General features: G+C 39.6%; 34 protein-coding genes. 5 read left to right on the top strand and 29 right to left on the bottom strand.

All coding sequences use genetic code 11. The features are described 5' to 3' along the window. Positions 1-422 precede the first annotated feature (422 nt). Positions 423-1,766 (top strand): PTS sugar transporter subunit IIC, encoded by a 1,344-nt coding sequence (locus tag E6139_RS20270; protein WP_316405358.1) that lies wholly within the window; start codon positions 423-425, stop codon positions 1,764-1,766. A gap of 50 nt (positions 1,767-1,816) precedes the next feature. On the opposite strand, the gene E6139_RS20265 is transcribed toward E6139_RS20270, so the two are convergent. The 10 genes from E6139_RS20265 to kduI all read right to left on the bottom strand — a co-directional run bounded on the left by E6139_RS20265 (position 1,817) and on the right by kduI (position 11,112). Further along, positions 1,817-2,971, bottom strand: a complete 1,155-nt coding sequence (locus tag E6139_RS20265; protein ID WP_316405357.1) for a hypothetical protein — start codon at positions 2,969-2,971, stop codon at positions 1,817-1,819. A 435-nt stretch (positions 2,972-3,406) separates the two neighbouring features. Next, on the bottom strand, positions 3,407-3,850 hold the full coding sequence (locus E6139_RS20260; protein WP_316405356.1) for a MerR family transcriptional regulator: 444 nt from the start codon (positions 3,848-3,850) through the stop codon (positions 3,407-3,409). Positions 3,851-4,158: 308 nt separating this feature from the next. Further along, positions 4,159-4,470: an L-rhamnose mutarotase gene (gene rhaM / locus E6139_RS20255; protein ID WP_316405355.1), complete on the bottom strand. Its 312-nt coding sequence runs from the start codon at positions 4,468-4,470 to the stop codon at positions 4,159-4,161. Continuing rightward, on the bottom strand, positions 4,467-5,330 hold the full coding sequence (locus E6139_RS20250) for a sugar phosphate isomerase/epimerase family protein (protein WP_316405354.1): 864 nt from the start codon (positions 5,328-5,330) through the stop codon (positions 4,467-4,469). Before E6139_RS20250 ends, rhaM begins: the two co-directional genes overlap by 4 nt. A gap of 3 nt (positions 5,331-5,333) precedes the next feature. Then, complete coding sequence (locus E6139_RS20245; RefSeq protein WP_316405353.1) at positions 5,334-6,629, bottom strand: TRAP transporter large permease; 1,296 nt, start codon at positions 6,627-6,629, stop codon at positions 5,334-5,336. A gap of 2 nt (positions 6,630-6,631) precedes the next feature. Beyond that, positions 6,632-7,117, bottom strand: coding sequence for a TRAP transporter small permease (locus E6139_RS20240; RefSeq protein WP_316405352.1), 486 nt, complete (start codon positions 7,115-7,117; stop codon positions 6,632-6,634). 10 nt (positions 7,118-7,127) lie between these two features. Continuing rightward, positions 7,128-8,144, bottom strand: a complete 1,017-nt coding sequence (locus tag E6139_RS20235) for a TRAP transporter substrate-binding protein (protein WP_316405351.1) — start codon at positions 8,142-8,144, stop codon at positions 7,128-7,130. 16 nt (positions 8,145-8,160) lie between these two features. Continuing rightward, on the bottom strand, positions 8,161-9,270 hold the full coding sequence (locus E6139_RS20230) for a glycoside hydrolase family 105 protein (RefSeq protein ID WP_316405350.1): 1,110 nt from the start codon (positions 9,268-9,270) through the stop codon (positions 8,161-8,163). Between the two features lie 171 nt (positions 9,271-9,441). Beyond that, positions 9,442-10,245 carry a gluconate 5-dehydrogenase gene (locus E6139_RS20225; protein ID WP_316405349.1) on the bottom strand — a complete coding sequence of 268 codons (804 nt, stop codon included), beginning with the start codon at positions 10,243-10,245 and terminating at the stop codon, positions 9,442-9,444. Positions 10,246-10,269: 24 nt separating this feature from the next. Further along, positions 10,270-11,112, bottom strand: coding sequence for a 5-dehydro-4-deoxy-D-glucuronate isomerase (gene kduI, locus E6139_RS20220; protein ID WP_316405348.1), 843 nt, complete (start codon positions 11,110-11,112; stop codon positions 10,270-10,272). A 295-nt stretch (positions 11,113-11,407) separates the two neighbouring features. Here kduI and E6139_RS20215 point away from each other — a divergent pair, with 295 nt between their 5' ends. Together E6139_RS20215 and E6139_RS20210 are read left to right on the top strand one after the other, a co-directional pair. Then, the gene (locus tag E6139_RS20215) at positions 11,408-12,298 is read left to right on the top strand and encodes an AraC family transcriptional regulator (RefSeq protein ID WP_316405347.1); all 891 of its coding nucleotides are present in this window, start codon (positions 11,408-11,410) and stop codon (positions 12,296-12,298) included. A gap of 169 nt (positions 12,299-12,467) precedes the next feature. Next, on the top strand, positions 12,468-13,040 hold the full coding sequence (locus E6139_RS20210) for a hypothetical protein (protein ID WP_316405346.1): 573 nt from the start codon (positions 12,468-12,470) through the stop codon (positions 13,038-13,040). 80 nt (positions 13,041-13,120) lie between these two features. Here the strand turns inward: E6139_RS20210 and E6139_RS20205 are convergent, their stop codons facing one another. From E6139_RS20205 to E6139_RS20135, 15 genes are all read right to left on the bottom strand, one after another. Continuing rightward, positions 13,121-14,338 carry a glycosyltransferase gene (locus tag E6139_RS20205; protein ID WP_316405345.1) on the bottom strand — a complete coding sequence of 406 codons (1,218 nt, stop codon included), beginning with the start codon at positions 14,336-14,338 and terminating at the stop codon, positions 13,121-13,123. Positions 14,339-14,350: 12 nt separating this feature from the next. Next, the gene (locus E6139_RS20200) at positions 14,351-15,043 is read right to left on the bottom strand and encodes an aspartate/glutamate racemase family protein (RefSeq protein ID WP_316405344.1); all 693 of its coding nucleotides are present in this window, start codon (positions 15,041-15,043) and stop codon (positions 14,351-14,353) included. A gap of 58 nt (positions 15,044-15,101) precedes the next feature. Then, positions 15,102-15,926, bottom strand: a complete 825-nt coding sequence (locus E6139_RS20195) for a class I SAM-dependent methyltransferase (RefSeq protein ID WP_316405343.1) — start codon at positions 15,924-15,926, stop codon at positions 15,102-15,104. A gap of 344 nt (positions 15,927-16,270) precedes the next feature. Continuing rightward, positions 16,271-17,383 carry a hypothetical protein gene (locus E6139_RS20190; RefSeq protein ID WP_316405342.1) on the bottom strand — a complete coding sequence of 371 codons (1,113 nt, stop codon included), beginning with the start codon at positions 17,381-17,383 and terminating at the stop codon, positions 16,271-16,273. 133 nt (positions 17,384-17,516) lie between these two features. Beyond that, positions 17,517-18,155, bottom strand: a complete 639-nt coding sequence (locus E6139_RS20185; protein ID WP_316405359.1) for a DUF998 domain-containing protein — start codon at positions 18,153-18,155, stop codon at positions 17,517-17,519. A 75-nt stretch (positions 18,156-18,230) separates the two neighbouring features. Next, complete coding sequence (locus E6139_RS20180) at positions 18,231-18,968, bottom strand: AAA family ATPase (RefSeq protein WP_316405341.1); 738 nt, start codon at positions 18,966-18,968, stop codon at positions 18,231-18,233. A 132-nt stretch (positions 18,969-19,100) separates the two neighbouring features. Beyond that, positions 19,101-19,409 (bottom strand): DUF2089 family protein, encoded by a 309-nt coding sequence (locus tag E6139_RS20175; RefSeq protein ID WP_316405340.1) that lies wholly within the window; start codon positions 19,407-19,409, stop codon positions 19,101-19,103. A gap of 25 nt (positions 19,410-19,434) precedes the next feature. After that, the gene (locus E6139_RS20170) at positions 19,435-26,715 is read right to left on the bottom strand and encodes a Spy0128 family protein (protein ID WP_316405339.1); all 7,281 of its coding nucleotides are present in this window, start codon (positions 26,713-26,715) and stop codon (positions 19,435-19,437) included. 16 nt (positions 26,716-26,731) lie between these two features. Then, the gene (locus E6139_RS20165; protein ID WP_316405338.1) at positions 26,732-27,244 is read right to left on the bottom strand and encodes a hypothetical protein; all 513 of its coding nucleotides are present in this window, start codon (positions 27,242-27,244) and stop codon (positions 26,732-26,734) included. Further along, complete coding sequence (locus E6139_RS20160) at positions 27,237-28,676, bottom strand: helix-turn-helix domain-containing protein (RefSeq protein ID WP_316405337.1); 1,440 nt, start codon at positions 28,674-28,676, stop codon at positions 27,237-27,239. Before E6139_RS20160 ends, E6139_RS20165 begins: the two co-directional genes overlap by 8 nt. Before the next feature lie 386 nt (positions 28,677-29,062). Beyond that, entirely contained in the window at positions 29,063-29,422 is a 360-nt protein-coding gene (locus tag E6139_RS20155) for a hypothetical protein (RefSeq protein WP_316405336.1), read from the bottom strand. 286 nt (positions 29,423-29,708) lie between these two features. Further along, on the bottom strand, positions 29,709-30,371 hold the full coding sequence (locus E6139_RS20150) for a TetR/AcrR family transcriptional regulator (protein WP_316405335.1): 663 nt from the start codon (positions 30,369-30,371) through the stop codon (positions 29,709-29,711). A 106-nt stretch (positions 30,372-30,477) separates the two neighbouring features. Next, positions 30,478-31,314 carry a peptide-methionine (S)-S-oxide reductase MsrA gene (msrA, locus tag E6139_RS20145; RefSeq protein ID WP_316405334.1) on the bottom strand — a complete coding sequence of 279 codons (837 nt, stop codon included), beginning with the start codon at positions 31,312-31,314 and terminating at the stop codon, positions 30,478-30,480. A 128-nt stretch (positions 31,315-31,442) separates the two neighbouring features. Further along, positions 31,443-33,539 (bottom strand): ABC transporter permease, encoded by a 2,097-nt coding sequence (locus tag E6139_RS20140; protein ID WP_316405333.1) that lies wholly within the window; start codon positions 33,537-33,539, stop codon positions 31,443-31,445. Then, positions 33,520-34,281 (bottom strand): ABC transporter ATP-binding protein, encoded by a 762-nt coding sequence (locus tag E6139_RS20135; RefSeq protein WP_316405332.1) that lies wholly within the window; start codon positions 34,279-34,281, stop codon positions 33,520-33,522. The genes E6139_RS20140 and E6139_RS20135 overlap by 20 nt, the downstream gene beginning before the upstream one ends. A gap of 163 nt (positions 34,282-34,444) precedes the next feature. Between E6139_RS20135 and E6139_RS20130 the strand changes: the two genes are divergently transcribed. Together E6139_RS20130 and E6139_RS20125 are read left to right on the top strand one after the other, a co-directional pair. Continuing rightward, positions 34,445-35,140: a LytTR family DNA-binding domain-containing protein gene (locus E6139_RS20130; RefSeq protein ID WP_316405331.1), complete on the top strand. Its 696-nt coding sequence runs from the start codon at positions 34,445-34,447 to the stop codon at positions 35,138-35,140. An 8-nt stretch (positions 35,141-35,148) separates the two neighbouring features. Next, positions 35,149-36,408, top strand: coding sequence for a sensor histidine kinase (locus E6139_RS20125; protein WP_316405330.1), 1,260 nt, complete (start codon positions 35,149-35,151; stop codon positions 36,406-36,408). Between the two features lie 46 nt (positions 36,409-36,454). Here E6139_RS20125 and E6139_RS20120 read toward each other — a convergent pair whose 3' ends face one another. The 4 genes from E6139_RS20120 to E6139_RS20105 form a co-directional block, all read right to left on the bottom strand. Beyond that, positions 36,455-37,426 carry a diaminopimelate dehydrogenase gene (locus tag E6139_RS20120; RefSeq protein WP_316405329.1) on the bottom strand — a complete coding sequence of 324 codons (972 nt, stop codon included), beginning with the start codon at positions 37,424-37,426 and terminating at the stop codon, positions 36,455-36,457. A 119-nt stretch (positions 37,427-37,545) separates the two neighbouring features. Next, complete coding sequence (locus tag E6139_RS20115; RefSeq protein ID WP_316405328.1) at positions 37,546-38,574, bottom strand: NAD-dependent epimerase/dehydratase family protein; 1,029 nt, start codon at positions 38,572-38,574, stop codon at positions 37,546-37,548. A gap of 102 nt (positions 38,575-38,676) precedes the next feature. Continuing rightward, the gene (locus E6139_RS20110; protein ID WP_316405327.1) at positions 38,677-40,449 is read right to left on the bottom strand and encodes an oleate hydratase; all 1,773 of its coding nucleotides are present in this window, start codon (positions 40,447-40,449) and stop codon (positions 38,677-38,679) included. A gap of 342 nt (positions 40,450-40,791) precedes the next feature. After that, positions 40,792-41,667 (bottom strand): hypothetical protein, encoded by an 876-nt coding sequence (locus E6139_RS20105; RefSeq protein ID WP_316405326.1) that lies wholly within the window; start codon positions 41,665-41,667, stop codon positions 40,792-40,794. Between the last annotated feature and the right edge of the window lie 99 nt (positions 41,668-41,766).

The following is a 41,766-nucleotide window of genomic DNA, read 5'->3' as shown; positions in this document are numbered from 1 at the left end:
CGTTCGTATTGTTTTTGGACATCATAACTACCACTCCTTGTATTCGATTTCATAAATCTATTATAAAAGAAAAGACTGTAGACAGCATCCATAAAATGGGCTTTGTCTACAGTCTGAGAGCTGAGTAAATCAGCTCTTTTTTTTGTCAGTTATGCTTTTCGCAGTTTAATAATTTTGAGCTGTAGTTTTACTGTTTAGAAAGATAAAAGACTAGCTGTTTAGCATAATGATATGCGTAATGAGCATAAAATTATTTTTCCGTTTTTTGGAAAAATAGACTCTTTAAAACGAAATAGCTGTCACTTTTTGATAAAAGTATATATTTTTTAAAAAAGGTATTTACTTTATTTAGAATCCGTTTTATTATGTAATCAAGGTAAGTGCTTACAAAAATAAATACTTGAGAAAAAGGAGAATTTAGCGTGGACAAAACAAGTAAAAAGGAACAGCTCTTTGAACGCTTCGGTATTATCGCGACGAAGCTAGGTAATCAAATCCACATGCGGACGTTACGTGACGCCTTCGCCACATTCATGCCATTCATGATGTTGGCTGGTTTCGTCACCTTGATCAATTACGTCATCCTAGAACCGACCGGCTTCATGGGGAAAATCGTCAATCCAGCAACCTTGATGAAAATCCAGGAAATCGGTATGTCAATTGCCAATGGTACTCTGAGTATCACTACTCTGCTAGTTGTTGCTGCAGTTTCTTATCATATGTGTGTCAGCAGAAATTATACGAATCATATTGCAGCAGTTTTAGTTTCGATCTCGACATTCATTGTCTTAACACCAATGAAAACCATGTTTCTGCCAGAAGGCGCGAAAAAAGCAATCGAAGTTACTGGTGTTATTCCTGGTGATCATACTGGTGCTTCTGGTATGTTCGTGGGTATCTTTGTCGGTTTGCTTGCGACAGAAATATTTATCAAATTATCGACCAATGAAAAATTACAAATCAAATTATCTGGGAATATTCCGCCAGCTGTATTGAAATCATTCAACGTGCTGATTCCGATTATGATCACTGTTACTGGTTTTGCGATTCTATCCTTTGGTGTTAACCAAATTTTCAACATGGATGTAAATGGACTGATCACGAAAGCTATCACGGGTCCACTGAGTCATATAACCACTGGGCTGCCTGGTTTTGTCCTGATCACATCGATCGCAAACTTGTTCTTCGGCTTCGGGATTCACCAAGCCGTAATCTCTGGTTCGCTGCTTGATCCATTCCTATTACAAAATATGCAAGAAAACATGGCTGCTTATGCCAATCATGAACAAATTCCGCATATCATTAATATGGCCTTCAAGGATACATTCGCTGTAATGGGTGGTTCTGGGAATACGATCGCATTATTGATTGCGATCTTCATCTTTAGTCGTCGGAAAGATTACAAAGACTTCGCTAAATTGTCTGTGACTCCAGCTCTATTCAATATCAGTGAGCCGATCATCTTCGGTCTGCCGATCGTATTTAATCTAAGCTTGATTATTCCATTCGTCTTGGCGCCGATCTTCTCATTGGTCACTGCCTATTTCGCAACAGCCGCAGGATTGATCAATCACGTCGTCGTCCAGATACCATGGACCACGCCGCCAGTTATCTCCGGCTTCTTAGCGACCGGCGGAGATTGGCGAGCGGCTGTACTGCAAGTCCTGATCATCGCCGTGAGTGTATTTATCTATCTGCCATTCTTACGGATCGATGAACATGTGACAGCGAAAATGGCGCAAGCTGAGGCGGAGACAGCTAAATAATACAAAAAAAGTGTCTAAAGATCAAAGCGGATCTTTAGACACTTTTTGTTTTAATAGGCTCCTGATTTTGAACCGCTTGAATGACTATAAGAAGTTGGTAATGGTACTGGACCGCTCTTCGTTACGTCTTTACCATCTTTATACACCTTTAGATTGCTGATTGTGATCGGTGTATTTGTAGTATCGTGAAGAATATAAGCCCCATCACTCTTTGTAGTTAAGCTTGTTCTGTATTGCCCAACTAGTGTATTGTTGACAAATGTTTGCATATAACCTGAAGCAAAGTATTTCACACGCAGATGAACTGTTCCGCCGTTATTTACTCGTGGTGCATTGGTGTTAACTGAATAGTATTGTTGCCCTGTTACACCCGCATTTGCTGGGAAATTGATATTTGTCGTGTTGATCCTACCTTGGGCGAAATTAGCATCTGACCCAGCTTGATAGTGTAACCCTACTCCGACCTGACCACTGCCATCTCCATTTCCGCCAATGACGAACTGCATTTCATAATCGTTTTTATTTCCCGAGATTTTTATATTCGCTGAGAAATCGATCCTTGCATTCCCGCTCAAACTAGCGTTATCATATGGCTTATTTGAATAGAGTAACCGATATGATCCAGGTCTATTTTGTTCCGCTCCCCCGACACCGGTAATATTCACATCAACTTTTTTCGGTGTTACTCCCGGATTAGAAGTACCACCGCCACTCGATGATGGTGCTTTGGTAGAATAGAAGCCTATTCCTTCATAGCGCCAGCCGACTTTTACTAAGTGATTTTTTTCGTTCGCATTCAGCGTATAGTGATGTGTCCCCGTTCTTGCATTGGGGTTGTATAACCGATAGACAGGAATGCTGCCGCCTGATTGCCAAGCAATCCCTTCATAACGCCAACCAACTTTTACTAAATGATTTTTTTCACTGAGGGTAGTCGTATAATGGTGATCGCCAACATTCGGATTATACAGGCGATAAACTGCTGCTCCCTTCGCCGGAGTGTCCCAAGCGATTCCCTCATTACGCCAACCAACTTTTACCAAATGATTCCGCTCATTCGTATTCGCTGTATAGTGATGTTCACCTGAATTAGGATTATAGACCCGCAATAAAGTCGCTGCATCCACATCTACAGCATTAACAAATAGCCCTCCACCAATCAATAAAGCTGCCGCAACAAAAACACTAGACAAAAACTTTTTCATTCTCTTTCCTCCTATGATTTTTTCAAATAGGTATACCAACATCAATGATTGTTTAAATCACTTCTTCCCCTTTCTTACTCGATTGCATCCAGTTAACGTATTCTATTGAATAAACAATTACAGGATTCCCCCCAATCTGTTTCAGTACCGGAGCTTTCATGAATCTGTGAAACTATACCTTCATTAAATCTTCATATTATTTTTTGAATAAATGATATTTAATGATAACGTTTTCGTTATTAATGATTATACACGTTATTTTGCAATTGTTCTATCAAAATAATAGCTATTTATTTATCTTTGATAGTAACCGTTGTCTTCCTAAGAGTATTCTCTTTTGAAAATTATAACCACTTTAGATAGAAAAGCACTTATTCCATTTTAATAAGCGCTCTTCTTAATTTTAGCTTTGTTCCTGCTTCGGATTGACCAGTTTCATACCCTAAACCCATTTGCTAAGTGCAAATCAGCTTTTTCTTTTTTTACGTAAGCCACTTGAGCATCGATCAATTCTTTGGCTAGCGGTGAATTGTAACGATCAATTTTGATATCGATCTCCTTTAAATTTTCCATCAGTTGTGCTTGCTGACGTAAAACTTCTTCCTTATGCTCTTGCAGCAAGGCTTTTCGTTGAGGTATCGTCTTAGAACCGTCCATACAATATTCGATGTATTGCTTAATTTCATGGATTGGCATGCCGGTATTTTTTAAACAGCAAACCGTGTGAATCATGTTCAAGTCGGATTCGGTAAACTCCCGATAACCGGATTCATTTTTCGCAACAAATGGCAGCAAGCCCTTTTTATCATAAAAACGAATCGTTGAGATCGTCAAATCAAACATTTCGGCTACTTCTTTAATCGTATATGTTTCAGCCATGATTTTTCCTCCTATAAAATAAAACAAACCGTTTACCCTAAACCATGGTTTAAGGTTTATGTTTACACTAGTTCATAGAGAAAAAAGAGTCAAATGGAAGAATTAGGATGAAAACAGCAGTCATTCGCAATTGTTTTCAAAAGGAAAAATTTGACCTTATCAATATTTTCTCACCAATAACATATGTATATTACTCAACTCCTACAAGTCAGTAAAGTGATGGGAAACAAAAATAAGTCGAAGCAAATAGAAAAAATCTTTCCATTCACTACGACTTTTGGTTTTTAAAACGGATCAACTTAACCTGCCTATAATTCAAAAACCTGTTCTAACTCAAAACTGATGGGAGAATCATCCGCATTTGTTTCCATTAGATCCTTCATGTACGTCCACCATTTTTGATTGATTGCTGTAGTCGAAACATGACGCCACTTTTCTTCATCCTCGATTTCAAGATAGCCAAATAGAGTGTTACTCTCCGAGTCTAAAAATATAGAATAGCTTATTACCCCATGTTCCTTTAGCATTCTGCGCATTTCAGGCCACAGTTCATCGTGTCTCTTCTGATACTCGGCTTTTGCGTCTGGGTACAATTTCATTCTAATCGCTTTTTTTATCATGGAAAACTCCCTTTTGCCGATTGATCGTTCCAGACTTGTTGAATCAATTGAACTGCTTCTTGAATCGCTTGATCCTTCGTTTCTTCTAAAACAACAAACATTCCTGGCTTTTTCTTAGCAATCAATCGACAAATTGCTGGATAATCAATCATTCCTGTTCCTAAATTTACTGGAATAATCTTGTTGTTTTGAATGTGATAATCCTTCAAATGAAAAGCCACGATTTTCTCACCAAATCGCTCAAAGGCTTGTTCGACCAAGTTAACTTGACGATGATAGGTATCACTTGTTATCAAGTTGGTTGGATCTAAAACAATTCCTAAGTACTCTGAATCGATTCGTTGAAGCAATTGTTCTACACGCTTCAATGAATAGAGGGGATGATTTAGGCCCGGCTCTATCCCGATCAACATCTGATGCTGTTCTCCAACCTTTACTAAACGCTGAATGACTTGAACCATCTCTTCAAAGGCTTCATCGGTATAATTTTTCTTTGTATAACAAATTTCCGGCAGCACATTTCCTGTTTCTGTTGCCACCATCGTCGCGCCAAAATAGCGTGCATGGCGGACGTAGCTTTCAAATTTCGTTAACGCTGCTTCCCGTACTATTTTGTCAGGGTGGATCATATTGATATAGCAGCTTAAAATTCCTACTTGAATATCTCTTTTCTGCAAAATACCCTTAACATATTGTCCTAACCCAGGAGTTAAGTTTTCAGCATCACTAGGCCAATCCGGAAAAGAAAGGCCAAGTGCCAATTGCAGTGTTTGAATATTTTCTGCTTGTGTTTTTTCAGCGAGTGCTTCAACAGTGGTTACGTTAGATAGATCATGTCCACGAATAGCTAAATTTAACATTTTCTACCCCACAATATTCGGCAGCCACATGACTAGTGCTGGAAAATAAGTAATCAATAATAGAATCACTAAGATCGCTCCGTAAAATGGTATCAACGGCTTCAACATTTGCTCCGCCTTGACTCCACCGACGCTGGCACCCACATATAATCCAGTTCCTACAGGTGGCGTGATTGAACCCACACATAAATTCATGATTGAAAACAGCCCGAAATGAACAGGATCTACTCCAACACTTGTCACCACCGGTAAAAAGATCGGTGTAAAGATCAAGATGGCTGGTCCAACATCCATAAACATTCCAACAAGCAATAAGACAATGTTGACCAGCAATAGTACGATGATCTTGTTGGTTGTTAAGCCTAAGATCGCTCCGCTGATGGCTTGGGGAATTCCAGTAAAGGCCATCGCAAACGACATCATTGATGAAGTGGCTAGCAAGAACGAGATCGTCCCGGTTGTTTTAACCGCTTCTACCAGCATTTGAGGAATATCTTTGACAGTAATCGTTTTATAGTAAAACATCGCGATCAACAAGGAATATGCTACTGCGATTGCTGACGCTTCAACTGCTGTAAACAGACCAAAAAGAATCCCACCAATAATAATTACGATCAATATTACGCTAGGAATCGCTTCTTTTAAAACTTTCCCCACGGTTCCCTTTTCAGATCCTTTGATTGTTTTGTAGTTGTTACGTTTCGCATGGATAAAGGCGACGACCATAATCCCAATACACCATAATGCCCCAACAAGATAACCGCCCATGAAGAGAGCTGATATAGACGCTCCACCAGCGACTAAAGAATACATGATAAAGGCCGTACTAGGAGGTATCACCATTCCAGTAGGGGCCGAGGCAATATTTACTGCCGTAGCAAATTTCCGATCATAACCAGCTTTTACCTGTTGAGGCACCAGCACTCCGCCAATCGCTGTAGAAGCGGCAATCGCAGAACTAGACATTGAGCCGAAAAGCGCATTTCCTAAAACATTGGTATGCGCTAAGCCACCAGGAATTCGTCCGACAAACAGCATCGCAAAGTTCACTAATTTTTCCGCTATTCCACCATTATTCATTATGATCCCAGACAAAACAAAGAAAGGAATGGCAATCAGTGAAAAGCTATTTAGACTAGAGACCATTTTTTGCGCAGAGGTAAAAACCGCATTTTCAAAAGGAATCACTAACAACAAGGTACAAATCGAAGAAACAGCGATACTAATCGCAATCGGCATTCCAACGATTAACAAAATTGCAAAAATGACAAAAAGAATCAGACCAGCTTCTAAAGCCATAACTACTCCGCCTCACTTTCAACTGTTCGAGGTGTTCTATCGAATAAGTTCATCAAGCTATACACCAGCATAATCGCTCCCGATACTGGAACTGCTAAGTAAACATACCCCATAGGAATCGATAACGAAGGAGAAATTTGTCCCATCGTTACTAAGGATGCCTGCCAACCGCCATAAATCATGATGACTGCAGCAAACAAGAGAAAGAGAACCTGAACGATGATCTCTAAAAACCGTCTGCCCTTTTCGTTCAAATTATCGCTTAGCAAGGTGACACATAAATGTCCCTTCTTACCTGCAACATAAGCAGAAGCCAACATTGATACCCAAACCAGACAAAAACGAACCAGTTCTTCCGTAACCGTGTTGGGGTTATTCAAGACCTTCCGAGCGAACACCTGATACAGGACAACCAAAACCATCACTGCTAAAATCGTGGAGCATAAAATCTCCATTACTTTATCCAGCACATTTCTAAACGCTTTCATTTGTATTCTCCTACCCTTCCGCTAATGCTCGAATTTCTTGATACAGTTCGCGATAGTCTTCATTATTCTTAAATTCATCGTGCAATGGTTGAACGAGCTTTTGGAATGGTGCACTATCTACCTCATTATATTGAACACCATAATCCTTAGTCGCAATTTTCTTTTCTTCCTCGATTGCCTTTTTAAACACTTTCTTTTCAAATTCAGTCGATTCCTTTGCGGCTTCTTGTACAGCCTTAAACTGATCCTCAGTTAAACGCTCCTTGACCGAATCATTCATGATCACCACATCCGGCACGCGAGTGTGCTCATCGTAAGAATAGTATTTCGCAACACCGCCATGTCCAGCCGTGTATAAAACAAACTCATTGTTCTCAGCGCCATTGATCAGATTTGATTGCAATGAAGTGTATACTTCATTACTTCCCATTGGAACCGCGGATCCACCAAGCAGTTCCACCATTTTGATCGCAGTCTCACTTTGCATCACCCGAATCTTTTTCCCTTTTAAATCCGCTGGACTGTTGATTGGACCTTCTGTCATATAAAAGCTTCGTTGCCCAGAATCATAATAGGTTAAGCCTACAAAGCCTAGGTCATCGGTTGACTGATAAATGTCATTCATAATTTTTTCATCTTCCATGACTCTAAAAAAGTGTTCTTCATCATCAAATAGGTAAGGAATGCCAAAGATCGAGTAATCCTTCGAAAAACTTTCTAACGCAGAACCGCTTACTTTGGTAAAATCGATCGCTCCTGTTTGGGTCAACTCGATCAATTCAGTCTCTCCACCTAATTGTGCATCTGGGAAGTATTCAATGTTTACTTGGCCATTTGTTTTCTCCTTCACCAGTCGACCAAACTCCTTCATTGAATCAATGACTGGTTGACTGTTTGAAGCATAGGCGTAACGTAGCGTTACCGCCTGTTCATCAGCGGCTGCGACCTTTGTATTGCTGCAGCCGCTTAAAAAGAAAGTCGTTGTAAAAAGTGCTGCTGCTGTAAAAATCAGTGATCTAATTTTCATCGTCTTGCTCCTTTTTTTAACAGTAAGAAACTAACAACTCAGTCAGACATAAAACAGTTAAGGATTGACCATACGGCATTGCAGTAATGCCGATATTTTTGTAGAAGTCCAAACTGTCGCCCATCCCTGTACCGACTGATACATTTTGCACCGTGCCATTTTCATCAATTTGGGTTAATAATCCTTCGATTGCATGATAAGCAACTTTTTCATATTTCTTCGGTAAATAGTTTTTATGCACAGCCTTTAATATTCCATAGGCAAACCCGGCAGCCGCTGAAGATTCCTCGTAAGATGTAGGATCATCAATCAATGTATGCCACAGACCACTTTCAGCTTGATAATCCGCTAATGCTTTGACCTGTGCTTCTAATGTTTCAATCAAGAATTGACGCAACGCATCTTCTTTTGACAATTCCAAAATTTCAATGATTTCTGGAATCGCGATGGTTAACCAGCAATTGCCACGTGCCCAAAAAGCTTCTGCATAATTGTGGTTTCCTTCGAATGTCCATCCGTGGTACCATAAACCTGTTTTCTTATCCATCAAATACTTGATATGGATCAAGAATTGATAACGCGCCTCTTCCAAATATTCTGGACGATTAAACAATTTTCCAATTTTCGCTAACGGCAGGACTGTCATCATCAATGTGTCGTCCCATAACTGGTTCTTATTTTCAGGACCATACGTCGCATGCTGCAGCCCATTTTCCTTGGTTCGCGGCATGTCCTGCATTACCCACTCTGCCCATTGCTCTAGATATGGGATATAGCGCGTATCTTGAGTATCTTCATACAAATAGGCCATCGTCAATAGAGGTGCCATGGTATTTACATTTTTTGGCGGCGCTCCTTCTTCCATTCGTGCCTCGAACCAATCAGTAACAACCTTCAACGCGGCAGGATTTTTGGTTATTCGATAATTTTTGTAAATACCGTATAAGCCAACTCCCTGCGGCCAATTCCAGATGCTCCAGCTCTTATCATCGACCTTCAATCCATCAAAGTCTAAGATGAACTCACCGCTGCTGTCTTTGATTGTTGTTAAGTTTTCAATTAATAAATCAATCTTTTCTTTGACTGTCTCCTTTGGGATGAACAGTTCTTCTAAAATAATTTCCATCTCTCTCTCCTTAATAAATCGCTTTCATTTGTTTGATGTGAATAGAATAACAAATGAATCGATCACAATAAATGTCATAAATTGAACAAAAACTTGCAAAAATTGCGAATCGTAGAAACCAGAGGATAGGAGTGGCTGATTGAATAATTCCTATCCTCAGAAAATCTAGTTTTAAGGCTGTTTACCAATATAAGCTAAAATCCCACCATCAACATACAAAATATGACCGTTCACAAAATCAGAAGCATTTGACGCCAAGAACACGGTAGGACCGGCTAAATCACTTGGTTCACCCCAACGTGCTGCAGGCGTTTTTGATACAATAAATTGATCGAAAGGATGACGGGAACCGTCCGCTTGTTTCTCTCTTAAAGGTGCTGTTTGTGGTGTGGCAATATAGCCTGGCCCAATCCCATTACATTGGATATTTGCTTCTCCAAATTCTGAACAAATATTTTTCGTCAGCATTTTTAGCCCACCTTTTGCAGCAGCGTAACCCGCAACAGTCTCACGTCCCAGCTCACTCATCATAGAACAAATGTTGATGATTTTACCATGCCCTTTTTTGATCATTGATGGTAAAACTGCTTTGGACACGATAAATGGCGCGTTCAAGTCAACATCTACTACTTGCCTGAAATCTTCTGCGGACATTTCCAACAGCGGGATACGCTTAATGATTCCCGCGTTATTCACTAAAATATCAATCACGCCGACTTCCTCTTCGATTTGTCTCACCATCGCATTTACTGCGGTCTCATCAGTAACATCACAGACATAACCATATGCTTTGATGCCTTCTTTTTTATAGTTTTCCATGCCTTGATCGACAGAAGTCTGATCCAGATTGTTAAAAACGATTGTTGCTCCAGCTGCTGCTAATGATTTGGCAATCTCAAAGCCAATGCCATAAACCGCCCCTGTAACCAACGCAATTTTTCCATCTAAACGAAACATTTCCATACTAAAATCCATTGTTAGTCTGCTCCTCTTACTTGTTTATTTTAATTGATCCATTTCTACCATATCCATATCCGTGTACGTAATATTTTCTCCGCACATTGCCCAAATAAAGGAATAATTACTCGTTCCAACCCCTGAGTGAATGGACCAGCTAGGTGAAATTACTGCTTGCTCATTATCAACGACTAGATGCTTGGTCTCATCCGGTTTGCCCATCATATGAAAAACGCGTGTATCTTCAGTGGCGTAGTCAAAGTACACATACGCTTCCATTCGACGTTCGTGCGTATGGCAGGGCATCGTATTCCAAGCACTGCCGGGCTCTAAGATGGTATAACCCATTTGTAATTGGCAGCTCTCACAAACATTCGGATGAACGTATTGATAAATTTTCCGCTCGTTTAAGGACTTTCCTTCACCAGTTTCCATCGGTGTGATTTGGTCGATGCTGATTTTGACATTTGGATACTTTTTATGAGCGGGTACACAGCTAATATAAAACTTCGCAGGATTCGTTGAATCTTCCGAAGAGAAAACAACATGCCTGGTCTCTTTTCCGATATAATAGCCATCCTGCTTTTTCATTGGCTCCTGCTGTCCATCAATTTCAATAAAACCAGGCCCGCCAATATTAATGACCCCTAATTCCCTTCGCTCAAGAAAATAATCAACACCTAACTCTTGATCAAGTTTAATTTCTAATGCTTCGCTAGCGGGTGTAACGCCGCCAAAAATCATTCGATCATTGTGGGTATACGTCAAATTAATCTCACCAGGAGTAAAAATCTTCTCTACTAAAAATTCCCTACGCAAGTCTTCGGTCGAATAATGACGAATATCCAAAGGACTATGCGTATACCGAGTTTCCATCTGTTGCATGTTAAAACACTCCTTCTAAATTCTTTAAAAAGTTCAACTAACCGCTCATGGCTATTGTTGTAACTGCTTACAAGCGTAAGTTTAGCAGGGAAAAACTTTTTAAAATATGGCATTTTTTGATTTAAAACTGTCAAAAATTGCAGTATTTCAAAAAAATCATTCTGTTAAGCGCGTTTCTGAGGTTTAATAACATTGATTAAAGAAGGATGAAAGAGTTTAGAGAGAACCTACCTGCTGACTCAAAATTGAAGTATAATTATCCAATATTGTTCAATAATTCACTAGGAGTGATTACATGCCCCCTCAGAATAAGAAAAGGTACTACGTCAATACGATGCTTTCTGATCAATATGAAATTTATCATGTAAAGGACAATGTAAACAACGAAAAAACAGTCTATCATTACCATGATTTTTACGAAGTGCATGCAACCTTGGAAGGTGTCGCTACGTTCTATTTAGACAATCGTCAGTTCGACATAGGTCCGGGTACTGTTCTGCTGATTCATTATAATGATCTTCATCGAATTATGAAGCAAAGCACTGATTATTTTGAACGTGTTTATATTTTTTTGACAGAGAAATTTTTGCGAGATCGATCAACAGAATGGACAAATTTGGAAGCCTGCTTCCATCCTGTAGGAGAGCAGCGAAGCAAGGTTTTGCAGTTAAAACCGGAAAAATTACACGAATTGCTTCGATTTGTTGATGAAAAGCCTTCGCCGGAGGCATATGGTTCAGATATCCTTTATGAACAGCAGTTGGTTAATTACATGATGTATTTGAATCAATTAATTGAGGAGGATACTCAAGAAAATCAAGCCCTGCCGATCATTCAAAATGAACGAATTGTAGAAATGATTCATTTCATTACAGAAAATCTCTCTCATCCATTGACCTTAGAAGAAATGGAACAAAACTTTTATGTCAGCAAGTACTACATCACTCGAGAGTTTAAAAAACATACAGGCTTTACCTTTCATCAGTTTGTACTTAAAAAGAAATTGCTTTATGCCAAGCAGCTGCTTAAGCAATACAAAAGCTCTTCTGATGTTTATAGCAAATGCGGCTTCAACTCTTATGCCCACTTTTTGAAAGCGTTTAAAAAGGAATTTGGTATTACGCCAAAAGAGTTCTTGAAGCATGCCGATGAAAACCCGCCAATCAAGTTTATCGAACCACATTAATTCTTAGACTTTTTTTCACGGGGATTCCCTTCATGACGGTTGTAGAAAAAAATGAGTCGTAGGTCTGATATTACCATCTTCAAATGCTTGTTATACTAAAAAAAAGAGAACGTTTGCTTCTCTAAGTAACCTAACTTAGAGAAGCAAGATACGTATAGGAGGAAGACAGATGAAGGATTCAGATAAAAAGGGGAATGTTGGTAGAAAGTTCTTCTGGGTTTTATTTTTTTTAGCATTTGCAATAACAGCTGTTACGAATCTGGCAATTGATCATCAATTTACTTGGTTTCGGATTGTTGGTAGTAGTTTAATATTTGGTGGTACTCTTTTAGACGCGCTGCTTTTCAGCAAGAATATCCGCTTTATTCACTTTAGTACGGCTTTTACAGTCTTGATCATCCCTTACTTTATGGTGCTGGAACGAACGATTAATAATTACTTTTTGGATACACCGGTTTTCTGGCTGAGATCAATTGGTTTGCCGATTGCATTGACTTGGATCGCTTACTTATGGATCAACATCGGTATTCGTAAAGTACTGCATTGGAATATGGGCTCTTGTCTCGGCGCTGCTTCTTTATTGGCGATCCCCGCTGTACTTGCCACAAACGTGATCGCTAATCAAACCAGCATCTACAATATTTTAGAAATGAGCTTCATTACTATTGTTGTCCTGCTGGCTTGTGGCGCGCTTGGATTGATCGCTGGACTTTTCATGGGAAAATATAATCGAAAACACTAAAAAAGACATCTGGATTTTCTTAGCTGAGAATCCAGATGTCTTTTTTTGTGTAAGTCTTCCTGTTACTTTAGGTCAAGTACTCATTCGAGGTAATGCTGTTTTATTATTTTTGCCGCGGTCTGAGCACCCTTGATCCGTTTCATTGATCGCTGCATTTCCAAGGCTTTTTCGCGGATTTCCCGTGACTGAAGCTTCTCAATACTCCATTCTAAGTTTCGAGCTGAGACTTTATTCGGGGTTAAGGCAATTGCATTGCCAAATTTTTCGCAATAGGCGACATTGACCTCCTGCTCGTATTGCAGACCAATCCCGATAAAAGGTTTGCCAGATGAACAGGCGGTTTGCACTGTTCCTTCCCCGCCGTGAATCACAGAAAAATCCACCAGCTCAGAAATTTTCAAGGCTGGCAACCAATCAAAAATATGGATGTTCCGGGCAATAAAATCTTCTGGTAAATAGCTTTTGATTGGTGCGATCACTTCAAAGTCGGTTTGAGCAAAATAAGCCAGCACCTTCTCAATCAATGAGCGATTGCCCGAACTCCCCATCGCAAAATAAACAATTTTCTTATTGTTGGCTCGTGCTTGATCGACCACCTGATGCACCTCCGCGGGAATCTCATAAGGCAAATGGGCGAAAATTGGACCGACAGATTGATAATTATCAGGAAATCCCAGCTCAGTTGTGAAGGTCGGATGAGTAGTAATCAAATTCAAATCGCCGTCCAGCATATCTAACGTGTATTTAGGCAATTTCAATTGATAGCTTGCGGCAACTTTTTTGAAAGAGCTGGGCTTCCAGGTCAGCTTTTTAACAATTCTAAGCATAACCCGCCATAGTCGTCCTTTATTGCCCAACTGACTAGGGATCACACAACCCGCTTCATGATTGAAATGCGGTCGCGACATAGCTACGGGCTTCACGTAAACTAACGGAATCTCAACGATGCGCGCCGATAAGAAAATCGTCACATTGCTGCCGGTCACAATCACGCGCGGAGCCAGCTTTTCGATCAACGCCAGCTCACTCGCAACCCGTTCAGCGACCAATTCTGTCGTAAAAGGATTTTTCAAGCTTTTCCCCTGATCAAATTTTATGATCGCAACTTCTTGTTCCGATGTTAGCCGTGGGCTCAACAAAGAAACCTCGAAATCCGCTTCTTCGATCAAATCCAGATAGGTCTCGGAGAAACCACAAAAGACACAATGATACTTCCCCTGCATCACCTTGGCGATTTCGATCATTCGCGTGGTTTCCGCTAAATTAAAGGTTGCTAGTGCAAAAAGAATTGTCTCCATCATGAACCTCACTTAATCTGCCAATGCTTGTTCAACGGCCTTTTGGGAATGGATTTCGGTGGTATCAAAAACCGGGATGGAAACATCCTCTTGCTGGATCAGCAAGCCAATCTCAGTACAGCCTAGGATCACGCCCTCTGCTCCAGCTTCGATCGCCTGTTCAATTACCTCGATGAACTTTTCTTTCGATTCAGCCAAAATCTTGCCATGACATAATTCGTCAAAAATAATTTGATTCACTGTTTCGATCTCTGCTTCATTGGGAATCCATACATCGATCCCGCTATCGATGATTTTTTGCTTATAAAAGTCTTGGGTCATCGTGTATTTTGTTCCTAACAGGGCAACTTTTTTTATTTGATTCGCCTGCAATTCGGCGATCGTCGCATCCGCGATATGCAGGATCGGAATCGACAAATACTCGGCAATTTGTGGTGCGACCTTATGCATTGTATTCGTGCAGATTAACAATAAATCAGCTCCTGCCTGCTCCAAGCGCTGCGCCTCTTTTCCAAGAATCTCGCCGCTTTTTTCCCATTCATTAGCCACCTGACATTTTTCGATCTCTTCAAAATCAACACTCGCCAACTTGATTTTCGCCGAATGAAGGCCGCCTAATTGTTGATTTACCAATTCATTAATTCGCGTGTAATACGTTACGGTACTTTCCCAGCTCATACCGCCTAATAATCCGATCGTTTTCATAGAGCCACCACTTTCACTAAATTATTTCTCCATTATAGCAAGAAACAGGTGGCGTATTCTATTTTTCAACGACAAAACAGAGGGTTTCTGATTCTGATGTATAAGCAGTTCCGCGAATATCGCCAAATACTTCACTAGTGGTAAAACCAGCAGCCTGTAATTCAGCTAAAACTTCTTCCTTGTTAAACACGGTCTCCCAAATGAAAAATTCTTTGATTTTATCAGGATAAAGCAAATAATGCTGATCTAAATAGGTATTCGTTCCAGGATAGTTTTTCTGAGCCGATAAATGGAGACACGCTTCTTTTGTCCAAAAATTATCTACTTCTAATTGCCACGTATCTCCAGCTTCAAACTTCGCGTATTTCTTTGGTGTAAATACATCAAAAATGAAACGGCCTCCTTTTTTTAACGCGCCATAAACCTTTTCAAAAACTCGGTTTCGATCTTCAGTTGAAAAAACACCCAAGTCACAATAGATCAAAACGATGATATCGTACTGTTCCTTTCCAAGATTTTCTTGCAGGTAATCGCCACATTGATAATCAATGATAAATCCTTTTTCCTGTGCTGATTTTTTCGCATGAGCAATACTTAACTCAGAAAAATCGATGCCTTTCACCTGGTAGCCGGCTTCATAAAATTTTTCAGCATAGATTCCTGGTCCACAGCCCAGATCCAACAGCTTAGGGTATGACTGCGCTGGACATTTTTGCGTCAACCATTCCATTGATTGATCGATATATTCCGCATTTCTAGTGGCTCCGTCAAATTCGGTATCTAAGTGCGCAGCCAGCATTTGTGGTGCTAAGTGCGCATCTAACCAAATTGAATCTTTGCTTTGACTAAAAAGCGTTACGTCTTTTTTAATTAATTCCATCATTTTCTATTCCTCTTTCTCAGTGACGACAATCCAACAGGCGACAAAAAAACATGAAAAAGCTCTGCACACCAAATAAACTGTCTTTTCTTGCGAAAATTTTCAGTTTATTCGATGTCAGAATACTTTTCCACGTTTCACTAAAATCCTTTAATTGCGGAATGAATAGTGCGCCGGACCAAAATCGCCTCTTATCTTCTTTTTGTAATTGTCGTCAACCTAAGTTTAGCATAATTCGCTGCTAGCCAAAAGCGGATACTGGATATCTTATACTCAAAATAGTTTTACCAACTCCTGCTTTCCATTATAAAAGACCAATCATCGAAAAATGATTGGTCTTGGTAAAATCAGACGGAGGTTTGAATGGATTGATCCAAAGCTTCTTCCAGCTGTTTGTATTGTTCTTCAGTCAAATATGGTTTGTAGGTACGCTTGATTTGATCAATTTGCGTTTGAGAAAATTGACCACCGCCTCTTCTGATAGCATCTAATAAGTCGTTGAAATCTTCCTCTGAAACAAGTGAGTTATTTTTCTTTTGGGTATCCTCCATGATTTTTTCAAATTCTTCCATTGAGATTGTATCCGCTGATTTTGGTAATTCAACTTTTTTATCAGATTCTTTGGCCTGATTATTTAGGGTCAAATCGATCGACATTGTTATACCTTCATTTTTTGCAGCGATCTTCATCGTCGTTTTTTGTGAGTTCTTCTTGGTATTCAAGGTTGTAGTCTGTTCATATTTTGTTAACTCATCCAAACTTTCCTCTAATTCTTTTGCCGCTTTTTTCTCGTCTTTATTCCCATTTTCTTTGGCGTATTTGATATAGCCTTGAATATCCTTCTTCGTGAACTTCCGTTTGATAGTATCCTCCTTCTTCTCGAAAGAATCGGATTCCAACGTGTCTAGGTATTCTCTGAATAATTTCCCGTTGAAGCCGGCTGTCAGTGCACTTGTGTCTGTCTTACTATCCGCCTGTTTTTTCATATCTTCTTCAGTTATATGGATGTATTTTCCGTTTAACTTTTCAAAATCCTTCGCTTCAAATGAAACGTCCGCATTGAATTCTTTCACGATATTCATCATCTCAGTCATGAAGCCGGTGTCCAAATACATCGATTGTTTCTTCTGATCCATAAACATATTAATCGGGATCTTCTGACCTAATACATCAACATTCATGTTCAGATCGACCAATTCTTTCTCACTGTCTTGTAGATAGTCCCCTGAGATTTTTGTACCGCTGATCATTTTCGCTGCCATATCCATCGAAGCACGTGTCTGCGCATCTTCCTCTTCACCTGTGATCGTCATCTTATCAATCAAGATCGAATATTCTCCAGCATTCATTTCACTTTGCTTCGCTAATTCTTCGGTAAATTCCTTTTGTGTTTCCTTTTTACATCCGGCAAAAAAGACTAATGCCAACGCTAATACCATAACCACTTTTAACTTTTTCATTTCGGTCTCCTCCACTGTGGAATAGAAATATTTTGATAACCATTCTTTTCTCCATCATATAGGTCCAATAAGGTTAATACAAACTTTTCCATCACATAATACTCATTTATTTTTAAGATAGTTAAATTAACTACTATTTCTTCCTAACCTGACTTCTCGCAAAAAGAACAATCGGCAGATAATTGAAGATAAAACTTACTCGCTGCCACAAGCCTAGCTGTTGAAAAATAGTAAATTGATTCAGCTGCGGGATGCGTGCCAAGCCATAGAGCGCCGCAACCATCAAACTTAGCACCAGTAGAATGAAATAACGACGACTCGCTTGAAGATTATTTTGCTTTTTATAGATCAAACACAGAAATAATGGAAATAACAAAAAGCCAGCATAGCCGAATCCAGAACCAATATTATGGACCCACGTTGAAAGATTCCACTGTGAATTAGCCGTATCCACGCTAAACAGCCCTGTAAAAATGCAATCGCCAACTCCATAAGTGCCGATCGCTGCCGTTGCTACCCCCGCCAGTACAGTAGAAGTTTCTTTGAAGGTCGTATAGATTGCCGGTAAAGATAAAGTATAAAAACAGCCAGCCACTACTGACCAAACTAAAAAGGCGCTGCGAACCGGACTGCCAACGTCTCCAAACAAGCTCATAACAGCGGTCATCTGATTAAGTTCAGGGTAAAAAAGTCCCAAAACATAAGGTGTTAAAAAATCGCACACTACACCTATTAGTAAAAAGTGAAAGCCGTACTTCTTCAAGAAATCCAATTTCTCCATCTCCCTAGTTCTCAGCTAAGACTATTCTAGCATTGAACATTTCAGCAAGAAAAAGATAGCTCCTGATCAATCCAGCAAATAATACATCATCCGCTCTGGATCGTCGTAGAATACTTTGGTTTCCTTATAAGCGATGGTCTCCTCCAACGGCAATGCTTCGATTCCTGCTTCCGAGAATTGATAGATTGTCGCACCTGGATATGCCATCAATATCGGCGAGTGAGTCGCGATAATCAGTTGACTTCCAGATTTTACTAAACGGTGAATCTCACGTAATAAACTAAATTGACGATTCGTTGCCAAGCCTGCTTCCGGCTCATCTAACAGATAGAAGCCATCTTTGCCAAAACGATTCTCTATGATCGACAGCAGGCCTTCACCCTGAGATCGGGTGTGCAGGGATTGTCCGCCGTAAGAAGCATAGGCGAAGCCACCCTCCATCGGGTCTCGCGACAATTCTTCTAATTCAGAAGCAACATTGTAATAGGTCTCCGAACGTAAGAAAAATTTCGTCCTAGGTATGGCACCTTTTCTGATTAGCCGAACAGCTTCATGCAAATCTGAATGACTATCAACCGTGTGAAAGTTAAAATTCTGACTGCCGCCTTCTGGGTTGATCCCGTAGGCTACGGCGATCGCTTCTAAAATGGTTGATTTCCCAGTCCCATTATCACCAGATAGAAAGGTCACTGGACGATCAAAAGTCAAACTCCCTTTTCGGATAATTTCTTTGATCGCAAACACATCGAAAGGATAACCCGTCTGATCCTTAATACCCGCTAACTTCAGTTCATGAACAAACAACTATTTGCCTCCCATAGTTTTTGACTTTTACTCATTCCCATCATAACTTAACTACTCTTCAAATAGAATGTTCACTTCTGTAAAAAAGACTCTGAATCACTTCATTTATTGAAATGATTCAGAGTCTCCATGTTAATCAAGGATTAGACAATTCAATGATTTGCCATATTCATGTACAACAGTGTCAGCAATATCTTGATCAATTTTTCCTTCTTTTTCTAATTGATGAATCAATTTTATAATCTTGTCGTTTTCTTTACGCTCGCTGATTCGGATTTTTTGAATCAATTTGTCCAATTGTTTTCGTAGCGTTGGATAACTGGTTGAATAAATATTGGCCAGTTCTTTAATTGATCCCGAAGAAAGGACAAAGAATTTAATAAATTCAAGTTCCTCTTCATTTAATTCCGAAATCCAACTTGGTTCTACGTTAGTTTTCATGGCTACCTCTTTTCTGCTAAATAAGCTAAACTTTTTTTCGTTTTCCAATTAAGACTAATCCAACCATGGCTAGGAAGAACAAGCCTAAAACAATTAAGCCTTTATTTTGAATACTTCCTGTTGACGGTAATCTCTTTGAAGCAGTCGAACTGCTTCCTGAAACATTTCGATAAGTCGTATGAACATTGGTAGTTTTGTTGTTAGAATCTCCTGTTTTAGGAAGATTTAATGGATCGTTTTCCTGATTAATTTCTTTTTTACTTGATTGACTATTTTTAACGGAGAATTTAATCGGTGTTTCATCTATCAGATATCCATCTGGCGCTTTTGTTTCAATAATTTGATAGTCGCCATCAGCTAATCCTTTAATGAGAATCGAACCATCTTCACCTGTAACTATTTTTTCTTTTCCAGCTACAGTTTTTCCTTTCTCATCAACCAATTTGAACTCAGCATTGGCTAATGTACGTCCTGTTTTACTATCAATTTTCTTTAATAGTATCTCACCGGTTCGGACTTTCTTTTCTGGTGTGTACGAATTATTAAATACTGGAATCTCTCCGGCCTTGACGTTTTCGTAGACTGCTGTTGCTTCTAATTTCCCGGATTTGTCTTCCACATTGACAGTTACTTTGTATTTAGTATCATCATACGTAATCCCGGTTTCTTTTTCTGCTGGAATGGCTTCAGAAATTGTGTATTCATAGGTACCTGCTTTGTCATAAGTAAGCTGATCGAAGGTCACCTTGCCGTCTTTATCATTTTTCTTCGTATCTTCAATCCCCGAACCAGATAACTTGAAGCTAAACTCATCGGCTTTTAGTGAACGACCACTTAGTTCTTTCTTCGCTTCTAGTTGAATACTTCCTGGTAAAGCTTTGTAAGTATTCTTGAAGACGGGTACTTCACCTGCATTCACGTTTTCGTAAACCGCTGTTGCTTCCAGCTTCCCATCCTTTTCTTCGACTGTCACGGTTACTTTGTATTGCGTGTTGTCATAAGTGACACCAGTTTCTTTTTCCGCTGGAATAGCTTCGGAGATTGTGTATTCATACGTATCTGCTTTATCGTAAGTGATCTCATCAAACAATACTTTGCCATCAACATCATTTTTCTTTGTTTGTTCAACATCGCCATCACCTTTTAGATTGAAGCTGAATTCGTCGGCTTTCAATGGGCGGCCGTTTAATTCTTTCTTCGCTTCTAATTGAATACTTCCTGGTAAAGCTTTGTAAGTATTCTTGAAGACTGGTACTTCGCCTGCATTGACGTTTTCGTAAACCGCTGTTGCTTCCAGCTTTCCAGCTTTTTCTTCGACTGTCACGGTTACTTTGTATTGCGTGTTGTCATAAGTGACGCCGGTTTCTTTTTCCGCTGGAATAGCTTCGGAGATTGTGTATTCATACGTATCTGCTTTATCGTAAGTGATCTCATCAAACAACACTTTGCCATCAACATCATTTTTCTTCGTTTGATCAACACCGCCATCACCTTTCAAATTGAAGCTGAATTCGTCCGCTTTCAATGGGCGACCGCTTAGTTCCTTCTTCGCTTCTAATTGAATACTTCCTGGTAGTGCTTTATACACATTCTTGAAGACTGGCACTTCACCGGCCTTGACGTTTTCGTAAACTGCTGTTGCTTCCAATTTTCCAGCTTTTTCTTCGACTGTCACTGTTACTTTGTATTGTGTATTGTCATAAGTGACGCCGATTACCTTATCCGCTGTGATCGTTTCAGAGATTGTGTACTCGTACGTACCCGTTTTGTCATATACAATACTATCAAAGCTTATTTTGCCGTCTTTATCATTTTTCTTTGTTTGATCAACACCGTCGCCTTTTAGCGTGAAACTGAACTCCTCAGCTTTTAATGGGCGGCCGCTTAGTTCCTTCTTCGCTTCTAATTGAATACTTCCTGGTAGTGCTTTATACACATTCTTGAAGACTGGTATTTCGCCGGCCTTGACGTTCTCGTAAACCGCTGTCGCTTCTAACTTTCCAGCCTTTTCTTCGACTGTCACTGTTACTTCATACTGAGTAGTGTCGTAAGTGACGCCGGTTTCTTTTTCCGCTGGAATGGCTTCGGTAATTGTATACTCATACGTACCTGCTTTATCGTAAGTAAGCTGGTCGAAAGTTATCTTGCCGTCTTTATCATTTTTCTTCGTTTGGTCTACTTTATCGCCTTTCAAGTTGAAACTAAACTCGTCAACTTTCAGTGGGCGACCACTTAGTTCCTTCTTCGCCTCTAATTGGATACTTCCTGGTAGTGCTTTATAAACATTCTTAAATGTTGGCACTTCACCAGTTTGGACTTTTTCGTAGACCACTGAGGCTTCCAGTTTTCCATCTTTTTCTTCGACTGTCACTGTTACTTCATACTGAGTAGTGTCGTAAGTGACGCCGGTTTCTTTTTCCGCTGGAATAGCCTCGGAAATTGTGTATTTGTAGCTGCCTGCTTTATTATAAGAAATTTGATCAAACAACACTTTGCCATCAACATCATTTTTCTTCGTTTGATCAACACCGCCATCACCCTTCAAATTGAAGCTGAATTCGTCGGCTTTCAATGGGCGACCGCTTAATTCTTTCTTCGCTTCTAACTGAACACTTCCTGGTAAAGCTTTGTAGGCATTCTTGAAGACTGGCACTTCACCGGCCTTGACGTTTTCGTAAACAGCTGTTGCTTCCAATTTTCCAGCTTTTTCTTCGACTGTCACGGTTACTTTGTATTGTGTATTGTCATAAGTAACGCCGGTTTCTTTTTCCGCTGGAATAACCTCGGAAATTGTGTATTTGTAGCTGCCTGCTTTATCGTAAGTAATCTCATCAAACAACACTTTGCCATCAACATCATTTTTCTTTGTTTGTTCAACACCGCCATCACCTTTTAGATTGAAGCTGAATTCGTCGGCTTTCAATGGGCGGCCGCTTAATTCTTTCTTCGCTTCTAATTGAATACTTCCGGGCAGTGCTTTATACACATTCTTGAAGACGGGTACTTCGCCGGCATTGACGTTTTCATAGACCGCTGTTGCTTCCAGCTTCCCAGCCTTTTCTTCGACTGTCACGGTTACTTTGTATTGCGTGTTGTCATAAGTGACACCAGTTTCTTTTTCCGCTGGAATGGCTTCGGAGATTGTGTATTCATACGTATCTGCTTTATCGTAAGTGATCTCATCAAACAACACTTTGCCATCAATAGTGTTTTTCTTCGTTTGATCAACATCGCCATCACCCTTCAGATTGAAGCTGAATTCGTCAGCTTTCAATGGACGGCCGCTTAGTTCCTTCTTCGCTTCTAATTGGATACTTCCGGGCAGTGCTCTATACACATTCTTGAAGACTGGTACTTCGCCTGCTTTAACGTTTTCATAGACCGCTGTTGCTTCCAGCTTCCCAGCTTTTTCTTCGACTGTCACGGTTACTTTGTATTGCGTGTTGTCATAAGTGATGCCAGTTTCTTTTTCCGCTGGAATAGCTTCGGAGATTGTGTATTCATACGTATCTGCTTTATCGTAAGTAATCTCATCAAACAACACTTTGCCATCAACATCATTTTTCTTCGTTTGATCAACACCGCCATCACCCTTCAAATTGAAGCTGAATTCGTCGGCTTTCAATGGGCGGCCGCTTAGTTCCTTCTTCGCTTCCAAGGTGATTTTTGTACTCAACTTAATTGGTGTTTTTGAATTTTTTAAAGTAAAGGTATGACTCGCTTGGGTATCCGAAATTACCACTGGATGTTCTGTATCATCTTTTGTATAGCCGTCTGGTGCTTTGCTTTCAATTATGATATAGGTTCCATAACGTAGATTGGAAAGCTGGTCAATTTCGCTACCATTTTCAATGATCTTATCACCTTTTACCTCAATGTTTGAGAATATCAGGGAAAGATTGCCATCCTTATCCTTTCGGTAAAGATCAAAGAACGCGGAATCCGTAGTAATCAATTCATTTTTTTCATCGACTTTTTTAAATTTGATGGAGCCATTTTTCCCACTCGATGTCCCCTCACCATCAGTAGATTTCACTGTTACACTCGTTGTCGTTTCATGATATTGAATATCTTTTCCATAAAGGGAGGCGCTGTTTTTTACTAACTCATTATTTTGAATACCTGGATCTAACAATGTCTGATACTCAATAATATAAGGCGTATCGATGGATTCTCCTAAATTGATGGTTAACGTTTGTGTTCCTGCAGCAGAATCTGAAGTAATTTCCGGTTTTCTGTCTTCAGGAAAATCAATTGCTGGACCATCCTTAACAAACGTTCCTGAGCTATTTTTTGCGGCTTTGTAAACCTTCACCACTACGTTTTTATCAGCATCATAAACAAATGTCTGCTCATTGAGCTTGACTGTATCTGTGACTACAGGATTAATGACTTTATGACCATCCTTATTTAGTACAACAGACCAGTTTATCAAACGATAATCATCGCCGATTCCCTGAACCCCTTTTTTATCGATCCAGGCGGTTTTATCACTTTTTTCTACCATCCCTTCGACTTTTAGAGGCGTTTTATCTTTTACGGTCATAGTCGCTACATTTTTATATTTATGGTACTCATCTGAAGCTTTTGCCGAAACAAAGATTGCGAAGGTTTTTTTCGTCTCCTTCAATAATTTAATGACTGGGACACCATCATCCAGCGAGTATTCATAGTCTACATTTTCTTGCCATTTGTTGCCTAAACTGCCTACCTCAGCCTTACTTGAAGCAATCTCCACATCATAAATGACTAGATCTTTAAGCTCCTGACCTTCACCTAGCTCTTCTCTAATTGTTGTATCGGCCGGAATAGTCGTCTTCCAGGTATTAAACAAGGCAGTCCAATAGACACTATTTTCAGCTGCTTTATCCTCGCTAAACGGATTAGCATGTGAAAAGGCAGTACTGACATCCGCATCTTTAGCTAAATATTTCCCATATTTTATCCCGTTGAAGGAAAACTTGGCGTCAACCCATGTAGCTACCTCGGCTCCATCAATATGTGTTTTATCGTCTTCACCTGTATACGTGACTAAAGCACTATTATTAAATTGTAATAACGCTCCGGAAGCATACTCTGGTTGCTGGTCTATAAAATAATGTGTGGAATACTCGAGTTTTATCTGGGCGCTCGTAGTAGCATAGCTGCCAATCAAACGGACGATAAAACCAACAGAATAATCTGAATCGTCATCAATTTTCTCTAATACATAATCAGTATCTTTCGTTAAAAGTTTGTCAGCTGTTCCATCATTTGCTGTAACTTTTAGCGTTGATTCAATCAATTGAAGCGGACTTTGTTTACTTCCATCAAGTAGTGCAAACCTATCTGTAATGACCGCATTTTTCATTACAATACGATTTTTATTTAAAGTCGTTTTCCAATCAATCGTATTATCTGAGTAGTCTTTACCTGTGGCGATTTTTTCTACGCCTAATCCCTTCTCAACATCTGGCTTTTCACCGCCTGTGATCTCTTCACTGTTTCCACCGTCTGTAATTACAGCTGTGTTCATCAGATCTGTTTTGATTGGCGTAGGCACCACAAACGTTTGGGTAGAGTACGTCACCTTATAAACACCTTTTTCAACAAACTTCAGTGTAAAATAAACGTATTCGCCATCCTTCTTCTTAAAATCAGCTTCGTCTTCAGAGAAAGACCATTTATCTCCTGGAACTAGACTTCCATCATTATCATATACCTTGATCGTATTCTTTAGCAGATAGTGATTCGCCGTATTCGGATCGCCATATCTTGAATACATCCAATCCTTTAAGGTCCCACCAGCTTGGGTGTAGGTAGCCTTGACTTCCCAGTTGAACTTTCCTGTATTCAAATCATAATCTGTACAGTATTTGTAATTGTCTTTATCATTAAAGGATACGCTGGCCTCTGAAGAATTCGGTATAAAATTATCGCCAGTGATCGTTACCTTATTGAGAAACTCTTTCTTTGTTTTATCTTCTAGCTTCATCTTCAAAACAATTCTGACTGTTTGATTCATGATTCCAGAAGCGAACTTATAGACATAATCACTGCCATCTTGCCAAGCTTGAATAAATCCAGCAGGTGCCGCTACCCAATTACCCGACTCATCCTTGACAGAATATTCATGGTGCCAAACGGATAACCCTTCAGGCAAAGCATCTCTTACGACAACATTTCTTAGATCACGTTTTTCTTCATTTAGGACGATTGTCCAAGTAACTGTATTATCAGATTCTATGATTCCTTTTTTATTGATATCCGGCTTTACGACAGGGACGACAATTTTGATTTCATCCCCAGCTTGGTCAGTAATATTGGTAGGAATCTCAATAGTTTCAGTATCCGTTTTAATATTCAGTTCAGTCTTTAGTTTGATGGTCCCTTCACGTTGGCTTAGCTTTTCTGCTACACCATTAAATCTGACTGTCAACAAACCGTTTTCTTCTAAAATAAAATCCCCTAAAATCTCTTTTTCCACACCATTTTCGTCTATATTCTTCAAATCACCTGTAACTTTATTGTGAACGGAAAAATATTCAGGCAGCTGATAGGTGTAATAATCACCATTTTTGATTATTTCCGAATCGTCTAAAATCCATTTAAAAAAGATCATGATATTCGCATCTTTCACTGCTGGATTTTCAGCTGTGAACTCATTTTCCTGAAGATCGGTAATCTTAATATCATTAAACAATTTAACGCCACGTTCGTTTAATTTCGGATTATGTGGTTCTTCTGCTTGCGGTTCTAGTTTTTCTTGCGTTGAGTTGACTTCCGTCAGCGGATCAGCCGCAGGATCGACTTTTTTATCGTAGTAAATCGTCGAAACCGTATTATTTCCAAAATCAACGTTTTCTGTTTCCAGATCCTCAGCGATCGTTTCTGCTGTCAGCTCGAGGATTCCCTCATAGAACTTGGCGCTCGTAAATTCTGGAGCGCGACCGTCCTCTGTTTCTTCATAATTCTTTTTAAATTGGAATACCAATTGTTGATTGCTTACTTGATAATTTCCCATTTCAGCTAAGCTGCCTGATTGGTCAGGAAAATTTAAATTATCCGGCAGATCAACCGCTACGATCGTATTTTCCTCAACTAGCGTTGCCTCCGCCAAGGACCAATTCAATTTGAGTTTTACTTCATCTTTGTGCTTCACACGGTTGCTTTCTGTAATTTCTTGATCAGACGTATCTGTAATCAACGCCTGATTGATCACCACATCGGCTGATTCAATGGTCTCCGCAAAGATTGACATTGGAAAGCTGCTAAGCATCATTCCCACGATTGCAGATAATGACCATATTTTTTTTAATCGATTCATCTATTTTCATCCCCTTTTAAAATATAAGATATTCTTCTCTATTTTCTTCCGTCATTTTGGTGCCATAAAGAATTGTCCCTGACATGTTTGACAGCATTCGAACGAGTTCTCGTTCACCGCTTTTATTATCAGGTAATTCTGTAAATGGTAACGCACTAATTTTTTGTTCAATTGTCTCTAAAGAAGCTGTACTTTTCCTTTTAGCTGACTGTGCCATCGCCTTTTCGCCAGTGTCAGGTAGATCATTTTTTTCTGTCTCTTTTGTTGTCTTTTTTCTTTTCGAAGCTTTTTGATCTGGCGGCTGTTCGGGCTCCGGCTCTTCGGTTGAATTCAAAAGTTCATCTTGTTCTTCTATCCGATCATTTGAAACAATCATCATATTTCCCGACTCAGATAGATCAAACATTAGTATTTTTTGTTCTTCTTTAACCTGAGCGATTAATTTTTCACTACTATACAAGATTGGTGCATTGGATTGATAAAACATCAGCGAAGGGAGCGCAAAGGCGATTAATATATTTTTATTCATAGGCCCCTCCCTTAACTGTTAATAGTAGATGACCAAACTCCGCCCAGTCTTCCGGCGTTGGCGGCCGTTTCCAAATTATTTGATGGCACGGAAGCATATCAATCAGAAAATCAGATAGATAAATTTGTGTTTTTGTGCTTAATTTTTTTTCGTAACAAATATTCATACTTTGAAGAGAAGTCAACATCATCTGGATGTATTCGTTATAGCTATGACCGTGAGAGAAATCGATGCAAATGTATACTGGAGCTTCCAACTCATCAACAGAGATTTTGGTCATTAAGAAAAACAAATAGTCATAATAAAGCTTGTTTCGCTCCTGATCCGAATGAAACAGGCCACGCTGAGCAATCTTTTCAATAAAATCTTGAATGATTTCATCCAATTTAGGATTAATTTCTTGAAAGTAGCGACGTTGGATTTTTGTAACAAATGTTGTTTCACGAAAATGATAAATCAGCCATTTACGATTAATTCGTAACAATCCGTCAGTTAATGCTTCATTTTCAGTTAATTGACTTAGTTCAAAACTGGAATGCTTGACTAGATAGTGAAGAAATTCAACCACTAATTCTTGCGCCTGCTGCTCCTCGGCTTTTTCATTGAAAGTAAGTTCTTGCTGCAAATCGATTTCCATCATCTGACAAAAGAGGAGTAGTGCAGCAATCTCGTGTTTTATTTCTGTGGGTGTAAGAGTAAAGTGCCCTTCCAACCATTTTGCAAGATACTCAGTCGTTTCGTTCTCCTCATAGTCAATAATTGCTTCGTCTATTGCATGATTTTTCTCCAATCGAATCATTGCTATACTCAGAAAAAACAATAATTTATGCTCTTTGGTTTTTGGTAAGGAGAGATTCAGAAAATGTTCTAAGTAACGAAGAACCTCTTTCGAGCGCTGTTGTATCACTTTTTCAAACGGGCTCGTTAATCCATTAAACATTTCATAGTACAAACCAAATAAAAAACTGCGAATGGACATTTCATTGCCGACTAGCTGATTCTTCTTAATCTGAAACCCTTCATCCACTAGCTGTTCCTTCAGCCTTTTGTATAACCTATAGGTACTTGAACGACTCACATGAAGTTCTTCGATTTGTTTATCAAGACTGGTCTCATTCGTTACGTATCGATGAAAAATTTGATAGGTCAAACTGCGCTCAATTAAGAAAACTCGCATCTTTTTTACAATCGCGTGTGTCAACTGATGGACTTCAATTTCACCTGTTTCCAGCAGTTCGATTGACGCTTCGTTATAATTAGCTTGTAATTCGGCTTGTAGTTCCTGCAGATATTTTTCCAATTTATATCGAGAGATCTCTAAAATATCTCCAAGCTGTTCAATTGAGCAATATGCATTCTTATTTAGTTCTAGATATTGAAGCAGATACCATTTATAACGGTCATCATCCATCAATAAATCATTCGCCTGCATTTCTCGCTCCTTTCAAATTAAGTATCTTAAATAATTAATTTTCTTAATTATATTGTTTATATAAGTAAAATTTAATTAGCAGAATAATCTTTTTGTCCTTATTTTTTGGTGTTTACGAAAAAAAAAGAGATTTGCACCATACAAATCACTTTTATCTATAAATATATCTTAACATATGGCTAATTAATTTAAAAAAATAATTAATTTATGAAGAATTTCGACAATTATAACACAAGTTATCTAAATGTGTATCATTAAATTCGTATTTTCCCTCAAAAACACTTTTAACAAATTAAAAAAACAGAGGTTATAATCCTCTGTTTTTCATTACTATCCGGTTATTATTCCATTTTATTCGTACAATTTGTTCGAATGAAAAATCCGATTTAGATCATTCGTTTTGCGATTGTTATATATTTTTTCAACCAGCTGCCGCAGATAACTGATAAAGCCACAAAAAGTAATCCAACGACAAAACCAGCCATGACTTGTGGGAATCCCGTTAATGTCACAAACAAAATATTGAATGGAATATCTAGAATACCAAAAAGATTCATCATTGCTACTATCGGCAAGCCAATACCGATGATCCCAAAAGCTCCCGTCAAAACTGAAAGAATTGGTACAATAAACATTCCTGAAAAGAATACGGCAAGTCCACTGCCAATTTTTCCGATAATCGTTCTGTCCTCTTTATTCCCGCCATTTGCACCATACACATTTCTGTTATTCATTTTTTGTTCCATTTTAAACACTCCTTTTTCATTTTAATGTATTTATTTTTCCTTCAGAAAAATAAGTCTGATTTTCAAGCCGTATACCATCCAACTAGGATTTCCTCCGATAGTTAGTGGTTACTTTTTTTGCTCCTTTGTTCAATAAAAAACTGTGAAAAGTTGGACTGGCATCCTCTTTTTAAATTCTAGTCTTTATAGTTACTCGCTTCATAGTTTATAAAACGATCTACACGATTTTTAATACCTAACGACGGTATGTATAATTTTAAAATAAAACTGCCATTCAAGGCAGAGATTATTTTTTTTGATCATATATCTTTCGGAATTTCTCAAGACGCTTAACTGCGTCTGCATCAAAAATCTCGATTCCCAATTTAGTCATCATTTCTTGAAAAAGGGCGAAACGATTGGCGACACTGCTTGGATCCTCATCATGGACCAGTGGAATCAACCAAATATTAATCAGCAACAGAATCATTTCCGCCAGTTCCTTTGGATAATCGGTCTTGATGGAACCATCCGCTACCCCTTCTTCGATGATTGGCTGAACAAAATGTGGAACAGATTCTTTGTAGATTCCTTCTAGTTGCATGGCTAACATCTGTGGGTTCTTTAGAAAATCTGGAGCCATTTGAAACATGTCATCCTGGCGAGGACTCTCTAAAGCAGTCGTAAACAGTGACTGCAGCTTTTGTAATCCTGTCATATTCTTATTTTTTTCGAGTTGACGAAGATGGTCTGTCTCATTTGCATTGTTTTGATAGAGCTTATTCATCACACCATCTAGAATATCTTCCTTTGATTTAAAATGGTGATAGATCGCTCCTTTTGACAATCCGCCAAGATTGTTAACGATATCCTGGATCGATGTATGCTCATAACCCTTCTCTAAAAACAGCTCCATCGAAACATCTAAAATTTTATTGATCGTTTCTTCTGGGTACTTATTGCGAGCCATAATCGCTATCTCCTATCCATACATTCGGTTGGTATGTATATAATATAATCCGTAACTCCTCGTAAGTCAACACTTTTTTCTAATAAATATTTAAAAAAGTTTTTTTCTAAGTTTTTTTCCCTCTGCCTAAGCTAACCCGGAGTTTTCCCTTTAAGTGCTGGTAGGTCAAAAACTGTTGACGTTCCCGTTTGATCGCTTTATAGCGTTTGGGCTGTTTCTTGTAGAATTCCTGATGATAATTTTCCGCAGGCCAGAATGTCTCAGCCTTTCGAATCTCTGTAATGATCGGTTTCTTATACCTACCAGAATCGATTACCACTTGTTTGGTTTTCTCTGCGATTGCTTGTTGTTCTTCATTCGTCGTAAAAATGATTGGACGATACTGCGGCCCTCGATCTTGAAATTGACCAAAAGCATCCGTGGGGTCAGTGATCTTCCAATAAAGATCGATAAGCTCTTGATAGCTCACAACCCTCGTATCGAAAATGATTTCCACTGCCTCAACATGTCCGGTACCGCCGCTGCTAACTTGATCGTAACTAGGATTTTCTAGCGCTCCACCTGTATACCCCGACAATACCGAAACAATCCCCGGCTGGGTTTCAAAAGGCTCTACCATACACCAGAAGCAGCCACCTGCAAAAATCGCCCGCTCTTGATGGGCAGGATTACTGACAAAATGCTTTTTCTTCACAGATTGATAAACGGCAGAGTCCTTTTCCGTGATCTCCTGATAAAAATCTGTCACATCTGGAGTGAGATTATTTCGTAGTGCCAATGGCCGCAGTTCTGCCTCCAACTTCGCCAATTGCTCCTTGAAATTGCCTTTATCATCTAACGCATTTTTAGTCGTGGTCAATAAGTAGCGCTCCCAGTCACGCGTCTTCGGATTCAATATTAAATTATAGATTTTCTCTAGTACTTCTTCTTGAGTCAATTGCATGATGCCCACCTCGATCACCTTCACTTAAAATTCATCTGCAATTTACCACAATTTTGTTGAATAATCGAATAGTTGGATTGCAAAAAAGACTTATCCAAAAAAGATAAGTCTTCGTTTATTGTAAAGTATCAAATATCTAGGATTCCTTTGATTTTTCGGAATGAGATCGTGTAAATAATTGCTTGATAAGCAACAACTACTAGCAATAAGACACTATCCATCATTAACGCACTCATTTCAGTGTTGGTAAATTGGCCATCGTTTGTATTGAACATCAGCAACGTAAAACAATAAATCAACATCACCGCGACGACAGTCGGCAACACAAACAATTTGTTCAGCTGACTAATTACACATTTCCGGATATAGTGATTATTCGCTCCCAAACGTTTCAAATCTTCAAACAATCGCTGATTGGATAAACCAATCGTAATACTGCGCGTGTAAGAAATAACTCCAACTGCGGCTAAACAAATGATCGCGACAAAAATGAAGACTAAGAAATATACCGCTAAATTTTGGAAAAAGGTTTTCTCTACTAAGATTTTCATCGTTGGGTAATATTTCCAGTTATCCATTAAATCGGGATTCTCAGCTGAAAGAGTTAGTACTCGATCATAACTGTATTTCTGATGATTTGCTTTGGCTTTAGCTGATTGGTGAGCATCATAAGAATTTAAAACCGCCATTTTTGAGGAGGCTTTTTCAAGGAATTCTTGATAAAGCGCTTGAGCAAAAGGATACGAAGCTTCCAAATCTGCAACATTGAATAGAATCTGCTTTGTCTGATTTGCTTCACTCAACTCTTGTTTAATGCTCTGATAATCCTGGTCATTCAAAACATAGCGGCGACTTCCTTGACTTACCAAAGGCTGATAACGAACGACGCCCTTGAATTTTAATGAAAGCTTCTCATTAGTGACAGGATTGGTGACTTGATCCAAATCATTATCCTTCTCCCACATACCTTCAGCTTCGTCTTGTCCCTTTACTCGATAATACTGTCCTTGAGGGACTTTGAGCTTATGATTTGTTTGCTGATTAAAGGTACTTGCATCAATAAAATCGGATAACCGGTGATCCTCCATGTAGTCTTCAATTAATTTTCCATCATCTGACCAATCACGTTCTACACCGCTAGCTAATAGTTCTGAAAAAATAATTTCCTGATAATTCTTGATTTGTACATCATGCTTTTCTGCCAATCGATAGATATCCTGCTGATTGACTTCATCTTCCGAAAGATTGTAATGCAGTTCATAATCCACTGGACTGTTTCCATAGATGTTTAACGCGCTGTATAATTGCGGCGGATAGAAACAAGCAAAGAGACTGGCGGTTAATAGCAACGCAATAATGCTCATATTACGAACCGTTTGTCGACCTTGAAATTTCATCATGTTGGAGCCAATCAAATCATTGTAGTATTTTTGCGGATTTCTTCCCCGCTTGCTCTTCATGATCGCATAGGTCATGATGCGGTAAAGACCGATCAGTGAAATTAAATAAGTAGCGCTCCAAAAACCAGGCATTTGTGTTCCCATACTAGCTGTGATTGATGGAACAACGAAGCCTAAAGCTAATCCAAGAATCAATAACACGAATCCAGATATCCCATACCTCGTAGTAACTGACCGTAATGGTTCATTTTTATGCTCATGATACAAAATTTCCATCATATCCGTGCGCTGAACAAATTGATATAACTGAATGAGCACTGGTACCATTGAAACAAGACCGAAAGCCAGACCGATCGCAACACCAGTAAACGACAAGCCTAAGGACATATCGCCAAGATTAGACAATACCATTTGAAAAATCTGCCAGATCAGAAAGGCTAAGCCAATTCCGAGAATGACACCGACCATGATGCAGGCGATCATTAATTGCAGCATCTCGATCGTCAGCTTTTGTGATAAGTATTTTTTCTTCGCACCTAAAGCCAGAAACACACCAGTCTCGCGACTTTTGTATTTTAAGAATAAGCTGGCTGCATACATAATGAAGATCAAACAGCCAATGATCGCAATCGCGAAAATCATCATCACTTGCTTGCGGCTGTCCCCGCCAATCGGAAGTGTTTGTTGGACGATCGTGCTATACAACATCACCGCATAAGACGTAATCAGTAAAACTGAAAACGTCATACAGAAAACGAATTGCAGGTAATTTCGCTGATTGTATTTCCGCAGCTTCTTTAAAAGATCAGACATGGATAGCTTCATCAGGATTCCCCTCCAATTCTTTTAAGACATGGAGCAACTCATCAAAGAATTGTTGTCTTGTGCCTGTTCTTACTAATTCCGTAAACATGGTGCCGTCCTTCATCACTAGCACGCGATCGCAATAACTAGCCGAAAATGTATCATGGGTAACCATAAAAATCGTTGCGCCCAACGAGCGTTTGGCTTCAATAAAGGCTTCGATCACCGTATCGCGAGATTTACTATCTAAGTTTCCAGTCGGCTCATCGGCTAAGAGAATCAACGGGTCATTTATCAATGCCCTAGCCACCGCCGTCCGTTGCTTTTGTCCGCCCGAGATTTCCACCGGATACTTATTGGCAATTGAATCAATCCTAAATAACTTCAGCAGCTTGGATACCTTTTGTTCCATTGGTCGATAGGGTGCTTGCGTGATGACTTTCGGCACACAGACATTTTCAAAAATCGTTAAGCCATCCAGCAGCATGAAGTCCTGAAAGACAAAACCTAGCTTCTTATTCCGTACCTCCGCCATCGCTCCCTCGTCGAGCTTCGCCAGTAACGTATCATCTAAGCGAATCTCGCCTTTTTCATAAGGAATAAAACACGAAATACAATTCAACAGAGTTGTTTTCCCGCTCCCCGATGGTCCCATCACCGCCACAAATTCACTTTTATCAACGGTAAACGAAACATCCTTCAATACATCATACTGAACCCCGCCAGTATGGAAGCTTTTGTATAAATGATCCACTGTTAACATTTTTTCTCCCCCTGATTCCTAGAGCTGTCACTCTTGTTTTCTATACCCTTATTCTAGGAAAAATTGGCAGACTTACCCATGAGTCATCTTGTAAACTTTGACGCTTTTATTGTCAATTTCGGTAATATTTTAGTGCTATAATGACTAAAAGGGAGGGGTAGAAATGATTCAAGTGGTTTGTTGTGATGATGAAAAAGAGATGCGTAAAGTATTGATCAAAATAATCGAGCCAGAGTTGCAGCTGCAGGGAATCAATTATCAGCTCAGTGAATTTGCTTCGGGGGAAGAATTACTGAGCAGTAATCGGCTGGAGGCGGTGGACCTGCTTTTCTTAGATATAGAAATGAAGACCTTGGACGGTATCGAAACAGCCAAGCAACTACGGAAAGTCAATCAACGCGCGGTGATCGTCTTTATAACGGCTTTTGCCGATTTTGTTTTTCAAGGCTATGAAGTCAAGGCGTTGAATTACCTTTTGAAGCCTTATGGTGAGAAGAAGATCGTCGAGGTATTACGCAAAGCATTAGACGAACTGAAAATGACTCAGTCAAAATATTTCGTGATTGAACAAAAATCAGGCATCACGAGAGTGCCATTAAAGGATATTTGCTACTTCAGCAGTGATCGCCGCATGTTGACGGTGGTAACTACAAAGGATTCCAGTTCTTTCTATGGAAAATTAAGTGATTTAGAACTGCCAGACTCTTTTCTGCGAATTCATAACCGCTATATCGTCAATTTGAACTACGTAGAGCAGCTGGAAGCTGCGTTTCTTTATTGCAATCAAGAGCAGTTGCCCATCAGCCGCAAATATCGGCAGTCCCTAATGGTCAACTTCGCTAAAAATATGTTGGGGTAGGTGATCGGATGAATGCCATTTTTGATTTTACTAATAGTATATTTGGGGTATTTGGCACCTATTTTCTTTATCAGCTCGTTCGGCAATTCGTCGCCGTGAAAGAAAATCGCTTTTTTAAATCGCTCTTTCTCTTAGTATTATTTTGTTCAATCTCGTCGCCGATTTTTCCAAACGATATGTATAATGTATTAATCATATTTTTACTTTTTTTAGGATCTAATTTGCTCTTCTTACAAGGACCATTCATCCACAAGCTTTCTTTGTCGCTCATTTTATTTCCCTTTATCATTGCACTCAATTTTTTAGCTGAAGATATTGGATTGAGACTTTGGATCGCCGGTGGGAGAGGACTAGGCTTAGATTTATTATTGCACGGTATGATGCATATTGTACGTGGTCTCGTTTGGCTTGCGATGTATCAAGCATTTCGTTATGCGACTCCATATTCAAAAACACAGATTACACCGAAGCTATGGTTCATTCTTGATTTAATTTGTTTAACTCCATTGATTGCGATGGTTAGTTTCATTATTTTTACACCGTCGAATACCTTGATGATCTATCCAGCTTCTTTTGCAAGTATCCTGACAAGCATCAGCAGCTTATATATGACGGGACACGTTGCAAAAAGTTTTCACTATAAATTAGAAAATCAAAATCTGCAGCTGCAAAAGGAGTATTATCAAGAATTAGAAGGCAATCAAAAACAGCTACGCAAAGTTCACCACGACATGAACAATCACTTTGGTGTGATGCTCAATTTAATTCGTGAAGAAAAATCCGAAGCAGCAGAAGAATACTTGGCAAACTTGACCCAGCAGCACATCTTATCCAATCGTATTTTTTGTAAGAATACGATCGTCAATGCCGTACTAAATGCCAAATATCAGCTGATGCAGGACTATCAGATTGCTTGCTCGATACAGCTAGACATCGACACCATGATAACAATTGATGATATTAGTTTGTGCTCGTTATTCGGGAATACTTTGGATAATGCAATCGAAGCGGCAAAAGATGCTCCCAAAAAAGAGGTCAGCTTGAAGGCTAGATATTATAACGGTTTTTTCAGCTATGAGATCAAAAATACAAAAAAGCACCAGATCAAGAAGACTGGTTCGCGCTTCTTCTCAACTAAGGACAAGCCGCAGGAGCATGGAGTCGGATTGCAATCTGTCCGTTCCATCGTTGAAAGCTATGATGGAACCTTGAATATTGACTATGATGATGAACAGTTTTCCTTAGTCGTGTTGATCAACAATATTTAAAAAGCGAAGTGGTAGCTAGTTAAGCTAGGTCACTTCGCTTTTTTGATTACAATAATTCTTTTCTTAACGTTGCATCATCAACAGGCGATAAGTACTTCGGCGCGATATCCAATACCGTGAAGGCTCCGAATTGTTTCTCTGCTGCTAAGCGCGCGCATGCTCTGGCATAGGCCACTAAGACACTGGCGGTGAATTCAGGATTGCTTTCCAATTGCAGATTGTACTCGATCACTTGCTTCGTATTCTCGTGGGTCGTCCCTGTCCGCAATACCGTCCCGCCGTGAGGCATCGCAGCGTGATCACGTTTTAATTCGTCCGCTGATATGAAATGCACAATCGTATCGTATTCATCAAAATAATTCGGCATCGTAACGATCTCTTCTTTGATCGCGTCAGCATCGGCATTTTCTGCTAAGACAACGAAACATTCCCGGAGATGTTTATCTCTGGTCGTTAAATTCATTTTTTCGCCAGCTTTTAACTTCTCGATCACTTCATTTTTCGGGATCGTGTATTGGATCGCATCAGCAACCCCTTCGATTCTTCTCAAGGCATCTGAATGTCCTTGGCTTACACCCTTGCCCCAAAAAGTATACGTCTCGCCTTTTGGCAAAATACTTTCCGCATACAAACGATTTAAACTAAACAAACCTGGATCCCAGCCAGTTGAAATAATCGAAACGGTTTGATTATCTTTGGCAGCCTGATCGACATTCGCAAAATGTTCAGGAATCTTGGCATGGGTATCAAAACTATCGATCGTATTAAAGTTTTTTGTGATCGCTGGTGTTTGCACTGGTAGATCGGTTGCTGAGCCGCCGCACAAAATACACACATCGATCTTTCCCTTTTGTGCATCTAAATCATCCATCAGATAAACCGGTGCACCATCGGTCTGAACCGTCTCCGGCTTTCTTCTTGTAAAGACGCCGACCAATTCCATATCGGCATTTTGCTTCAATGCCCGTTCCACACCACGACCTAAATTTCCATATCCGACAATTGCTACTTTGATCATTCGTTGTCCCCCTATTCGTATTTATTAAAAGTATACTATAAATTCAGCTTGATAATTAGAAAAATCTCATCACAAAAAAAGATGACCAAGAAACCTCCAGCAGATTCTTGGTCATATCATTAGATTAAATTGTATTTGATCAAACTATCAACCGCTGCTAATACAGCCTCTTCTTTTGTACCGATCGGTGTCCATCCCAATACTTCTCTGGCTTTGGCATTACTGACATTGCGGTTCATCTCCGCCATAAATTGTCCTTCTCTTGCTGTTGCGTTAAAATGTGAAGCCCCTTTAAGTATCCAGTTTGGCATGGTTCTCTTCGAAATTTTCTCTGCCAATTGCGGACGTTCTTTCCTCAGCAACTCTGCGATCTCCGGCATTGAGATCATGCCATCTGTAGTTGCTATAAAGCGTTGCCCTGCTGCTTCCGGTGTGATCATGGCGCGAATGTGTAGATCAACGACATCCCGCACATCTACAACATTTAATTGAATATTCGGAATGACTTTCATCGAACCACTGGCAATTCCCTTCAGCAGATCGAAACTGCCAGAAACATGACTGTCTAACGATGGACCAAAAATCGCTACGGGATTGACTGTCGCAAACTCTAATCCTTTCCCTTCTGTTTCGATAAATTTCCACGCAGCTTTTTCAGCCAGCAGTTTGGACTTCTCATAAGCTGAAAGGCCCTTCGCATTTTCATCAGTCCAATCATTTTCAGTTGTTACTGACTGCCAATCTTGATTAGTAAAGCCCACAGCTCCGAAATTTGAAGTCATCACGACCCGTTTCACCTTTGTGCGTTTAGCCGCCTTCAAAATCCGCACGATCCCTTCAATTGCTGGTCGAATCACTTCAGCTTCATCTTTTGGAATTTCAAAGAAAACTGGTGAAGCCACACTCAATACATAATCACGATCCTCCATCGCTTCATCCCAATTGTCATCCCTCGATAGATCCGCTTCAATAAAGGAAAGCTGATCAAATTTTGTGACACCATTTTCACGTAAGGTATTAACTACCTTGTCTTTGCTTTTCAATGAACGTACCGTAGTTCGCACGTCATAGCCTTTGTTCAATAATTGTAAGAGCATTTGCATGCCTAAAAATCCCGTTCCGCCAGTTACCAATACTTTTTCTGTCATGTTGAAGACCTCCATCAATTTTTACCTACTTTAAACCCTAAACCATGGTCGAGGGCAACTGTTTTGATAAAAAAAGTGAGAGAAAAATTCTCCCACTCCTTTTTATAGTAGATGATTGTCCTTCAAAACATCGCCAATATAGGTATGTTCAACTTTCTTCACGAAATGCTCCAGCACTTTTTTCTCAACGAATGGCAGATCCATCTCGGAAAGCTTTTTCCGGTCACTCAAATAATAAACGGAATTCGCTAATGTTCGAATATCGTAGGCTGATGCAAAGACTTCGGGCACACCACGTTCGATATCTAAGAATGAATAAACTGCCTCCATTGCTGTACGAACGGAGTATTCCGTCGTAAAGACTGTATCACGCTCGGTTTCAGCGAAGTTTCCAATGAAAGCCAAATTCTCTGAGCCATTAGGAATGACTAGTGGACGATCGCCCGGTTCCCGCAGCATAAAGTATGACGTGATAAATGGCATATAGACCGGTGTCACAACACAAGATTCTTCAGAGATTCGTTTGATTTCGTCTTCCGGCATGCCTAAATGATACATCAATTCTTGGACGATTTCTTGCCCACTACATTGCTCGATCGGTTTCTTGATGTAGTTTCCTGGCGTGTTTGACAGTAGACCATAGACCCAGGTTACAGTTTGTTGATCGTTTTGTTCTTTGAAATGTGGTTGACGGTGTGTCGCAAAACTCATCAACCAATTAGAATCCTTGATCGTAATGATCCCGCCAGTAACAACTCTTCCAGTTCGTAATTTCCGTTGCGTCAAGCGTGAGATATAAGGTTCAATGTCAAAGTTCTCCCATGTCACCGTCGCTGAAACAAACCAGCTTTCATCTGGCAAATTATCACAAAAGACTTCGGGATGACCGAACTCATTGGACTGTTTGGCCAAATTTTTCCAAAGATTCCAGCTGCCGCCCAATTCACGAGTGATTGGTGCAGGTGTATGATGGTCGCCTTCTGTTGAGCTTTCAGTAATCGAGCCATTTGTGACAAAGACTAGATCATTTTCGGTTAAATCAATTTCTTCGGCTTTGCCTGAGCGCGTCAGCAAAATTTTCTTAGCGACTTTTTTGTCCGGCATCGCATCGACTTGAATATTGTTGATCTTCGTTTCATATTGGAAATCCACGCCATGATCATTTAAAAAAGCCAATAATGGTTTTACTAAAGATTCATACTGATTGTAGCGTGTGAATTTTAAAGCTGTAAAATCTGGTAATCCTTTAATGTGGTGGATGAAACGCATCACGTAGCGGCGCATTTCAATCGCTGAATGCCATTTTTCAAAAGCGAACATCGAGCACCAGTATAACCAAAAGTTAGAGGCAAAGAATTCTTCGCCAAAAACATCCTCGATCTTCTTACCGATCAGTTGGTCTTCTGAAGTCATAAATAGATCAACCAATTCTTTTTGCGCTTTTTTCGACAATGTAAAGTCACCATCATCTTCTGCACGTTCACCACGATTATGGATAATCCGACAATTTGATGAGTTAGGGTCATCATGGTCCAACCAATAAAATTCATCTAAGACTGAAGCATCTTCTACTTCCAGTGATGGCACCGAGCGGAATAGATCCCACAAACATTCAAAATGATTTTCCATTTCACGACCGCCCCGAGTCACAAAGCCGTCGTGAGGAATAAATTTTCCATCCAATGAGCCGCCAGATAAAGAAAGTTCCTCAAAAATATGAATATGCTCACCCTTCATTTGACCATCTCGGATCAGAAAAACCGCTGCTGCTAAGCCAGCCAGTCCTGCACCAACGATATAGGCACTCTTGTCATCGACTCCTGCCGGTTTTCTCGGTCTAGCAAATGCTTCGTAATTTCCATTCGTATATCTCATGATGTTTCCCCCTTCAAGTTGTTACCCTCAGCTTACCAACTCAAAAAAAATATTGAAAATAAGACGCTTTCAAGGAATCAAAAATTTTGACTAATTGCTTGATTTGTCTAAAAAATCGGCAAAAAAAATCCTGCAAAACAAATTTCAACGCAAAAAGGAACACTTAACATCAGATGGATCATCCAACATTTAGTGTCCCAACTTATCTCAATCAGTTACATCTACAACAAATAAACGACACCATTCGCTCCTGTTTAATTCCACATGAAAGAAGCCTGATTGTCTCATTTTTTTCAATCATGCATACCTTTAATGAATCTTTTCCACTAACCAATGGCGCGATTATCTTTTTTTCTTATGCCTATTTTTCCTTTTCCCAAGTGCTCTGTCCACGCGTCTCTTCGTTTCCTTTTCGTTTCTTTTCTTCTCGACTTTTCCCACACTTTTACTAGAACCTTTATTAGCGGTATCGGGTTTTGCTGCGGTCTTCTTTTTCTTTTCAGTGGCATCCGTTGATCGGTTGTTCGGTTCATTGGAATTTTTCGGCGGAATGTCGTCTTTTGGTAGCGCAGAACTCGGACTTTTTTTATTCGATACTGTGTTTTTGAAATCCGTGGATTCTTCCAAGCCTTGTTCTGGTTTTCGATCAACAAGTGGCACACGAACAACTTCCTCTTTATTAGATGGCACAGATTGTTTTTGAACTTTCTCTGGTTGTGGTACTTGCGCAGCGGCAATGACTGTTTCTTTTTCGTCAGCAGCCTTTTGAGGTTTTTGGCGTGAGTTGTTAGAGGTGGCAATGATCGTTCCTTGTGTTTTGTAGCTCACGTAAGTCGCAAATTTTTGCCCGCCCTCCACTTTAAAAATACTCAAGGTGGTCAAAATGTTTAGAATATTGATGGTCAGCTCTTCATCGATCGTCGGATCAGTTTCGCGAATCGTCAATTTGTGTTTTTTGCCGTCTTCACCTTCAAAGATCGCTTCGACACGATAAACAAGACCCTCAATCCGATTATCGAGTGTCCCTTCCTGCTCTAAAAAGCCCTTATAGATGCGTGCCTCAATTGTTTGCGCGAAGTATTGTGAACGATTGCCGTACAGCCGTTTTATTAAGGATTCCCACTCATCAACCGAAAAATAATCTTGGAAGTAGGGCAGGTACTGGCACATGGTGTTGGTTTTTTCTGCTGACAGATAGACTTCTCTGATCAAGTCCATAATTAATATCTACTGAACAAATCACTTTTCTAGAAGGTTAGTGATCTATCCTTAAATAAAATGAAAAATTGCTGACTAGGAGGAGCACCTAAAAATTCT

It is taken from the genome of Enterococcus sp., assembly GCF_032555305.1.
Taxonomy (GTDB): Bacteria; Bacillota; Bacilli; order Lactobacillales; family Enterococcaceae; genus Enterococcus_A.
Note: the sequence above shows the minus strand (reverse complement) of the source record. Positions and strands in the feature narration are given on the sequence as shown.

What these genes read in the sequence shown, in the direction of transcription:
- E6139_RS20125 (WP_316405330.1), top strand. Translation starts at nt 35,149, where the DNA reads ATGAATGCCATTTTTGATTTTACTAATAGTATATTTGGGGTATTTGGC.
- kduI (WP_316405348.1), bottom strand. Translation starts at nt 11,112, where the DNA reads ATGCAACAGATGGAAACTCGGTATACGCATAGTCCTTTGGATATTCGT.
- E6139_RS20170 (WP_316405339.1), bottom strand. Translation starts at nt 26,715, where the DNA reads ATGAATCGATTAAAAAAAATATGGTCATTATCTGCAATCGTGGGAATG.
- E6139_RS20210 (WP_316405346.1), top strand. Translation starts at nt 12,468, where the DNA reads ATGAAGGATTCAGATAAAAAGGGGAATGTTGGTAGAAAGTTCTTCTGG.
- E6139_RS20225 (WP_316405349.1), bottom strand. Translation starts at nt 10,245, where the DNA reads ATGGATTTTAGTATGGAAATGTTTCGTTTAGATGGAAAAATTGCGTTG.
- E6139_RS20190 (WP_316405342.1), bottom strand. Translation starts at nt 17,383, where the DNA reads ATGAAAAAGTTAAAAGTGGTTATGGTATTAGCGTTGGCATTAGTCTTT.
- E6139_RS20130 (WP_316405331.1), top strand. Translation starts at nt 34,445, where the DNA reads ATGATTCAAGTGGTTTGTTGTGATGATGAAAAAGAGATGCGTAAAGTA.
- E6139_RS20110 (WP_316405327.1), bottom strand. Translation starts at nt 40,449, where the DNA reads ATGAGATATACGAATGGAAATTACGAAGCATTTGCTAGACCGAGAAAA.
- msrA (WP_316405334.1), bottom strand. Translation starts at nt 31,314, where the DNA reads ATGCAATTGACTCAAGAAGAAGTACTAGAGAAAATCTATAATTTAATA.
- E6139_RS20175 (WP_316405340.1), bottom strand. Translation starts at nt 19,409, where the DNA reads ATGAAAACTAACGTAGAACCAAGTTGGATTTCGGAATTAAATGAAGAG.
- E6139_RS20150 (WP_316405335.1), bottom strand. Translation starts at nt 30,371, where the DNA reads ATGGCTCGCAATAAGTACCCAGAAGAAACGATCAATAAAATTTTAGAT.
- E6139_RS20260 (WP_316405356.1), bottom strand. Translation starts at nt 3,850, where the DNA reads ATGGCTGAAACATATACGATTAAAGAAGTAGCCGAAATGTTTGATTTG.
- E6139_RS20250 (WP_316405354.1), bottom strand. Translation starts at nt 5,330, where the DNA reads ATGTTAAATTTAGCTATTCGTGGACATGATCTATCTAACGTAACCACT.
- rhaM (WP_316405355.1), bottom strand. Translation starts at nt 4,470, where the DNA reads ATGATAAAAAAAGCGATTAGAATGAAATTGTACCCAGACGCAAAAGCC.
- E6139_RS20235 (WP_316405351.1), bottom strand. Translation starts at nt 8,144, where the DNA reads ATGAAAATTAGATCACTGATTTTTACAGCAGCAGCACTTTTTACAACG.
- E6139_RS20265 (WP_316405357.1), bottom strand. Translation starts at nt 2,971, where the DNA reads ATGAAAAAGTTTTTGTCTAGTGTTTTTGTTGCGGCAGCTTTATTGATT.
- E6139_RS20195 (WP_316405343.1), bottom strand. Translation starts at nt 15,926, where the DNA reads ATGATGGAATTAATTAAAAAAGACGTAACGCTTTTTAGTCAAAGCAAA.
- E6139_RS20155 (WP_316405336.1), bottom strand. Translation starts at nt 29,422, where the DNA reads ATGGAACAAAAAATGAATAACAGAAATGTGTATGGTGCAAATGGCGGG.
- E6139_RS20160 (WP_316405337.1), bottom strand. Translation starts at nt 28,676, where the DNA reads ATGCAGGCGAATGATTTATTGATGGATGATGACCGTTATAAATGGTAT.
- E6139_RS20105 (WP_316405326.1), bottom strand. Translation starts at nt 41,667, where the DNA reads ATGGACTTGATCAGAGAAGTCTATCTGTCAGCAGAAAAAACCAACACC.
- E6139_RS20200 (WP_316405344.1), bottom strand. Translation starts at nt 15,043, where the DNA reads ATGAAAACGATCGGATTATTAGGCGGTATGAGCTGGGAAAGTACCGTA.
- E6139_RS20230 (WP_316405350.1), bottom strand. Translation starts at nt 9,270, where the DNA reads ATGGAAATTATTTTAGAAGAACTGTTCATCCCAAAGGAGACAGTCAAA.
- E6139_RS20165 (WP_316405338.1), bottom strand. Translation starts at nt 27,244, where the DNA reads ATGAATAAAAATATATTAATCGCCTTTGCGCTCCCTTCGCTGATGTTT.
- E6139_RS20115 (WP_316405328.1), bottom strand. Translation starts at nt 38,574, where the DNA reads ATGACAGAAAAAGTATTGGTAACTGGCGGAACGGGATTTTTAGGCATG.
- E6139_RS20245 (WP_316405353.1), bottom strand. Translation starts at nt 6,629, where the DNA reads ATGGCTTTAGAAGCTGGTCTGATTCTTTTTGTCATTTTTGCAATTTTG.
- E6139_RS20140 (WP_316405333.1), bottom strand. Translation starts at nt 33,539, where the DNA reads ATGAAGCTATCCATGTCTGATCTTTTAAAGAAGCTGCGGAAATACAAT.
- E6139_RS20135 (WP_316405332.1), bottom strand. Translation starts at nt 34,281, where the DNA reads ATGTTAACAGTGGATCATTTATACAAAAGCTTCCATACTGGCGGGGTT.
- E6139_RS20120 (WP_316405329.1), bottom strand. Translation starts at nt 37,426, where the DNA reads ATGATCAAAGTAGCAATTGTCGGATATGGAAATTTAGGTCGTGGTGTG.
- E6139_RS20205 (WP_316405345.1), bottom strand. Translation starts at nt 14,338, where the DNA reads ATGGAGACAATTCTTTTTGCACTAGCAACCTTTAATTTAGCGGAAACC.
- E6139_RS20240 (WP_316405352.1), bottom strand. Translation starts at nt 7,117, where the DNA reads ATGAAAGCGTTTAGAAATGTGCTGGATAAAGTAATGGAGATTTTATGC.
- E6139_RS20215 (WP_316405347.1), top strand. Translation starts at nt 11,408, where the DNA reads ATGCCCCCTCAGAATAAGAAAAGGTACTACGTCAATACGATGCTTTCT.